This is a genomic window from Vibrio scophthalmi LMG 19158 (assembly GCF_000222585.1).
Classification (GTDB): Bacteria; Pseudomonadota; Gammaproteobacteria; order Enterobacterales; family Vibrionaceae; genus Vibrio; species Vibrio scophthalmi.
This window is the reverse complement of sequence record NZ_AFWE01000142.1, coordinates 1-49,688: the sequence shown is the minus strand read 5'-3', so window position 1 is coordinate 49,688 and position 49,688 is coordinate 1. Positions and strand designations below refer to the sequence as shown.

Below are 49,688 nucleotides of genomic sequence, written 5' to 3'. Positions count from 1 at the left end.
TTTTTTTGGGGGGGGGGCGCAGCTTCTTTGAGGCTTGATAAATTAGATATTTGAACACTACGAATTTAAGGACAAATAATGCCAAAAGCAGCACGTATCGGCGATATCGCCTCAGCACATGGATGTTTTCCACCCACACCGATTATCGCCGGTAGTGGCGATGTCTTTATTAACGGCACCCCTGCTGCGCGTCTGGGTGATGCCGCCGCTCCCCATGGTTGCCCATGTCCGAAAACACCACATGGATTTCATGGCCGCGCCATTTCAGCAGGCTCCGGCAGTGTTTTCATCAATGGCTTACCCGCAGCTCGAGCGGATGATATTGGAGGCCATTTCCATTGATAATCGTGAATTTTAGCGCCTCACAATTCAAGGTGCGCTCCATATTGGCAAGAAGAAAGACCTGACCCCATTGCTTTTCGTGACCCCATTGCTTTTCGTTAATATCATTGATGATATGGAAACGTTAGCCACCGACAAAGAGAATGGTCACTTTGTGGCAAATTTCCTAAACGACGAGGAATATTTAAAGCAAAACAGGCATTGGATTGAAAATATGCCCGCAGAGACGCTGGCTAAGTTGCTGGAAGTGCTGTGCCACTATAATTATCTGCCAAGCGAAAAGCTCGATTTCTTTAGTGATGTAGCGGATAAAAGAGATACAGCAGCAAAACGTAATCAAAATCAACGAAAGGCGGTCAATAAAATTCTTGGTTGGATATGCGGAAAAGTACCGTCTAAAGCGGGTCTCGCTCGCTTTGAAAATGCATTGCAACGTATGGGTTTAGACAAGCCAACGGAGTTGAATAAAACCGAACAATGGCAACGCTACGCCGAGAATATAATGAAATTAAGAGCGTTCTTTGAACAGGCATTTGACGATATTTATCAAGATCAAAACGACAAAAATGATTATATGGATAAATTAGACAAAGACTATAAAGAGTTCAAAGAACGGATTTTTCTGTTAACCGAGAATGCGAAGATAATGCAAAAGATTAGCTATTCTGGTCATACAGGTATTTTGGAAACTAAAGAGTATAGTGTTTATCAATCATCCGGGGATGAAGAGCGTTATCAAATGCTCAAAAAACAGGGCTTTAAATTGACAGATTGGATGAATCTCAAATGAAAAAAATACTAGCGCAAATTACCTTAATCAGTTGCACGTTACTCAATGGTGTCGTTTTCGCCGATACGTTAGAGCAAGCCAAGTTGCTGTTTAATCAAAAAGAGTACCAACAAGCGTATGACTTATTCTCAGAGTTGTCTGATCAAGGCGATGCGAATTCAACATTTTGGTTGGGTGTTACCCAATATAAAATGGGTCAGCGTTTTGAAGCCGGTGATACCATGTTACAAGCAGCGAACATGGGCGACCCATGGGCGATGGGAGTGCTTGGTGGTGGTGTTCTTTATCTGTCCCCACCTTGTGAATATATGGGGTGGGCTTGTGATGATGCTTGGCAAGATAAAGCGATTAAGATTTGGGAACTGCAATCCAAACAAGGTAATGGTAAAGCAACTTATGCGCGCGATTTAAGTAAACGAGATTGGTGGGAATATATACCATTTTACAGCCGCAAATTATATCAACAGCAAGCAGAGACGGGGGTAGCTCAAGGCGGCTATAGATATTTTAATTATAGTCTTTATTGGGAGTCGACAGAAAAAAAATTGAGGCATTAAATTCAGCGGCTAATAAAAGCTATGCTCCTGCGATGATAGATCTTTACTATATCTTAAACGAAGTTGATAGAGAAAAATCCGAACAGTGGGCAAACTCAGCAATTGAGTTAGGTTATGCGAAGGGGGCAAGAGCTCTTTATCTAGCGCATTATTTAGGTAATAGAGGTTACGAATTCGATGCAAAAAAAGCATATTACTATAATAGATTAACAGGTTTTCTTGGCGGCGAAGAAGATAAGGACTATGAAATTACTCATCAACTGATGGTTGATGAACGGGGACAAATCGTGAAAGACGCAGATGGTCAAATTATGTTTGATGTTCTCATTACCGAACAAGAGCAAGCTGAGTTAAATAGGCAAGTCGAAGAATTTGCCAAAGATATTAAGCCGAATATGTTTCTCGATGAAACCTCTAAGGAATTATTTTAAGTAAGGACAAATCATGCCAAAAGCAGCACGTATCGGCGATATCGCCTCAGCACATGGATGTTTTCCACCCACACCGATTATCGCCGGTAGTGGCGATGTCTTTATTAACGGCATCCCTGCCGCGCGTCTGGGTGATGCGGCAGCGCCGCATGGTTGCCCATGCCCGAAAACACCGCATGGATTTCATGGCCGCGCCATTTCAGCGGGCTCTGGCAGTGTTTTCATCAATGGTTTACCTGCCGCACGAATTGGTGATGCGATTGGTTGCGGCGGTACGGTCGCGACAGGATCACCGGATGTGACAATAGGCTAAGTGGTTAAACGTGGCGGACTTATCTTAGTAAGATGAATACCTGCCAGAGCAAATCGCTCGTAAGGATCTTTACGCTCCGATTGATACCACGATGCAGGCATTGCTTGGCTGAGGCCTAATTGCTTCAGTTGCTGCTTCTCTTGTTTGGTTATGACCGCATAATCAAGTAGGCAGGATAGAATACGTTTGGCAGATTGTGGTGTTAACTCACCATCGCGTTGGTAGCGTTTGAGCTCTCCTATGATGGTCTCAAGGGGGACTAAAGGCTCTAGTTCAGCGTGCTTTACGGTAAATACGTTATTTGAACGGCAGCTGCAATCTCTTGCTTGCTGCCAATCGGGTTTGCCAGTTTTAGTCACATAGCCACGGCTAAAACAAAAATAGCTCAGCAGGAAGCGCTCCACCATCGGCCAGCGCTCAAATTGGATTTCGAGCCATAGATGCTCAAATTCAATGTCGGTATCTTTCATAGGAGATATCATAACAGAGCGATTACGATTCCGTCATGGGGTCGACAGGGCATTTTTCGTGGTGTCGAATCGCCAATATCAACTGCACCAGCAGCAGCACTCCCGTTACCGCAAGGCCTACACCAATACCTGCCCAAATCCCGGTAAGTTGATAAGGTTTAAGCAACAACCATGCAGCTGGTAAGCCGAATAACCAATACCCAACCGCAGTAATAATCGTAGGCCCAAGTACGATTTTCATTCCTCGTAACAGGTTAATGGCGAGCAATTGCCACGCATCGACCATGAATGAAAGCGCGACGACCCACAGTACTGAAGAAAGTAGGACAGTTAAAGGTTCATCCAGATTGAATAGATGGGCGATAAATTCAGGCCAAAGTAAGAAACCGCCACACAATACGATGCTGATCAGCGTGGTTAAAGCAAAGCTGCGTAAAGCGATGTGTTTGATGGCTGAGTAGTTTTGTGCGCCATATTGTTGACCCACTAGAATCGCCGCTGCTTGAGCAAAACCAAAGTTGATGTTCCAAGTAAAACTCAAACATTGCAGCAAGATTTGATGTAGCGCGAGGGCAGCAACCCCAATAGTACCCGCCATCAGCGTCCCGCCATAAATGAGGCCGTGTTCTAACAGGGCCGCTAACGCAATGGGTAAACCCATCGCTAGCATTGGCTTTAATAGCGATAGGGAATATTCATTGAGATTCTGCCACGGTGCAAAGTGAGCAAACTCATCACGTTTAAATACCCAACTTGCATAACCAATCATTACGAGGCTTGCGCTTAATGCCGTGCCAGCCCCAAGTCCTGATAAGCCAAAATCGAAAGTGAAAGCCAGCACATAACTCAACGGTACATTGAGTAAGATCGTTAACGACGACATCACCATGATTGAGCGCACGCTGCCAAACGCACTCGTTAAGCCTCGTAACACTAAAAGCAGAAGCGAAGGCAGCATTGCCCATTTCAGAGCGTTAACGTATTGCATCGCCGGCTCAATCACCGCCTCAGGTTGTTGGGCAAAACGCAGCAACTCGGGTGCCCAAGTAAAGCTGGTAACAAGAATGACAGACAGGATGATCGCCAGCAAAACCGCGCCTTTGAGTGCTAAACGGATTTGCTGATTACCAAATTCAGGGCGAGCAACTCGTTGGCCGTAAGCGATGGCAACTAAGTTGGCGACACACCCAACAGTACTACTGGCGATAATGAATACAAATGAGTAGATAGAGGCCCCAAGCCCACCCGCGGCGAGTGCAGAAATGCTCATGCGTGACATCATCCAGACGTCAGTTAAAACCAAAGCCATAGAGATGAGCTGAGAGATGATTAGAGGGAATGCTAAAGCGAGAATTTTTCTCATCGTGTGCTCGTAGAATAAACGACAGGGTTGTCTGTTAATATTGATTATGTGACATATTTAACGTTTTATCTGCTTGGTCTTCAAATGAGATTTATGCCACTCTCATATGATCTGAAGTTATGTAAGTTGAGTGATGAAGTCTTATCCAAATTTGCCTTATAGCCATAACAGTCTGAAAGTGTTTGAATCTGTCGCCAGACGGCTGAGTTTTACACAAGCAGCGCAAGAGTTACACGTCACCCAAAGTGCCGTTAGTCGTCAAATAAAACAGCTAGAATTGGAACTCAATACTGCCTTAATTCGCCGTAAACATCGGTCTATTGAGTTAACCGAGCAGGGAAGAGAACTGTTTGAAGTATTGAGATCGAACTACCAAGAACTGCAAAGTTTACTTGAACAGTGGCAAACCCCGGTAAAGAAGCGCTTGGTGATCAAAAGTGCACTTAGTTTTGCTACCCGGGTATTAATCCCTAAAGTGGTCGAACTTAATGAGCGCTATCCAGAGCATGAAATAGTGATCATTCCTGCAATCGAAGAAGACCCCGATCTACGGCATGAGCAATGCGATATTTTGATTCTCAATACGCGTCAGCCTGAATTGTACCGAGGGAAACCTAGGGTGACATTTTTACGCGAAGAATTTATGGCACCGGTATATGCTGCGGGTGCCGAAACGACAAGGTTAGAGCTACCAGACGTGCTTGGTATGCCAAGGTTGCATGCTACGGAAGATCATTATGACTGGCAGGTATGGCTATCGAGTATCGAACAACGTGTTGCAACACCAGTCAGAAATACGTCATTTTTAAGTTTAGATTTGGCATTAAGTGCTTGCCTAGCAGGACAAGGCGCGACAGTGACGGATCTGATGTTGGTTTTGCCAGAACTTAAGCGCGGTTTTTTACATACACCGATTGATAGTCCTATCCGTCCAAGTGCTTGGCAGTATTTTGTCTATTGCCCGCACAATTCCGAGTTGGCCAGTGATTTGTGTCTATGGCTCCAGTCGCTTAATACACAGCAAGAACACAACCTACGTGAGTTGGCGAAACAATATCGATGGAACATTGACTAATCACTCACTTGCAATGCCATTCCATTGGAACAAACTCGGTGTTTCGTTGATTGATGAATAAAACAACTGACTAAGCGACAGGCTTCGTGCTATTTGTGTTCACGTCTGGTTTGGATTTGTTGAGCAGCAAAGCAAATAGGGGACATCGGGTGAAAGGGCAATTCATGACACAAGTGGTAAATGAACAGGATCGGCGCAAAACCATCGTCATTTATGGTGATGGTAATTACGCCTCGAGTGTATTCTCAAACAAACTGCAAACCTATTTCGATGATAATCAGCAACCATATCGAGTAATTTTCGCCTCTAAGCAAGCGGGCGAGCAACTTGATCTTTGTTTACAGCGTAATATCTCGCTGGTTTTCTTAGCGCCTGATGCTCACGATGTTTATCGTTCAATGCTCGATAGATTTTGTTTCGTTGCTGTGCCGGTAGCCAAAATATCGGCTCGTCACTATGGTTCAATGAACTATGAAATGGTGGCTGAGCAAGCGCTCGAATATTTGCGTTATACCACTATCTAATTAGGATTATATTGGTAGATATATCATTAAGGTGCATCGTGATTCCTTATTGATTTCTCATTATAAACAATAAGGGGTAGTTTCTTTTTTTGTAGACCTAAAGTTTAATTATCAGGTTGGGTGATTTTTTACAGCTACGATTAAAATTTATGTGCCTGGTGTCCATTTCTTTAATAAAAAGAATGAAATGGATAAATTATTAGCCACTATCCTGATATAGTTATATCAAAGCAGTTTCATTTGTGAAGCCGCTTGCGCTATAGAGAGAAAGTTGTCACAACGATAGGCCAATGATTGATGCTTGAGACTAGAAGATTAGTACTTCGCCAATGGGAAGATGAGGATTATCCACATTTTGCACGTTTGTGTGCTGACCCTGAGGTGATGGAATTTTTTCCGAAAACACTCAGCCAACAAGAGAGCGAGCAATTGGCTGGGGCCTTGCGCGCCAAGATCGACAAGAACGGCTGGGGTTTTTGGGCGGTAGAGCTAAAAACAACGGGTCAGTTTATCGGCTTTGTTGGTATTAACCTTCAAGAAGGTGACAGCGGTATTCCTAGAGCGCCACTATTAGAAATTGGCTGGCGGATCGCAAAGGCACATTGGCATAAAGGCTATGCTACAGAAGCCGCTGAGCAAGCATTGAGATACGCTTTTTGTGTTTTGGGTGTGGATGAGGTGTTTGCCTTTACTGCTAACCTCAATACCCCGTCGCAAATGGTGATGAAGCGTTTGGGAATGATCAATACGCGTTTGGATTTCAAGCATCCAAATATAGAAGAAGGCCATCCGTTGCAAATGCATTGTCTATATCGAATTGAACCTAAACAGTTAGGATCGATGCCGGTGAAATTCTAGGCCGGTCGGTCGTTCAGAGCTATCTATTCAATTAACCTATCGCATATCAGTTGTACTATTAATTCTTAATTATCTTAGCATCGACATCTAAGGTCTAAAGGTATCGCATGAACACTCGTTATAAGATGCACAATCAACAGGTCTATATTTGCGCAGATGAGTCTTTGGTTAATGAGCAACAGGCGTGTCTCGAAATACTGTACGATTTTAATGCAACACGTCCGCGCGAAACCCAGAGACGAGAAGAGTTGCTACACCGCTTGTTTGGTCAGGTCGGTAAAGATTGCTACATTGAACCACCGTGACGTGCTAATTGGGGTAAGCATACAAAGGTTGGCGATCGTTTTTATGCCAATTTTAACCTCACTCTTGTCGATGACACGACGATAACGATTGGTCATCATGTCATGATTGGCCCCAATGTTACGCTAACAACAGCGGGCCACCCGATTGATCCAGCAATACGTCAGCAAGTTGCTCAGTTTAATATTCCCATTACGGTCGGCGATAATGTTTGGATTGGAGCGAATGTCGTGGTGCTCCCAGGGGTGACAATTGGTGAGAATAGTGTCATCGGTGCGGGAAGTGTTGTCACGAAGGATGTTCCCGCCAATGCGGTTGCAGTTGGCAATCCTTGCCGCGTACTAAGGGAAATTAGTGAGCGAGATCGAGAGTTTTATTACAAGCAATTAAAATTTAGCGACTGTGATTTTGCAGTATAGTGGTCTCATTATCTATTTCTGAATATTGAAGAGCACAGCTTGAAGCTGTGCTCTTTTTGTTGTGATGCTCCGTGGCTAATTATCAAGCCAATTTGAACTGGTTGAGTTGATCTTGTAGCCCCTTAGCTTCGGTTTTATATCCAACGACGACCTCGTTAAGGGCATCCGCTTGATTGCTGGTTTGATGGGCAATCTCATTGAGAATATCGACATCTTTATCGATCGCTTCACATGCTTTTGATTGTTCAATGGTTGAATGGGCAATGGTACTGATGTGATCATTGACTTGTTCTATACCGGATTCAAGCGTTGCAATACTCTCGGTCACGTTTTTAACTGATTCAAAAGTATCGTCACTCGCTTGTTTACTCTTGGTCATATTTTCTACCGAGAATCGGGTTTTATCGGTAATTTTTGCTAATAGTTTACTGATATTCTCTGTCGCTTCTTGGCTGCGCTGAGCCAAATCTCTGACCTCGGAAGAAACAACCGCAAACCCTCTGCCATGATCACCTGCACGCGCCGCTTCAATGGCTGCATTCAGCGCTAATAAGTTGGTCTGCTCAGATACGCCGCTAATTGTCGCAACGATCTGGCTAATGCTTTGCGTATCGACTTCAAGTTCGGTTAGGCACTGCTCCGTGGCGTTGATTTGATCCATCAAACTTTGCACTGAGTTAAACGATAGACGACTTTGTTGCTGGCACAGTTGCACTTGTTTATTCATTGAGTTGGTGTCGTCCATCGCACGCTCTGCTGAGTGCGCAATCTCAACGCTTGATTGTGCCAATTGAGTCATTGCCGTCGCGATGTTGTCACATTTAGCAATGGTCGAACGGCTGCTGTTATCTAACTCTAGTGAAGATTGCACAATGCTATCTAAACGAGAGGCATTGTTGTCATTGGTTTTAGTCACTTCAAAGAGCAACTGTTTTAAGTTAGCAATCAGTTTATTGATGCTAGAAGCGATGGATGAGATTTCATCTTTGCCAGTATGGTTGAGAGTATAAGTGAGGTCGTGATTCTCAGACATTAGGTTGAGATGTGCTTTCATACTGCCTACGCGAGCACGAAGACCTTGAACCAAGGCGATGACTAAACTCGCAATGATAATACTGACCAATAGAGTCGCACCGATAAGCAGGTTACTATTAAAAATAGATTGGTTATAAACTACGGTGGCGTATTGCACCATATCGGTTTGAATCGCGTTACGTAATTGGTTAATAAGGCCAATGCGTTTGGTCGCCATAGGGAACCATTCGGTTGCACTTGGGCCTTGAATAGCATCTAACGAATTGGCTTGAGCAAGGAATTGATCTTGGATCTGCTCTACAGATTGCCATGCTTGTTGTTGCTCAAGCTGAGTGAGTTGAGTGAGATAGGCTTCAGGCATAATGATTTTCGCACTGCGCAGCGCATAATCGCTCGATTGAATATAGTCTTTTATGCTGGTGTAAGTGACAGCATTGGCGCCACCCTTAGCGTACACGCCATTGAGTGCACCTCGTGCTTGGCCTGCTCTTTCCTTAATAATGACTACGGAAATAAGCGATTTACCTAAAGCACTTAATTCGTGACTTTGTGTTTCACTGATTAACAAATCAATGTTGTCGATAATCAATTGGTTTAGATGAGAATAGAAGCCAAATGGGGCAATGTCTGGTGCTAAGCTATCAACACCTTGACGGACGGCTTTAATACGAGAGAGTTCCTCTTGTACATCCTTCTGTAAGGCTGAATTCAAATCAGAATGGAATAATGAGGCTTTGTTTTGTTGCAATTCGGCCATCGCGATATTGACGACTTTTCGCTGAGCTTTTAGGTTCTCAACGATCTTTGGATTGCCGTTACTACCCAATACCCCTGCGGTTAGTCCTCGCTCAAGTGCGAGATTATGGGCGAGATCGTCATACTTAACCACCAAATTGACCAATTGCTCATCTTTGAGTGCAGAGCTTGATTGTTTATTGAGTTCAAAAATATCTTGTGTGGCAAGTGCGATGGCAATGATTAATGGAACTCCGGCCACCAAACTGACGATAATATAAAGTGGAAACTGACGTAAAAAAGCAAACATTGCGATGATCCCCCGAGCAAGTTTATGCGTTCTTTTTATTATTAGTTTAGTTGTATATAAACCAATCAAATGGATTGAGTTGTTAATTAATCTCTTATTTGTGATAGCGAGCATGTGGCAATTTGTTAACACTCAGTGTAGCGTTCTGATGAATTGGTTTCGGTGATAGGGCTGACAAACCATACAAAATAATGGAATAGAAATGTTAAAAAATGTGTTGGATGAATATCAGTAAAGCGATGAAAATTGTTTCTTAGCGAACACACTCGCTAGTGTATCGAACCATCGATATACGGTAATATGCTTAGAGTGAATATCACCCCCAGTGAAGATATCAATGACAGCTTCGATATCGGAAATACTCTTTGGTGGGACAGACAGGAAAGGATACTTGGTGCAATACGTAAAAATTAAAGATTCAATTGTTGAGCAAATTGAATCCGGTATGCTTTCAGCACGACAAAAATTACCGTCAGAGCGTAAACTGGCTGAATCGTTTGACACCACGCGTGTTACGTTAAGAGAAGCGTTGTCTCTGCTTGAAGCAGAAGGGCGGATTTATCGCGAAGATCGTCGAGGCTGGTTTATTTCACCAGCACCGCTACGCTATAACCCGCAGCAATTAGTGAGTTTTTCTATGATGGCGGCGGCACAAAATCGAATGCCGAGTAGTTTATTACTCAACGCCAAAGCAATGCTTGCCAATAAAGAGTCCTCGCAACTATTGGGGCTTGCACCGTTTTCCGATGTGTTCTGTATTAATCGAGTACGTTGTTTGGAGTCCCGGCCTGTCGCCTATATCACTCACTATGTGCGCCCAGAGCGATTTCCTACTTTACTTGAGCACGATTTGAGTGATTCTTTAACGGATATCTATCATCATCATTACGCAACCCAATATGAACAAATTCGCTATCGAGTATCCGTTAGTATTTTAAGCGGTGAAGTCGCACAAGCTCTTCGTGCGACGGTAGGGACACCGGCAATGAAAATTGAGCGCACCCATTTCGATAAGCAAGGCCAAACCATTGATTGTCAAATTGAATATTGGCGTCATGACGTGATAAATATTGAATCGCACTTACGATTTTAGCGGTCGCTTTAAAGAGGATCTGAGAGACTACAATTCACATTGTTTGCAGCGTGTTTGACCGGTCAGTAAATACGATAGCTTGTAACGATAGCGGGCAAATAACCAATAGCCACCTCTAGCAATACTGCGCAAGATAGGCCATCGCAAGATACGCAGTATCGGTTTCTTACCAGTGAGCTCCCATAAGTAAATATTGGCGTCTACTCCGAGTCTAAGTTGACCGCTTTGGTCGATGACATGCAATACTCTTAAGCATTCAGACTGTTCCACAGTAGGGTAGTGCGCCATCATTATCTCATTCTGTACATTCACAAAGGTGACGCTGTCACTTAGGTGTATTTTCAAACTCGACATCTCTTTGACACACAGTGGGCATGAAGCATCATAGAAAATGGCGACTGCAGAGACTGGTTGCTTCAGATTGTGCATGTTAGTCCTCTTCCTAGTATGACGGTGAGCAGATCATCTAATTAGCGCTTCAACCGTTATTTAGCGGCTCGTATCTGTGCTTTACCCTATATCTATGTCCTACGGAGGATAAGTTGAACAGATCAAAAGAGGTGTGTTCATCACAAGCCGTCACTGAATTAACTCATCGCGCAAACAGAGGCATACAAAAAAGCCACAAAATGAGTATTTGTGGCTTTTGGAATAGGCAATGTCGTGTTACTTGAGTGTATTTACTCGTTCAATTTAACCCTAATTGGTTTAAATCGTGTCTACTGCTTTACGCATTTGTAAACCAAGGAATATGAAGCTCACGCCTTCAAAAATAAGCGAAATGCCGACAAAAATACCCAGTAGCGAGAGCGAGAATGCAGGATCGCTGAGCATAGAGAAGAAGTAACCGCCGATCAATAGTGAGATAAGGCCGCTTAAAATAATCCAGCTACTACCTGGTAATGAACGGTTTCGAAAACCGAAGATCATTCGAGTTGCCCCATTGAACATCATCACAACGACCATCAGCATGGTCATTGTTACTAGCCCAGCGAGGGGTTGGAATAGAATAAACAAACCGCCGATGATGTACAAAAGTGCACTGAGAACATACCAAGTTTTGTCTTTCCATCCTTGAATGCTAAAGGTGTGGTATGCCTGTACTAAACCGCTGAATAGGAAGATGCCACCGACAATAGTTGTGATGGTGATACCTGCGGCAACAGGTAGACTTATGGCAGCGATACCGGCCAGTGAGACTAGCACTCCGACAATCGCAAACCATTTCCAGCCTTTTGATAGTAATGTCTGAGCTGTCATTTGAGAGTTAGCTTGTTGTGTTTCGCTCATCGTGAATTCCTTTACGTTATTTAATTCATCTGATGAATCCAATTTACGCCTCTTTCATCGCTCTACAACTGATTAATACACAACTATAAATTCCATTTTTGTCGGTTGTAGTGCTTAAACTGAGGCGAAACGGGCCTTCCGCAGAGTAAACCTAAATCGAGGGTGACGATTTAGGGGAGCAATAGCGCAACCTATTGATTGCACGTGGCTCTTTATTTTGTTTTCAAGTTTAGTTGAGGTTTGTTTAGTGTGCTGAAGATTCAAGTTGAAATTATCCCGAAGACAAAAATCATTATTACAAATAGGTAATAGTCATTTGTAATTTGCTCGGATTATCAAAAAAACATCAGGCAATATAATGTGCGCCATCAGTTGATATGTGAGCTTTGCGTGCTACATGTCACAACAGAATTTTCACGGTATCTAGGGTGAACCTAGTGCTGTAAGCACAATTGGAGAGCACGATGTCTAGAATCGTAGTTGTTGGCGGCGGTGCCGCAGGTCTTGAACTCGTCACTCGCTTAGGCCGTAGTTTTGCGCGACGTCATAAGCATGAAGTCATTTTGGTCGAACCAGCAAGTCACCACTATTGGAAGCCTCGTCTACATGAAATCGCGGCGGGAACTTTTGACGATGAACTCGATGCTGTCAGCTATTTACAGCATGCATACTGCAATCAGTACCAATACCTTCAGGCGTCAATGAGTGATCTAAATCGTAACAAGAAGCAGCTTGAAATACGTAATGTAGACGGTGACATTTCAACGCTTGATTACGACTATCTTGTTATTGCCGTTGGTGCAGTAAGCAATGATTTTAAAACCGAAGGGGTGAGCGAACACTGCTTGTTTTTAGATTCAGCAGAGCAGGCTCAACAAGCATGGGATCAAATTAACCCATTGCTTCGCGCACAAGGTGAGCAACATATCTCAATCGTTGGTGCCGGTGCGACAGGTGTTGAACTGGCGGCAGAGCTTGCAAAAGTAAGCGAAAAGCTAGGTCGCTATCGTCACGATGCCAAACTTCGAATCACTCTAATCGAAGCGTCTCAACGTGTTCTGCCAGCGGGGCCTGAATGTATGTCTGAGAAAGTGCAGCAGGCGCTGCTCAAGCATGGTGTGGAAGTAAGAACTAACACCCGAGTGAAACGAGCAGAACAAGGCAAATTGATCACCGACAGCGGTGAAGTGATTTCTGCGGATTTGCAATTATGGGCTGCGGGTATTAAATGTGCTCCTTGGCTTGCAGAGCTTGATGGCTTGGAAGTTAACCGACTGAATCAGTTAAAGGTTTACTCCACGCTTCGTACTACCCGTGACAATGCTGTGTTCGTTATCGGGGATAGCGCGGAATGCCCACAACCGGATGGCAGCTTTGTCCCCCCTCGTGCACAAGCGGCGAATCAAGCGGCAATGCACTTAGCACGTCAATTTAAGCGTTTACTGAAAGGTAAATCGATTAAGCCATTTGCGTTCCATGATGGCGGAATGGTGATTGCGGTCGGGCATGACTATGCCGTAGGTAGCCTAATGAACAATAAATTGGTGCTGCGTGGTCGTTTGGTGCGCAACCTTTACGACACGATTTTCCGTCTACACCAACGGATTTTATTTGGTTGGGGACGCGTCACCGCGCTGGTGGTGCTCAAGCGTGTTAAAGGCTCATTGAACCCATTTTATAAAAACAACATTTCGTAAATTGACTCGATTGAACTGAGAAGTACTGCGGTGCTTCTCAGCTTTTCTTATGCTATTTGGCACGGTTTTACACTCAGCATTGCCGAGCTTAAACCGCAAAGCTTTACCTATTCGGAATAACAATAATGTGGAATAAATTACGTGATTCACTGCCTTTGCAGTTGATGATTGCTGCCATCGCTGCATGGGCCGTTGCTAGCCTATTTTCATTGAACCATTTAGCGAGCGACGTAACGCAACAGGGTTGGTATCAAGTTATCTTACTGGGCAAAACAACCTACCTTGGTTTATTGAAGATGGTGGTAGGCGTTGTCGTGATGTTGTCGCTATTGCAAGGTATCACCAGCATTGGTTCGATCATGCGCTTGAAGAAGATTGGTCGAACGACGTTACTGTTCTATAGCTTTACTACGTTTATCGCCATCAGTTTAGGTTTGGGCGTTTCGCTTATGTTACCTGCGTGGCAACCGTTGACGACTGCTGTACCCGTTGAGGAAGGCGTCAAATTGATCAGTGCCGAGGCGGCTAGTGGTGGTGCGATTGCCGCAAAACTGCTTAATATGGCATTAGTCAATCCCGTTGCGGCCTTGTCTCAAGGTAACTTATTAGCCATTGTATTATTCTCGTTTTTGTTAGGTATCGCCTTGCTGTCCGCGCTACCTGAGAAGCATCCTTTGTTTGAAGTTCTGGCAGGGCTGAACAAAGGGGTCAACACTTTAGTGTCAGCGATCGTGCGTTTAGCTCCACTTGCGGTTTTTTCAATTGTGTTTGAGTTTACGGTAACGGGCAGCAGTTCGCTGTTTAAACAGTTAGCACTATTTGCGCTATTGGTTTTTGCCTTAACGGTGGTACATGGTGCGATTGTGTTGCCAAGCATTGCCAAATTCGTCACTGGCATCAGCATTAGAAGACTTTTCAAGGCCATTTCGGCACCAATGGCGATGGCATTTGCGACCTCGTCAAGCTCCGCTACGTTACCACTTTCTATGCAAGTTGCAGAGCAAGAGCTTAATGTATCGCAAAGTACCAGCAGTATGGTGTTGCCTCTCGGGGCGGTGATGAATATGGACGGCACCGCGCTGTTTGAAGGTGTGGCAGCCATTTTTCTTGCTCAGCTATTTGGTGTTGATTTGACGACCTCTGGCTTAGTGATGATTTTTATTATGGCGATGGTGTCATCAGTCGGTGCACCAGGTATGCCTTCAGGCTCTATGTCAGGCATGCAAATGGTGCTACTTGCCGCGGGTATCCCTCTAGAGGCGATTGCGATATTACTGATCATTGAACGCCCGTTAGATACGTTTAGAACCGCGGTTAATGTGGAGGGAGACTTGATTGCGTCATTAGTGATTGATAAGTGGCAGCAAGATGAAGTGGACACTGAGCAGCCTGTCATAACTCGCCGACTTAGCACTCATTGTTAACGTGCCAAGACAGAATCAATTTGGCTGTCAAAGCAAGAAATACAAAGGGCGGTTTATCCGCCCTTTGTGCTATTTTGAGTTCTTTCAAAGGTTGTTTGTTTAATGCTCGCGGTTACGTTCCACCACACTGATGGCGATCGCCAAAAAGAGAATGTCTTTGACTAAGAAAAAGTTGCTAACGAGGATGCCGTCAGACACTTTCCAAGTATTAGGAGTGGTAATCAAAAAGCTCAGCGTAGCAAGGAAAATGATCGATGCCGCGATACCAGAATAGAAGGCGATTTTTGGTTTAGACAAACCAATTAACAAGCCCGCCGCGACAATGATTTCGGTTGCACCGATAAGGTTGGAGACCATTTGTACTGACAAAATGGAGTACAACCAGCCCATTAAAGGGTGGTTGTCCACTAACGGTTTGATCAGTGCCGCTTCTGTCGGTGTAAATTTATAAACGCCAATCCACACTAATACTAAAACAACACCAAGCACGCCGAGTGTATAACCGATATTTCCATTAATATTATTACGTTTAACTGAAATTGTTTGTTCTTGCATTACTTTACTCCAAATTCAATAGGCCAGAATATGACCCTTGAACTTGAAGATAAATTTCGACTTACATCGTTACTTTTTTAACGGCTTTGCTGCATCTCCTCAAATCCACCAGCATTGTGCACTTGAGTAAAGCCTTGAGAGATCAAGTAGTCATAAGCTCGGCCTGAACGCGCGCCGCTTCGGCAATAGACCACGATGGCTTGCTGTTTATCGATGTTGGCAAAGTGTTGTGCGAGATCGGAAAGGGGGTAGTTGATCGCGTCGTCTAGGTGGCCAGCTTGAAATTCTTGTAGTGTTCGTACATCAACCACTAGCGCTCCTTTCTCAATCCATTGCCAGCCCTGTTCTGCTCGGGGAGACGCAAGGGCGCTGGTACTTGCTACATTCAGTATCGCAATCAGTACAATGAGGGCTTTGTTCATGGTTGATCCTTGATAATTTAGATAAGAATTTGGTGATTATGAGATACGTCAGATCACAATGTTGATTTTAGAGGATTTCATCGTAACGATGCTGTGATTGATGAAGCTATACGTGAAAATATTCATGCTGATTTATTGTAAGCGTTAGGTCAGAGCCAGGTAATATTTCGCCTTTGCGTAAAAATACTATTAACACTTAATCTGATAAATCCATAGAATGCGCGCACTTTGTTCACTAACGTACAATTCATGAAAATTAAATCCATTCTAATTGGTTCGCTTATGGCGGCCGCGTTATTTACCACTCAAGCACAAGCGGACGATAAGTTTACGCTAGGGCGTACTATCTTATTAGAGCATGGCAAAAGTGCAGCTAAAATCCCAATGGTGATTTGTCGTCGTACTAATGCCATAAAAATTAAGGCTGAGCGTGATATCAACTTACGTAAAGCAGTGGTGAATTTTCAAAATGGTGAAAGCAAAACTATCAGCTTCTATCGTGATTTCAAAAAAGATGAAACGAGTGATTGGCGCCGTTTCGGTTACCGTCGTTGCGTGAAAAGCATCGATGTGTACGGTAATTCGGAACGCTCCACTGGTGGCGTGAGAGTTTACGGAAAAGAAAAAGATTAGATTTGAGATTAGCCACCAGAGAGGTGGCTTTTTTTTGTTCATTTTTTGCCATCGAATTGGTGATTGCCACAACGGAGTTTGATTGCGTTTATTCGAGGCTTATTAATGATGGTCATAAAATCTGCAATTGTGGATAACAATTGCAATTAATCGAAACGATAAAAAGTCAAAAAAGAACAACACTAGCCAGAGCGGTATGGTGATGGAGTATTTTGTATGAATCAGGAAAAGTTGGCACAGTCTCACGAATTTTAAAGGGTTTGTGGTGATTAACATGGCTAGTTTGTTGGTAATTTGTAGTAATGCGTGGCGATTATTATTGTGCGTTGCGCGTTATTCATTCTTGATTGGTAATGTTAGCTAGTTAAGGGTGCTAGGATTTTTCCTACAAAAGCCTTGCCGAGTGTCGATGTTGCTGCTTAAAAAAAATACAAAACGTTCGTTGATAGGAGCAACGAGTGAGAACAATGTTGTTCTATTTGCAGATGGAAGGATTGCCGTATTTGTATTGAGTATAACGATTAGGCTATATAAAAATGAACCTCAAATTCCTCTCTGTGTTAACTGTTTTAATCTCTATCATCACGCCATCAATGTATTCCATTGGTCTTGAGCTTGATCGTCACACCGCCAGCGTTCTTGTGGCAATATTCACCTCGATGACGGTGGTCAGCTCCGTATTATTCATTCGTGCTCGACTAAAATTAACAGAAGTGAATTCGGATCTAGGGAATTTTCTCAACGAACTGCACTCCTCGTATCAATCTTCTTATCAGAGTTTGAATAACAACGTAAAAGAGACGGAAGAGTGTTTTCTCGATCTTGAACAGATCTCTGCATCGACCGTTGAACTCTCCTCAACATCGCAAAGTGTGTGTCAAGAAGCGTCAGTCGCGAATGATGCCACTGAGCAAGTGCTGAAAGATCTACAAAATGGTCGTCGCTTAATGGAGTACGATGGTCAAATTGCTATGCAAGTCTTTAACTCGATTGAAGATTCTGCTCAGATATTTGCTAAATTGTTTGAGTGTTCAAGCAATATCAACTTGGTCGTCGACACGATTAACCAAGTCTCGAATCAAACATCATTGTTGGCACTCAATGCCTCGATCGAAGCAGCACGTGCCGGTGAGCATGGTAAAGGTTTCTCGGTGGTTGCTAGTGAAGTACGTAAGCTATCGATGCAGACTCAGCAGAGTACCTTGGTGATAAAGGATGCCGTTGAAAAACTCAATGCCTACAGCACCAAAGCACAAGATCACATTAATAAAAACCAAACAATTATTAAGAAGTCATTTGCGTTGTCGAAGCATTTAAATGAAGCCTTTGAAAGTATTAACTCAAGTACTCTAAAGCTTGCATCAATCAATGCCGTAGTGCATGAAACGTCAAGCAACCAAACGGTAGTGACCAGCGATTTATCATCTCGTATTGAAGATGTTTATAGTAAGTTAGATAACAGCTTGGCAAATGCAAAATCGATTCAAGAGAAAAATGCTTATATTAGCGCCATTATTAGCAAGATGAAGCAATTCAGCCACGACGACCACTCTAATGTGCTCTAGCAAAAGAAAGGTGCTAGGCACCATTTTATTGTTAGGCACCATGCTATTGCTCGGCCTAACATCGTCTCCTTCGATGGCGGCGATTACCTGCCAAGAATTTACTGAGCAATTTAAGCGGCAAGATTTTACTAAAATTGAAAGTATGTTTGAACGAGCCGTTCAAGAGATGGGCTACCCACACTCTTCGGTGTACCTCAATAAGTTTTATGCCAAATCACCCTCTGAGCAGGTCAAAGAGATCAGGCGAGTTTATCGCGGGTGCTATTCGCTAAAGAAGTCGAATGAGCACTTGGTGAATTTGATTCGCTAGATGACAAGTAAAGAGTTTGGTAAGTGTCTTGGTGAGTGAGTTAATCGCGTGGGAATAGCGATCTTCCCACGCTTAAGAGATCAATATGTCAGATTAAAAGTGGTAGCTTAAACCGGCATAAAAGCCATCAATCGTAAAATCGACAGAGTCAATTTCGGCTGCAGCCATTTTGTAACCCAAGTTTAAGCCAAGGCCATAGTTTGTTTCATACCCAGCTTCAAATCCAAGTTGGTAACCAATATCGGCTTCACTAGCTGAAATATCTTCGTGAGAAAGTTCTACGTTGACTGAACCAAGGCCAAACAAGCCCGCCAGAAAGAAATTTTCTCCGCCGACATACAGTTTAGGTTTAACGTTTACAAAGAAAGCTGAGCTCTCAAATTTAACGTCATTTGCGAACTCTGCATCACCTAAAATACGGTATTCAGCTTCTAAAGCAACGTCAAAAGAGTCGGAGATTGGGCTTTGGTAACCAATTATAAAGTTATAGCCAGAATCATTATCTTCAGTCGCTGATAAACCTAACACTTCCATTTCCGTTTGATTGCTAAAAGCAAAGTCAAAACCAACATAGACGCCATTTTTCGCGTAAGCTGTAGAACTTAGTGATAGAGCAATCACTGCTGCTAAGTATCCGATTTTTTTCATTTTAATCATCCGTAATTATATGGGCTTAAGTTAATAAACTAACGGATGATTCGTTTGTGTACAATTTTCTGGATGTGTCACTTGTCGCATAATTGTTAATAATGTTAGTGCTATTTATGTCTAGTTGGTAAGTAATTGTTTCTGCTTGTGATCACCTTAGTGTGGGCTTAGATAACACCCTAAATTCAGGATTACTCTCTCAACTAAAGTAGCGGTATAGCCTCTTAATGCATATCACACGTCAGAGCATGAGAGAGTGCTTATATCAACATAAAGATTAGAATGTTGATTCTAAATCCTGCTAGATATAGAGACAAGTTGCATATGATTAGGGCTTGCATCATCTTTAATTAGCGATAATTGGCTGCTTTGTTTAAAATAAGTCCCCAAGCTGTGGGTTCTAATCTATAATCTGCGACCGTGTTTTTGGTTATGCTTATGTTTGGTATTAGCCGTTAGTTTTAGGAACAAGATATGTCATTTGCATCACAAAATTTTTCTCCAGAAATCGTAAAAGCGCTCACTGAATGTGGTTACGAGAAGTTAACTCCTGTTCAGCAGCAAGCGATTCCTATGGCTCGTCGTGGCCACGACATTCTTGCTAATGCTCAAACGGGTACCGGTAAAACGGCTGCGTTTGCGTTACCAATCATTCAAAACATTTTAGATAAACCAAAATCACGCAACCGTCACCAAGCGCGTGCTGTTATTTTGGCACCTACTCGTGAATTGGTTGCTCAGATTGCCCAAAATGTTCGTGATTACACCAAATACACTGAGCTAAAAAGTGTCGCGATTTACGGTGGCGAAAAAATGGCCTCTCAACAAAAAGCACTTGAGCAGGGTGTGGATATTTTAGTTGCGACTCCTGGCCGTTTGATTGAGCACTTAGAGCTGAAAAACGTATCTCTAGTGAATTTAGAATTCCTCGTATTTGATGAAGCAGACCGTATGCTAGACATGGGATTCATCTCTGCGATTGAAAAAATCATGCAAGGTGTGAAGACTAAGCCACAAACCATGTTGTTCTCAGCGACATTCTCAGCGCAAATGAACAAACTGGCGGGCGAGATCCTACGTGCACCTAAGCGTATTGCGGTTGCGCGTGAAAACACCACGGCAGAAACCATTGCTCACGTGGTATACCCAGTTGAGCAAGAGCGTAAGCGTGAACTACTGTCTGAGCTAATTGGCCGCAAAAACTGGAAACAAGTATTGGTTTTTGTAAACTACAAAGAGACGGCGAACGAGCTAGTCAAAGAGCTAAAGTTAGACGGTATCAAAGCGGTTCTTTGCCATGGTGACAAAGCGCAAAGTGCACGTCGTCGCGCTCTGGACGAGTTCAAAGAAGGTAAAGCACGCGTGATGATCGCAACCGATGTTGCTGCTCGTGGTCTTGATATCCAAAACCTACCGCACGTAGTGAACTTTGATATGCCATTCCTAGCGGAAGACTACGTACACCGTATCGGTCGTACTGGCCGTGCAGGACAAAAAGGTAACGCAATTTCATTCGTTAACCGTGAAGAAGAGCTAACTTTACAACAAGTAGAAACCTTGATCGGTCAACGTATCTACCGTAAAGAGTTGGAAGGTTACGAGCCGAAAAACCGCGATGCGCTGATTGAAAAAATGCACTCTAAACCAGCATTTAAAAACCGTAAAACGCGTACCAACAACCCAAGCGATTCAAACCAAGGTGATGCAGAGCGTCGCAGCCGTTTGATGCGTATGATCCGCAATAAGAACAAGTAATTCTATAGTTGCAGCTGTCTGCACAAGAATAAATGACGAAAGGCGATACCATGGGTGTCGCCTTTTCTATATCCCTCCTTCCTTGTCGAATCTTTGAAAAATTGGCTTCTCTTTCACATTTGTCGAGCAAATAACAAAGCGATACGTTTGTGTTCACGCATAATGATGGGATAAATCCAACATTAATGATGTTAACCATTAGTGGTATCAAGCATGAGTAGCATCAAGCAAGGGACAAGGGAGTGACGATGTTTTCTTACGAGCATTTAAAATCGTTCTGTGCAACGTATGACGAGAATAGCTACAGTGGCGCAGCTCGCCTGTTAGGTAAAGATCGCACCACCATCCGAGAGCAGATAAAGGCGCTCGAAGATAGCTATCACGTAATGCTATTTTCGATAGAAGGAAAAAAAGCGGTACCGACTGAGTTCGCGCGCTCTATCTACAAGCAGGCCCAGTTGCTAGTGAGAAACAGTGAGCGGCTTGATGTTCGAATGCTACAAGCTTATCAACAGCCGTTAAGCTCAATTGATTTTTACCATGATACGCTGATGCCGAACGACTTAGTCATCCAGATTGAAGCGTTTGTCATTCAACATCATCCGCATGTGATTTTAAATTGGTTGCATCGCAATCGAGATGAAATTTTGCAGGAAGTGGCCAATGGTCACAACCAGATCGCCATTATGCAACATCGCATGGAAAGCTTCTCTGAATACCCTATAGCGGCAATCAAACTTGGTGATGGTGACTTTGCTGCGTATGCGCGAGTAGGGAGCCCATTGTTTGATTTGGATGTGGTGCAATTGGAGGATTTGCAGTTAGAAGCGCAATACATCAGCGAAAACCAAACTAAAACCATGCCGGAATGGTTGGGAATTTCACCTTACTATCGCACGGTCAGCAACAACGACATGCTACTCGACTTGGTTAAGCATCATGGTTGGGCGTTGTTACCTTGCAATCTCGCCGAGGAGGCGGTGGAATCCCAGCAGATCCGCCGCATTGAGTTAAAAGAACTGACTCGCACCGCTAAGTTTGGCTTATCATTTTTTTACCCACTGAGTTTTGAGGCAACTGATGTCTATAAAGGCTTAGTTGAGGTAATAAAGCGTTACTCTAAAAAGCATCTATGAGTGTGCGCCAAGAAGATAGGCATAAATCAAAAGAGTAGGGTTAAGCCGTGAGTCACTAGCCACTAATGAGCTCACCGCCTAACCCCAAATTGTATCGACTGATCTATAGACAGCAAGGCAAGTCGAATGTGTTTGTGCGAAATCTAACGACCAGATTCAATGATCTGCTGGGTTACTTCGCCAATCAAGCCCGGCTGAACCAGTTTGAACTCGATTTGTTTACCTGATGCTTGAATCTCTTTCATATTGTATTGCAACTGGGTGTAGTCATCGCCCCACTGGTAGCGCATCAAGGTTTCACCTGACTGCAGATGGTAGTTAACGGCATATTCAGTTGCGTAGCCAGCCATTACGCCATCAATTGGCACGTTGGGCGCGTCATGGGGAATTTTATAGGTGACCGAATCGAGCTTGAGCATGCCATTAATGATGCTACTTGGCTCGGTTAAGTGCCCCATATAGTAACTAGAGTGAATAAAGCGATCTTCTGGATTCGCATTACCCCCTGTGCCTAAGTTGGTTTGAGAATATTGGTTTTCCTGCTCGCCCCAACCGCGTTTTGAGCGTTCAACATTGGCTAAGTGTTGATCGTAGTCAGGTTGGTTCGTCATCACCGTGTATTGCTTACCATGCCAAATACGAGGGCCTTCTTCTCTAAACTCGATAATCGCAGAGTCGCCGCTGGTGTCTTGCAAGCTGATGTGCAGCGCAATACGAATTGGCACACCTTCGATAAAGTCAGTTTTGGCCGGATTCTCTTCGATAAAGGCGACTGCTTGATCCACCGTTGCAAACTGAGCCAGCAGATGGGTGAGGTAATTTAACGAACCAAAGTCATCACTTTGGGTGCTTTCTTCGGTTGCCATACCACGATCATACAATACGTTGCCACTTAAGCCTGCGCTATTGATCCCATCAGTAATCACGCCGTAAGTGGTCGTGCCGGTAACATCGAACTTGGCCGTTAACTGATTATTGTGAGCAAAATGGGTGAGATATGAGCTGCTCTTTGGCAGATTGACCAAGTGCGGGTCGGTTTGCTCAGACCAGTCAATGGTGCGTGACACAAAGGTGCCGTTGCTCTCGGTATCCCACAATAATCGAGTGCAAGCTTCCGCTGCTGTCACCATACCGATAGAAAAGGTCGCTATAATCGCGCTAGAAAGGACTTTTTTGTTCATAGATGTGGCCTCGTTTATTGGAGAACAAGGCCATCATAGTGGGAATTAAATTAACGATATACTGCATTGTGATGGGTTAAATCCATCATTTAAGCGGTGGATATCAATTTATGTTTGATGGCTAACAACGCAAATATTCAATACACAGCTCGTGAAACGCATGCGCTTGGGGGGAAATGGTGCGATCCATTAAACGAAAAATACCGATCTGGCGCTCCAAAGGCGGATCGATGAGAGGGATCCACACTAAGCGTGTTTCGTTGGTGGGAAAGGCCATTTTCGGCAGAGTGGTAACACCAATGCCCAACTCAAGCACTGAAAATAGCGAAGTGATGTTTTCGACCGAATAGAGCGCTTGCTCGCTTAGAACCCGCGCCGGTGTGGGATCGAGTAGGGTACAAGTACCATTACGAATAAAAGGCTGTTTGAGTAGGGTTTGCCACTCGATGCCTTCAGGATGCGCTGCAATCGGGTTATCGCGCAAGCAAACCACACCAATCGGATCGGAAAGCAGTGGTGTGAAATCAATCGCCCTATCATCCATATAGGTGAAGTTACCCACCGCAAGATCCACTTCGCCGGATAACAAACGGCTGGCGACCCCTGCGGCGTTGTCATCAATTAAGCTCACTTCTACCTCAGGGTATTGCTGACAAAACGTGGCGAGTACGCTAGGGATCAACTTAGCCGCTACCGATGGGACACTCGCAATACGAACTTTACCTTGTTGGCCGGCAGCAGCAGCGCGCAAATCGTTATCGAGTGCACTATACACATTCAGAAACTGCACAATTTTCGGCACGCAGATCTCACCAAAGGGGGTTAACTTAGCCTTATTTCCCGCCTCAAACAGTGGCTGACCGAGCAATTTTTCCAGCTCTTTTATCGAAGTCGAGAGCGCCGCTTGTGAACGATTGGCACGATTTGAGGCCGCGCGAAATCCTCCTTCTTCTACCACCATCACAAAATGCTTTAATTGTTGCAGCTTGATACTCATCAGTACGACTCCTGCCAGCCCTTTATTCACCACACTTTGTTTAAGGTGATAAATAAAACTAATCAAATGAAAAAAATTTACCGTTAGATTTATCGAATGTCAAAGTGCAATATTTAACTAACGAGAAACATATTTATTACATCTTTTATTGCAAGGGTGAAGATTGATGAATAAACACAATAAAAAGACGCCAATTAAAACAGCATTGTTTGCTTCGAAAGCCCCGTTAGAGTGGGCGATTGTTAATAATGGCACTCTCTATACTGCGCAGATCCCAATCGATGACACTGGTGTTGTCGTCGCTGGTGGTATTGAAGCACAAACGCGTCAAACCTTTAACAACCTTGTTCACACTTTGGAGTGTGCAGGGGAGTCGTTAGATTCTGTGCTGCAAGTACTGATTTATGTCACTGACCGTGAGTACCTAAAAACGGTCAATGAAGTTTATGCCGAGTATTTTTCAGCGCCGTACCCAAATCGCGCAGCGATGGTGGTGGCAGGGCTCGCTCGTGAGGAAATGCTGGTGGAATTTGTTGTCTATGCCAGTGCCACTAACGCGATGATTGACTCAGCGGCGCCATAGCGGCACTAGCACATCAAGCAGGTAATCACACCGCTATACTCAAACGAGTTAACTTAGATTATTAGATTGATATTAAACGCTGGCTGGGAAGATTAAGTCGCCGCCAAAGTGAACAAGGAAAGCATCATGACTCAACATCAATACGCACAAAAAACCTTTACTCAAATCACCAATGTGGCGGCAGAAAAGGCGCTTTACATCGGTGGTGAATGGCAATCAGGCGTGAGTACCGTCAGCAATATCAATCCATCAGACATTGCTGAAAATTTAGGCGAGTTTGCTCAAGCAAGTGAAGCTCAGGTTCAGCAAGCCATTGCTGCGGCAAAACAAGCACAACCCGAGTGGGAACACACGCCGATTGAGCGTAAGCAAGCAGTATTACAAGCAATTGGTGATGAACTGATTGGGCGTTGTGATGAGCTTGGTGCACTGCTGGCGCGTGAAGAGGGCAAGCCTTTTGCCGAAGGTCGTGGCGAAATTTATCGTGCCGGTCAGTTCTTCCAATACTTTGCGGCAGAAGTTCTACGCCAGATTGGTGATAACGCGGCGTCAGTTCGCCCGGGTGTTTCGGTGGAGGTCACTCGTGAAGCGGTGGGGGTGATTGGCATTATTTCTCCATGGAATTTCCCAACTGCGACGGCGGCTTGGAAAATTGCACCAGCGCTGGCTTTTGGTAACAGTGTGATTTGGAAGCCTGCCAATTTGACGCCAGCGAGTGCGGTTGCGTTGACTGAAATTATTCATCGCCAAGGTTTACCCGCAGGCACGTTTAACCTGGTATTAGGCGGCGGTTCAACCGTAGGCAATGCACTGATTCACTCAAAAGAGATCGATGGTGTCAGCTTTACTGGATCGGTCGATACGGGCCGTAAAGTGGCCGCTGCAACGGCGCCAAATTTCATTCGTTGCCAGCTTGAAATGGGCAGTAAGAATGCCTTGGTGATTGCTGATGATGCTGACATTCAAATTGCGGTTGAAGCAACGATTGCGGGTTCATTCTCTGGTGCAGGGCAAAAGTGTACTGCCTCCTCGCGCTTGGTGGTGATGGACAGTATTCACGATGCGTACGTCGAAGCGTTGATTAAACGTATGAGTGAGCTGAAAGTCGGTCATGCGCTTGACGAAGGGATCTTTATGGGGCCGGTCGTAGATGGTAAGCAGTTGGATGCCAACTTAACCTGGATTGAAAAAGCCAAGGGTAGTGGGGCGGAATTGGCGTTTGGCGGTGAGCGTCTAACCATGCCGCACGAAGGCTTTTATATGTCACCAACGCTGTTTGTGAATACGAAAAATAGCTGGGAAGTGAACCAAGAAGAAGTGTTTGCACCGATGGCAAGCGTGATTCGCGTATCGGATCTTGATGAAGCTATCGCGACTGTTAACGACACCCGCTTTGGCCTAACTGGCGGCATCATAACGCAAAGTTTGCGCAGCAGCGCCATCTTCAAACAACAAGCTCAAACGGGTTGTGTGATGGTTAACCTACCGACAGCAGGAACCGATTACCACGTGCCATTTGGTGGCCGTAAAGAGTCAAGCTTTGGCCCGCGTGAGCAAGGCCAATACGCCAAAGAGTTCTACACCGTGGTGAAAACCGCTTATCAACGTCCATATTAATCGCTCAAAACTTGAGGTTAAGGGAATAGCCACAAGCAATGGCGTAGAGATTGGGTGTGAAAAATGGGCGCGTTAGGAATGAATGCGCCAGAAATGAAGGCATCAGAAATGGATAGGGGAGTGGCTATGTACCAGCAACGGATCGTGATAGATGGATTGCAATACTGCAATTGGGATAGAGAGTATTTCCAAACGCTGAAGGCGAGTGGCATTACCGCCGTGCATGCCACGATTGTCTATCATGAAAATGCTCGTGAAACCTTAACGCGTTTTGCGGAATGGAATCTGCGTTTTGAGCAAAATGCGGATCTGATCATGCCGATCCACTCCATGGCTGATGTGGAAAGGGCCAAGCAACTAGGCAAAGTGGGTGTGCTATTTGGTGCGCAAAACTGCTCACCGATTGATGATGAGATTGGCTTGATAGAAGTGATGCGTCACCAAGGTTTGCTGATCATGCAATTAACCTATAACAACCAAAGCTTATTGGCGACGGGGTGTTATGAGCAGCACGACACGGGTATAACGCGCTTTGGTAAACAAGCCATTGCAGAGATGAACCGTGTTGGCATGATCATCGATATGTCACACAGCGCTGAGCGCTCAACGCTTGAAGCGATCGACCTTTCCTCTCGTCCAATCTGCATCAGCCATGCAAATCCTACCTTTGCCCATGACGCGCTACGCAATAAATCCAATACGGTGATCAAAGCGCTGACTGAACGTGGCGGCTTGATTGGCTTTAGTTTGTACCCATTCCATTTGCCAAATGGTAGCCAATGTAGCTTAGACGACTTCTGCCAAATGGTGGCGAAAACGGCCGACATGGTTGGGGTTGAGCATCTAGGTATTGGTAGTGATTTATGCCTCAACCAACCACAGCAAGTGCTGGAGTGGATGCGCAATGGTCGCTGGTCAAAAGCGATGGATTACGGTGAAGGTTCTGCGAGTAATTCGGGTTGGCCTGATGCCTTGCCATGGTTTAGTGGCAGTCAGGGGATGGAGAATATTTACCACGGCTTAATGCAACATGGATTCAGTGAATCCGAAGCAGGCCAAGTGATAGGAGATAACTGGTTCCGCTTTTTACAACAAGGGCTAGAACTGAGCTAACAGCCATTAATGCACGCTGCCACAATCATAATTATAGAGCAGGTGTGAAATACACTTTTTGTTGCCAGCCAATGCATCTTCACTGCCTTGGCGCGACATAAAACCTCTGGAGTCAGAGTATGTCTGATTTATCTGATAGCATGAAAACTGCTTCCGCGAAGTCATCTTCAAAGAAGCAAGCAACACTACCGCATAGCAATGAAAGCTCGGTAGAAAAATTGGGTTTAGATAATCCTGCCTTTTGGTACAGCGGTGGCTTTATCGCCTTGTTTGTTGGCCTCGCTTTATATGATGGCGAGTTACTCTCATCACTGGTTAATTCGGGGTTTGGCTGGGCAGTAAAAGTTTTCGGCCCCTACTGGCAATTACTACTTCTTCTCACTTTTCTTATTGGTCTTGGATTAGCGGCAGGGCGAACAGGCAAAGTGATCTTAGGTGGCATTGCCAAACCTGAAATGGATAGCTTTCGCTGGATGGCGATTATCTTTTGTACGCTGCTTGCTGGCGGCGGTGTGTTTTGGGCGGCGGCAGAGCCCATTGCACACTATGTGAGTCCGCCACCGTTATATGGCGTGCAAGACAACCCACAACAAGCCGCAGTCAATGCACTCTCACAATCATTTATGCACTGGGGTTTCTTAGCGTGGTCAATCGTTGGTAGCTTAACCTCGATTGTGGTGATGCACCTTCATTACGAGAAAGGGCTACCGCTTAAACCGCGTACGTTACTTTATCCATTGTTGGGTGAACGCGCACTAAAAGGCCATACCGGTGCATTGATTGATGCGTGTTGTATTGTCGCGGTGGCGGCAGGCACGATTGGGCCAATTGGCTTTCTAGGTTTGCAGGTTAGCTACGCGTTAAATGCTTTGTTTGATGTGCCAGATGGCTTTACTACACAGCTGATCATCATTCTTTTTGCTATCGCTCTTTATACTCTATCGGCCCTGAGCGGCTTGAATCGCGGCATGCAAATGCTTAGCCGTTACAATGTGATTCTCGCGGTCGCTTTAATGGCTTATATCCTTATTTTTGGTCCAACCAACTTTATTTTTAATGGCTACATTCAAGGTGTGGGCAGCATGTTGGATAACTTCATCCCAATGGCCACCTATCGTGGTGATGAAGGATGGCTAAGCTGGTGGACGGTCTTCTTCTGGGGTTGGTTCTTAGGGTATGGCCCGATGATGGCGATTTTCATCGCACGTATTTCTCGGGGGCGCACCATTCGCCAACTTATAGTGACTATTAGCATCATCGCGCCATTGGCCACCTGTTTTTGGTTCACCATTGTCGGCGGTTCAGGTCTTGCGTTTGAAATTGCTAATCCGGGCAGTGTCAGCGCCGCTTTTGAAGGCTTTAATTTACCGGGTGCACTATTGGCCGTGACGCAACAACTGCCAATGCCAATGGTGATTTCGATTCTGTTTTTAATTCTCACCACCATCTTCATCGTCACCACAGGGGACTCAATGACGTACACCATTAGCGTGGTGATCAGTGGTGAAACCGAACCAAATGCCATTATTCGTACCTTTTGGGGCGTCATGATGGGGGTAACGGCGTTGATTTTGATTTCGCTCGGATCCGGGGGGATCTCTGCCTTGCAATCATTCATCGTCATTACGGCTGTACCGGTATCGCTTATCTTGCTTCCTTCGCTGTGGAATGCGCCAAAAATCGCAGTCAAGATGGCAAAAGAACAAGGGTTATAACGAACAGAGTCAGCCAACAAGCAACAGCAATAACGTGAAACGTGGGGGCATTGACTCCCGCATAAAACCTAATACCGACTTGAGGAGTCACTATGCCTTTAGTCGGTACCACAATACTTATAATGAATTAGGTGGTGAGCAAAATGGATGCACATCGTTCAACAGATTCTAAGGCAGTTCTGCGTAAAGCAGAGATTGTTATGGCCCCTGAAAGGCTAGGAGCTATGCATCAAAGTCGAATCAGTTTTGTACGCAGTTTGATTCGAAAAATGGCGCAGCAACAATGGCGAGTGACCAAGCATGAATGGCAATTATGCCCACAAGGCTTCGGCCATGTAATTTATAAGCTGGTTACGCCCGAGCACGTCTACCATCTGGTGGTGTTTTGTGACCAAATTGCTGACAGTGAACGTAACGATCGCGTGATTGCCGAAAAGTGGGATGTGACGTTTGCGCTGGTCTATGGTGATGTTGATATTCCTTTGCTAGAACAACTACGAGCGAACGTGCCGCTACAAGAAGCAGGACGTAACCCCAATAAGGTACTAGTACTCGCGCGAGCCAACAAAAGTGTGCGAGTGTTTGAGCATATCGTTTCTCGCTTGGCGCAAGGTATCCAGCCAGATCCGCAAGAGTTAGCGGAAGTGGGTTACATACTGCGTACCACAGCGGTATATGGCAACGGCAAGTTCGGCATCGCCGATTTCAAATTGCTTGAGAACAACGCCGATTTCAGCCAATCCTTTAGCGCGCAAATGTGCGCCGTCTACTTGATTCGAGAGTTCAGTTTAGACTGGGTTCATTATTTGGCAGAGCAACAAGGTGGCGCTCAAGCGGCAACTCTGCATCGCGGTCTACAACGTTATTTAGGCGTGGGTAACGCGACAGGTCTTGGTATGGCGCCGTATTTAATCAATCACCCTTGTGTGGTCGATCAATGGATGACCACCCGTGAACGCGCAATCTCTCAAGTGCTATCGATGCCTTGTGAGATGGGGTATTACGCGCCGTTATATGATTTATTAGCCAAAGCACAATCTCATTTGCAACAAGTGATCACCATTAATCCTGCGCAAAATCAGCTTAACCTGCGAGCGATTGATGAACTTGCTCAGTTAAACCGACAGCTCGACGACTATCTCCAACAGTGTCCGACGTGGCGTGAGCTAGTGGAACAAACCGCAACATTGAGTTTAGAGACACAGGAGATGCTGCTGTCTAGCCTGATAGAGCTTTACCCTGAACTGGTCGATGATTTCGCTGAGCAAATGAATTGCGATGAAACACTATCATTAGCTAACGGCAAAAAGGCGGCTGACTTGTTAGCGTTACTTGATGAGAAATATCGCTGGGCGATAGACGCTGACTTTACTCAGGCTGAGAATAACTATTGGTTCTGGTATCGTTCGCAAGATAAAGAAGAGCCACGCATGGGGGTACGAGGTGAGGAAGCGGGAGAAGAGCGCGAGTTGCCACTTGATATCGGTCGCCAAGTGAATCGTTTATACCACGCACTAAGTACGCATTCAGCCGAGACGACATTGGCTGAGTTTCTGCTGCGGGAGCCCAAATACCGTGCCATTGCACGTCGTGTCTGGACGCTTGGCAATAAAGAGATGGGTGATATTCAGATGAACGTGTTACGCGAAGATGCGTTGCCGATGCATTTATTGCGTTGCAAATTGGCCATTTTTGGTGCTACCAAGTTTGATCCGCGTTCAGACAGATGGGTGCGAGTGACCTTTTTCCAAGGCTCACCGTTGCTCGACGAAATTCAAGACCCGAGTTACCAAGACAACTGGATATTCCCGTTGTTACCAAATGATGTCTATTTCAACGAAGCCTATTTTGATGACCAGAATGCGGCTAACTGTGATGTTACACAAGGTGAGGGGGGATCAGCACGATGATCGTTTCGCATAATGAATTGGTGGCGGCAGTCAACAAAGCGTTTATGGGTATGCGCCGTAGTTGTGGTGAAGGTGACGTGATCGCCAGCATGGTTGCAGACCTACAAATGGTAGGCCTGAATGGTGTCTATCATTTTAATAATGCCAGTAGCTATCTTGGCCTTGAAGATGATAGTCCGGTCGATATTGAGAGCCTCGCTGATGGCAAAATGAGTATTGATTTGCATGGTGGTAGCGTTGCCTGTCACTTACCCGTGGTGATTGACTATGTGTTGGAACAAATGGTCGGCGCTAAATCAGTTAATGTTACCTTAAGCCGTTGTCATAATCGTTGGTTAGCCTACAGTGAATTAGTTAAGTTGGCGGCTAAAGGGATTGCTTGTCGCGCAAGTTGGGACAATGGTTCATCGCCAAAACGTACCTTGTATATACTGAATCGCGGTTGTATCGCACCAGAGCTTTATTTCTCAGACAATGTAGCTGAGGATGAAGCAGACTTACATTCATTGACGCTTGAATTGTCGATCGAGGATTTTGCTTTACCTGTTAACAGTCATGAGTACACGACTCATATTGAAGCGCAAGAACTGCAACAATCACTGCAAAGTGCGTGGCAAGATGGCATCTTTGTTGATGACGGGGAATGGGCCACTTTGAAGCAGAATGCGACGGTGTTTTTAGTCGAAAATAGCCAGCGTTCAATGCAAGGTGCAGGGGAGTTGGTTTAACCTATCTTGATTAAACTAAGCGATTTATTCGGTTAAGGCCGGAAAATAAGACTTAACGGCACGCTAAGCAGTGCCGTTTTCGTTTCTACTGTTTAGCGAATTACCGTGAGATCTTGGCCTTTAAACTTGGCGACACTAAAATCAGTGTCGCTGCTGTAGACCTGACAGTTAAGCTTTTCTGAGCCTTTCTTTGAGCCGTAAGCCAACTCATAGCAGAACACGTTGCCGTGTTGGCTTAAATCAAGTGCTTTACCCTGTTCATCTTGCGCTTTAACGCCTTTTTTTACGCTTGCCCAAAACGGCGCGTAGTCAATCGCTTGCTGTGCAGGGCACTGCCAAATATTGACGGGAATGAAATTTTCAATCTCGATGCTGGCCGTTTTCACAATGCCGAATGAGTCGACCATCTCAAGGTCGAGAATGCCATAAAAGCGATCAAATGCGCCGCGCGAAAGGGATTGCCACTTCACATCCACTTCAGTACCTATGTTTAGGTATTTGTCTTTATGTCCCCAATAACCGTTTGGCAACTCTTCAGATTCAGGAACAATCTGTATATTTGCGCTTGGGTTAGCTTCGTAGTGTGCAGGGCGAAATTTAGGATCAACCGAAAGATAACCGATTGAGCCCATATAGACAGGGTCAGAGCCAAAGGTCGAAATGGTGAGTTCACAAGGGTCGACTTGGGCTGATGCGACAAAGGAAGCGGTGGCAGTCGGTATCAACGCGAGTAAAAAAAGTAGTGGTTTCATCGGCTTATCCTTAACAAATGAGGCGTTTTTATAGCAGATTGATCACCATTTCACTAGTTGAATAAAAAGCAGATGCCAAATTTTTGATCACACGATGGGGGTAAAATTGCGCGTATTGGTGGCATGTTATGCTCTCGCCGTATAAGATGGCATCTTATAAAATAAAGCTAGATAAACAATGAGTTATGATGATGTTTCATTCTTGATAGCTTAGCGGTTTTATCAATATGGATAATGAGTTCTTGTGGTTAATAAACTGAAAAGTGCCGGAATCACCATCATCGGTACTATTGTCGTGGCATTTGTCTTTTCGTTGTTCAAATTCGACGGTATCCAGCTCTCGGGCATTGAACGATATGCCGAAAAAGTCTCGGTAGAAGAAGCTCGTCAGATCGGCTTTACCTTAATGGGCGATAAGCAATATGCCCAAGCGCGTGCTTTTTTTGAGCCAGCCGCCATGCAAGGTGATGTGCCAAGCCAAATTACCTTAGCGACACTCTATTATTACGACACCACGGTGAACGATCACTTTAAGCTTTCTTATCAGTGGTTCAGTCAGAACTCTGATCACCCACTGGCGCAGTACTACCTCAGCCTTATGTATCATCTGGGGGATTACGTCACAAAAAATGCTCAGCTTGCCCAGTATTGGCAACAAAAAGCAGCACATCAATCTTTGCCTGTCGCCCAACACAATCAAGCAGTGATGTATCTCAATAATGGTCAATATGCGGAAGCTTATGTTTGGGCGAGCTACGCACGTAAAAACGGTTTCTCACGTGCATCTGCTGTGGTTAAACAAGCGGCTGAGAACATGACTCCACAGGAAAAAGCGCGGGCGCAGGTGCAATATGATGGCAATAAAGCCAAGCATATCTGGCAAGGTGAAAGCGACAATTCGTTCAGTGCATTATTAGAAGGGGCATTTTAGCCATGTATATTCAGTCGCTAACTTTGCATCTAGATGATGAGCAAGCTCGCCATTCACCCGTGATCACGAGCCGACGAGCCTTGTTACCTGCACTTAACGACCTCTTGCACGGCGTTGAGGTGGATTTATCGGCAGCGGATGAACAGGGTGTGGTGTTACCGCTACTCGTCGCAGAGGCGAAAGTCAGCAACAGTCGCATTTATCTAAGTTATCACCTGGTTGATCAAGAGAGTGGGTTACTGACCTTAAGTTATGAGAACGCGAGCGGTAAACTGCGTGATAAAGAACTCGGGCAAGTGGCGCGTTGTGAGCTTGAACATTATCTCGAACAGATGCTGACTTTGGGTAAAAATGCGTTTATCGAACAGTACTTTCCACCCGCCGTATTATTGGAAAAAGCAGCCAATATTATGGCGCTTAGTGTGGTGCTCTTTGCGGTATCGGGGCTTTTATCGCTGTTCTTTTTCTCCGACCTAGTTTGGCAAGATGAAGTGTTCGATCAAATATGGCCAATCGCTGGGGTGGTCTATTTTGTCAGTGGCGCCATGCTTTTACCCAAAATGCTGTCAAAACAAACCCGTGAACGTGCACAAATGATGGGGCAAAGTCTACCAAGACAAATGTTTGGCTTAGTCGTAGGGAACCTAGTGCTGACGTGTGGTTTGATGCTCGGTGGTGCGAGTATTTGGCACTATTTAGACGCCAAACCCGCCCAAGTGGATATTGTCTTCGCCGACAAGGCGCGTGATTACTACAGTAAAAATTGCAAAGGTTCGGTGCGCTTAGAGCAATTTTCAGGATCGATCTGTTTAGAAAATAAAGCCTATTGGCAAGTCATTGAAGCAGGCACTCAAGCGAAAGCAACCGGACAGCTATCCCCGATCGGCTTTGCTATTGAAGCCATAGAGTTGAAATAAGTAACGTTGCATCAAGTAAATTGATTGTCGAAAAACCAAAACAGAGTTTATTAAACCCGGCGACGTTTTATAAAGAAATTGCTAAGAATACCGAACTTGTGCGGGTGAAACGTATATTAGGTTTCGCTACCGATCTTGTTCGTTATAACGATAATAATTTTAAGTCGGACAGTTAATTCGACATAATTGAAAGGGAAAGAATCATGGATATAAGTGTGTTATTGGTCTTGATTGTGGTTTTAGTCGCAGGCTTTATTGCGATGCAATATAACGCCATTATTGCCAAGTTTAACGCAGTAGAGCGTGCGTGGGCATCAGTTCTGACCCAAGAGCGCCAAAAAAACAAAATTATCCCTCAGGTAGAAGCGTTGGTAGAACAGTACCGCCTACACGAATCAGATGTACTGACCAAGGTGACTGAATTGCGTTCGGCTTTGTCTGCGATGGATGCGAGTGCTGGTATTGATACCGCGCAACTGGCGGCAGCAGAGCAACAAATGCAGTCGCTAATGCAGGGTTTAAAGGTCGCCGTAGAGGCTTACCCAGAGCTCAAAGCATCGGATGTATATCTAAAGCTCATGGCTGAAGTAAGCGAGCAGCAAGAGCATATTGGTGCCGCGTTACGTATTTTTAACGCTAATGTGGAAGACTTTAATAATGTGATTGAGATGTTCCCGAGTTCAATCGTTAATAATATGCTGCTACGTAAAGAAAAAATACAAACGTTCACGGATAGCGAAGCGCAAGCAGGGTTTGAATATAAACCTAACTTTTAGTCTTTCATGTTGAGATAGGTTTAGGGTGTCATTGGTTCAGTTATATAGGCTTTAGTCATGCACAGTAACCGTATTGTTACCCGCAACATCGATAAAATTCGCGATGATGTGGAATCGGCAACCACTCAAGACGATTTGCTTACACTGATTAAGCATGTTGAAACCCATTCTGGGCCGTTGAATTATCGCGATCCTACTTTGCAGGCACTTAAGTGGTTGTTAACCGCGTTTTGTGCGCTGTTACTGTTCTTGATCTTTATTCATAATGACTTTGAGTGGGTAAGCTACATAACCCACTACCTGATTGATGATGCTGGCTTTTGGATGCCTGTGATATGGGCGGTGATAGCCATGAACTTCCTCTATGATAGAGGCATCTATCCGATCTCGGCAGGCTTAAACTTACTGTTGCTTAGCGCTGTGATGGCGGTGGTGGCGACGTACGTGCCACGTTGGCCTAAAACGTTTTGGAATGCAGTTGAAGAGTTGATTGCCCTTATCAGCTTTGGCTTTTCAGACTATCGGTTTGATAAAGAGTTGACGTTCGTGGTGCTGGTGTTTCTGCTGACCATTGGCTTATGGGGATGGCTCTATTTTCGAGCCAACTGGCGTAAGCCAATGTCAGATAGAATATTCTTGCGAGATGCGCTGATAAACAATGAGCTAACAGAAATTACTGGCCAAGATGCTGATAACGCAAAATCGCTCGCCAAGCAGTTTAATGAGTTTCGCTTAGGCGGGAACAGTGGAAAAATAGTCTTGCTATGCCAAGGTCGCTACCAAAAACCGGGCAGTAAATTCGTATTTCGTCTGTTTCATTTTCAATATACAGTGACTAAAAATAAGACAAAGTCGACCAGTAACGGTGGTTATCAGAGTACAACAACCGAAGAAGTGCACAATCGATACGGTATCTTACTCGATTTTCCGTATGCGAGTAGTTTGACGATTAACGGTTATAAGAAGGCAAGCTATAAGGGCGTTGACTACCATAGCGAATCAACAGCATTCAATCGCCTCTACACCGTGCGGTCAAAAGAGGCATTAACGGCGGCGCGAATTCTGAAACCAGGCGTGATTGACCGATTAATCGAACTTAGGCAGCAATTTGATTATCCAACACTTGATATCAATGACCAAGGGCGCATGTGTATCTCAACATCCACGCCACTGATTAGCGAAAAACGTCAACATAGTCTGTCTAATCCAGCGAAGTTTTATCAAGAGATTGCAGGCCATACTGAGCTGGTTGGTGTAAACAAAATGCTCGACTATGCTCACGATTTACTGCGACTCAGTGATAATAATTTTCAGCAAGATAGCTAAAATGTGAATCAACAAAAAACGGGCATCATGCCCGTTTTTTATTGGTTAGCCGTTTAATGATCTCTTTACTGCTCTGCGCGATAGACAAATAGTGCCATGTTCGTCACCGTCTCATCGATAGGTGTTTGGTTAAACTCGCCGGTTTTCTCATCGGTAATCGAGTATTTCATCTCACCCGCTTTCGCTAATCTTGTCGTTTTGCGGCAAGTTTGCATGTTTTTCACGTTGCAGTTTTCTAACCAAGCTTCGGTTGGAAAGTAGGTTGCATATAAGGCGATTTCGTTAGTCGTTGCGTCTTTGGTATGCAGCACTTTTATTTGAACAATGCCGTCAATCATCCCTTCTGAGAGCACGCTATTGATGACTTTTTGGTATTGATCTTTATAAGTATCCGCGTTATTGCTGACAAACAGGTACGATTCAAGGCCAAATTCCTCCAGCTTTGAGCCAAGCTTGGTTGCAAAGGTTTTGCTCACCTCATGAAAGAAGGCATTGGCATTAGGATTATCGTAGCTTGAGTTAAGGCCATCCCCAGCCACAACCAATACCCGTTTATTTTGTGCATTGTCTACTTGGGGATTGCTACAACCTGCGAGCAAAGCGACTAAGGCAACGAGCAGCAGTTTATGCGGCAGTTTGAACGGTAGTTTACGTAACAGAGTAAAACGTAACAGAGTAAAACGTGACATTGTGGAATTGTTCATGAATAAAGTTCTCGATAGATCAGAAAGCGTCGCACGCAGTAGTTGAATAGTTGAGTGTTTGCGCTGCGATAGTCGACATTGTAACCGAAGGCATTACGCCGCAGTCACCATTTAAGTCTTTATTAGTTAGTCGATAAATTGCCTATTGAACTTGGGACTACTGAGAAACAAGCGCTTGTGCTTCTTTAAGGGTTAACGCTTTATAGCCTTGCTGTTTTAAGCGCTCAGCGATTGTTTGCTGCAACAATGAACTTGTCAGTTTCTTATAGCCTTGATAGCTAAAACCGATTGCCGATTTAGAACCCTTCAGCACCAATACATCATCAGGCTTCACTTCATACCAGTCTTCTTCCGTTAGGCCGCAGATAAAATTGTTGTACCAGAAACGATAGCCGTTAATGTAAACACAACCGTCAGGGCCTTTGTTTTTATAGCCGTGGCGAGTCTCTTTGACGCTGTTCAAGATAATCGCCTTGTCAGAGATGGCATGGTGGATTATTACCGGTAATCCTTTTGCCAGCGATATTTGCAGAAAGACAGGGATAACGATGACGATGCAAAGAATAGCCTTCCATCGTTTATGGCGCATCTCTTTAATATGCAGGCTCAGTACTGACTGCTCATCTTTCATCGATAACACCATGAGTATGACGATAACAGCCGAAATTAGGCCAATAATGGCGGTTAATATCGCATAGAGTTGGTCATTGATCAGCGTGGAAGTCAAAACTCCCACAAGGAATAACACCATTTGCGCCATCACGATATACCCCAGTACTTTTTTGTAGGTTGGCGTTCCGGGGGCGTAGATGCTCATTGATTCTCTCGTGGTGTGATGTGCGATTAAAGGCTCTAAGTTTTTCGCGGTGATTATAATCATTCCTGATGATAGCGGGCTATTTTCCTATTAAAATACGCCCCATGTTGACCATCAACATAGAATCTTGCGAGCTATCCCTCTATAGCAATGCATTACATTAGGTATTGGTGATTGAAGAAGGAGGCTAGTATAGGAAATCTTGGCAGGCAAAAGGCAAGACCTGATTCCGATTATTTTCTCATTCCACGAAGAAATTAGAAATGCTGTGAATAATGGCTTTAATTTTAATGTCATTATCATACACCTCTGTATAAGCGATTTTACCATCTTTGTTATAACTGTTAAATGTTCCATGCCTAACCCCGTGTTTATATTGAGCAGTCTCTGAAATTTGATTGCTGTCTTTGAAGAAATAGTAATGAATGCCATCTTTCAAACCCTCTGCATCGTAGGTTTCCGCTGCAATTTTATGATCCGTTTTTAAATAACCATTCCATAAACCTATTTTTTTACCTTGCTTATAAGTACCTTTCCAGAGCGTTGAATTATCAAGAGAACTCTCTTGGTATTGCCATAGGCCATCTCTCTCTCCGTTAACGTATGAGCCTTTGCTTGATAGCTTGCCAGTTTGAGAGTATGATTCACTATGACCATGTAACCTTCCATTGTGATAGTGTTCTAAGACTAATAAGTTATTATTGTTACGTGTTGTAATTTTACCATGTTTCTTACCGTCAGCATTGTAGTTTTCGATACGATGTGTCTGATCGAAATAATATTCCCATGTGCCAGTTTTGTTGTTATTAAGATATAGTCCTTTTTCTCTTACAACCCCATTCCTATCAATTCTTGAATATTCTCCGTTCAGTTCGCCATGAATATAGTTTTCTATCGTAACCTCATGATGGAAAAAATTCACAAACACCTGTAGCTTATGTTTCTTTCCATTGAATTTTTCAGAACGGGAATGTAGTTGCCCTGACTCATCAAAACGTTCGATGATCTTTGAATTATTAATTTCGTTAATGTGTTTTTTAAAAATAACAATGGAGTTTTTGAACTTTTTTTCATCACTCACCACTTTTTGACCTGTGTAGGTGGCGAGGTAGTCATAGACAAGTTCGCCGTCAATCGTAAATTGCTGAGAAGAAATTTTTCTTCCTTCATCATCAAACTTGGTGTTAGTTTTTATCGCATCGACCTTGTCGTGATATTCAAGCTTACATCCTTGTGGCTTATCATCGGTATAATTGATGGTTGATTCCAAATAACCAGATTCGTAATATGTTTTCGACTCCCCAAATTTTAACCCATTTACAAAATTAGTCTGACTTTGTATTTGTCCATTTTCATGCCAAGCTTGTGCTATTCCATGAACTTTATTATCTATTATCGTGTAGCTCTCGCTTATTATTCCATGGGGTCCAAATTTAATTACCTGGCCGTTTGGCTTATTTGCAACGTAATTTACCTGCTTATTCAGACGCCCGCTTTCATCAAAATAACTGACTGTACCTTCAACATCTCCCTTTTCATTACGATGTAGCATCTGCGATAAATGGCCATTCTTGTGATAATACTTAAATATTCCAATGCCAGTTGAGTGAGCGATATCGCCTCCTGTCAGTGTCCCTTCAGAGGCAACAGTTGTTCCACCCACGTAGTAGAATTTGTATGGCCATAATCCGTCTTGCTGTTTTAGTTCTTCGGTCAGGTAGAAGGTTGCCTCTGATTTAGATGCGACAATTTCCCCGTCCATGTCTAGCCAGACGGGTGTCGTCTTAGCAAATGGGCTAATGACGCTAAAAGCTAAAGTGATCGTTATTATGGTTGCTGTACGCATCTTACCTTTCCTTGAATTCGCCTTTGTTGCGGTGCTTTGAGTCCTGCATCTTGAAGTAGCTTATTACCATGTAATTTAAAATTATTCATGACTCTAAGCGATGCAATATGCGTGAGTTGGCAAATATCATTTAAATAATAAAGTTATTAATTACAAATGACTCGCTGAAATCTACTTCATCCTGCTCTGGCGGATTCTCTCGTAATAATTCCCTAGTCCAGAGTTGTGCGTGAGTCGTTAATCAAAAGGGTCAGGTCTTGTGTTTTGCTACGCATTACTTTTTGTATATCAAAACTAGCTGACTATCTGTAACGTATTTCGCAGCGCAGTAAATTTTGGGGCATTTTCTTCTTAGTGAATTTAATTTAACTTAAATCGAAGAGATCGATAATCGGTTGTCGATGCGTAAGCGAGCTTCCGACTTGCTGAAGTGTCTGCGCATAAGGTCGTTCCTAGGCATCCTGCCTTCACGACATTTGTGCGTCCATGCACGAAACCTGTGGCAGAGAGTTGATAAAAATGCAGGCACTATTTCAATTGGATCTGCCAACACCAATTCAGCCTTTGAAGTGAGGCCTATTTTTAAAAAGCGTTATAGCGAGCGATACACGATCTGCTCAAAGCCTTGCGAAATAATCTCATCCCTTTGGATCACAATGCCAAAGCCATGCTCTTCATCCCACGCGCATTCAAAAACCATCCCTACAGCATTTTTGTCTGGGTGGTGCAAAACAAACGCAGAGAGTTGCATTAACTTAAATATATCCCCAGCCTGCATATCAGCTTCGCTTACCTCACCAACATTTGTCGGGTAAGTTTCTGAATCTTCATCAAATACATCGAGAAACTCTGACTCTTCAAGTAGCTCCTGATAGTTTTGCTTAACGTAATCGCAGACAAGCGCATAAATACGCTTTTCATTAGCAAAGAACCATTGCTGCATACTGTCCGCAATAGACAGGTCTTCTTTAGTGCGAAAGCTAACATTGCCGTAAGCCTTAAAATCATGCCAAGCACGCAGCTCAGTCGTACCTTCGTGAAGCTCTTCACCTGCTTGCCAAGTGATTTTTGTCGTTTGCATAATAAACTCGTAAAGTGATGATTATATTAAAAATAGTTTGTCACAAATGTGTAGTTTAAAGCAAAGAATAATATTCTTGGCTAAATAGATCGAATGAGAGAGTGAACGGGTGAGGCTTTTATTTCCAAACTACTATTGACCTGTCTACAACTTCACACTTTATAGTGGCTATATTGATTGAGAGGGGGCTTTTTCTGCACTCTCCAAATAAGCAGAGAGACATTATGAAACGTTTAATTTTACGCATCACACTCTTGGTATTCATGGCGCTTGGTAGCGTAAATGTCATCGCTGATGATTCAATGGTGAAGTACGGTATTGCGCTATCTAACGATGGTGAGCAAATTGCGTATGGCAAAAGTGGCAGCGGGGATATGGCGCTGATCTTCATTCATGGTTGGAGCTTAGACAGCAGGTTATGGCAAAACCAAGTGAGTGAGTTTTCCAAGCACTATCAAGTGATCACCATGGATTTAGCAGGCCACGGTAACTCGTCGTTCAACCGTGAAGTGTACACAATGGTTGCCTTCGCCCAAGACATTGAAGCGATCATCGATAAAGAACAACTTGATTCCGTCATCTTAGTCGGCCATTCCATGGCGGGTGGAGTGATAGCCGAAGCGGCGAAACTGATGCCGAAAAGAGTGAAGGGCATTATTGGTATCGATACATCGCAAAACGTGGCGTTACCGGTTTCACAAAGCGACTTAGATGCAATGACCAAACCGTTTGAAGACGATTTCCAAGCGGGTATGACGGTATTCGTGCAAGGCTCGGTACCCAAAGAGGTAGACTCAGAACTTCTTTATTGGGTAACGCAAGACATGGCCTCAGCGCCGCCAGTTGCTGCGATAAACCAGTTCCGCAATTATCTCGGCCAATATGTGACAGGCGAAGCACACCGCGTGTATGAAAGCGTGAACGTGCCGGTCATATTAGTCAATGCGCGCTTATGGCCAACCGACTCAGAAGCGAACAAGAAACACATTAAGGACTACAGCATCTACTACATTGAAGACTCAGGCCACTTCCCAATGCTAGAGCAACCAGAGCAGTTCAACAGCACACTGATGAAAGCGATTAAGTCCGTCAAGTAGGGCGGTGTATTTGTTACAGGATCGATGTAATCGTTCGATAGAAAAACGAAGGCCTCGCGTTTGCGAGGCTTTTTTTGTGTTGTACAGAGAGTAAATAACTTGGGCAGATATTCGTCTGGTTTAACTGACAATCCTTTCTTAACCTTCTCTTAGTTTACATTTACCATCCCTTACATCGACCATCCCTTGGCTTGTTATTCCTGAAAGAGACCATTTTGATTGACCAATCACCGAGTTAGTAGAAATGCTCTTTATATTGGCTTGGTTAGAAATCGAATAGCATGTCGGAAAAGAGTTGTCTTGATTCTGAACTATTGTCACGATGTGTCACGTATTCGACATGGACGTCCGTACTCGCTGATGGTGACAGCTTGACGCTCCAAAGCGCGTTGAATTGATTTGGGACCATTGAATATCGTACATCGATGATATGTAGCTCGTCGTCGGGGGATCTCGCTAGAAAGCCGTTTGAAAACTGACTGAAACGTTCAATGTCTTTGGCTTGTTGCGAATTAGGGTCTAGCCACGGAAAATCCCGGCTTAGATCGAGCTTTACGATGGACTCGCCGGGATATTTTTTTATTGAACGAGTAACTCGAATAGCGTCAACATGGTAGTTCTCCTCCGTTTCATAAATGACCTTCCAAAGCAAAATATTTGCAAAAGTCGGCTTGGCTTCTAATTGAATCGGTACGTGTTGCCGTTCTTTCGCCAGTTGCCAACCTACCGCCTCAGCCCTGTCTCTTTGAATCATGCCGAGCGTGGGGTAAGTTAAAGCCCAAATTACGGCGATACGTGCAAGCCACGCATTTCGTTTTAGTAGGGTAAATACGACTAATATCAATAAGGGAAGGGTGAACGCTGGATCAATCACGGACACAAGATTCCAAGCGTAACGTTCTTTGGTTAGAGGCCAAAACAGCTGAGTACCATAAGAGGTACAAGCATCCAACAACGCGTGAGTGCTATAACCTAGTGCGCAATGAAGCCAGCTTTGCTGAAATGATAGTTGGTGCTTTTTGCCTAATAGTCGGTGTAAAACCAGAGCACATAGGAAACTGCCAAGAGGAATAAAAAAGAGTGAATGAGTAAACTGACGATGGAACTCTAAAAAGAGTAAAGGATCGCTTTCAGACCGGATCAAGACATCCAGATCCGGTGCCATTCCAGCGACTAGCCCGAAGAACCCAGCGATAAGTACGTGTTGTTTTTTGCTCGCCGATAGAGAGAGGGACGCGCCCAGTACACCTTGCGTTAGTGGGTCCATCATTAACTCATTGATTATGTATTAATTAATAGTAGATGATTGGCTGAACTTCACCACTAAAATGCCAGTAATACGAATGAATACCCGCACATTGCCATCGACACAGAAGCGAATGAGAAACCTATTAAGACCTCGCGTGCACGAGGCTTTATTGTGTTCTGAATAATACACAATATTAACCGTACCCGTGTTTCAAGCTGGCGCAGGATTTCTGAAAATGGCCGTGAATTACCGTCCTTAGACGCTCAATTTCTACCACGTTTTTCCTCTGATAGTGATAGAATCTCTGCATCAAAACTATCGAGAATCTCTATGTTTATTCATCATGTTAACGACATCGACTGGCTGGTGATTACAGCGTTTGAAGAACTGAAATCGATGTTTATCGAAGATGCCGGTCCAATCCCGTCTTACTTCTCTACCAGCAGTGAATTGAGCCTGATTGATCAAGCCAAACGCAGCTATGGATTTTTGCCTACACTCCGCGGTGTGATCACCGATACCGGCACGTATCAAAGTCAAGAGCTCGAAGAAGATTTGATCCCACAGCTTGCATGCTTAGTTGAAGGGCGTGGTCGAGTGTTCATCTATCACGGCAGCTACGTCGCTTTTGTCGATGATGAGCAAACCTTTATCACCCGTATGGACTGAAACTTACCCAAAAACTCATGACTTAAAGGATTCATACGATGGCAAAAACGATCTCTCTTGTACTTGGCAGTGGTGGAGCAAGAGGCTTAGTTCACGTTGGAATCATCCGCTGGTTAATTGATCATGGCTATCAGATACAATCTATCTCTGGCTGTTCAATTGGTGCACTTATCGGTGGTGTCTACGCTGCGGGTAAGTTGGATCAATTTGAAGAATGGGTCACCAGTATCGACCAAAAGGATATGGCGATGATGCTGGATTTTTCATGGCAGTCGAGTGGTATGTTTAAAGGGGACAAGATCATCGACACACTGCGTGAACTGATCGGCGAGATTTCTATTGAAGAGCTGCCTATCCCTTATACCGCAGTAGCCGCCAACGTCGCCGAAGAAAAAGAGGTTTGGCTGCAATCCGGCTCTCTGTTTGATGCCATTCGCGCCTCGATATCTTTACCATTGTTCTTCACGCCTCATGTCATCGGTGGTGAAGAGCTCATTGATGGCGGAGTGCTCAATCCCGTACCGATTGCGCCTACCTTCGGAGACAAGACAGACTGTACATTGGCTGTAAATTTAGGTGGTGAACCTGAAACGGTTAAACCGGAAGCGACACCTGTTTCCCGACCAATAAAAGAGAGTAATCTGCATGAGAAGGTTGTTCATTTTATCGATAATTTAGGTAGTAGTGTAAAAAGTAAAATGACCCTTAATTTTGCTGCCTACGACATTGCCAACCAAGCATTTGATGCGATGCAATCGACCATTGCTCGCCAAAAATTGGCCGCTTACCCCGCGGATATTACGCTGGAGATCCCACGTAATGCCTGTGGCACCTTAGAGTTTGATCGCTCAAAAGAGATGATAGACAGAGGCTACCATTTGGCGCAGGCTAAACTGGGCAACCGGCTTTAATGGTTAGCTCGTTGACGTGACGGAGAGAGTATTTATGCAAACTGAACTCAAACAACTTGAACTCCACGAGCTTGTGGCAACAAGAGATGTCATCGTACTGACCAGCTTAGAAATGCCTGCGGTCTCTTGGCTGATTGATTGCTATCAAGAGAGTGCGGATATCCAGATTATCGAGAATGCACATCAATTAGATACTGAAGCGATTTTAGCGCAATGTCGAAGCAGCCTTAGTGACAGCAAAAAGGTCATACTTACCGCGCAGTTTCGGAGCCAACTGCCTATCATCAAGATCGCTTCACTGTGCAATGAGAAGCGTAAATCATTGATCAATATTGAGCTATCAGGCTGGGATGAAGAAAAAATCCGTCCCCACTCTTACAGCAGTTTCTAGGTAACGCTGTGAAAGCGATTAAGTCCGTCAAGTAGGGCGGTGTATTGGTGAAAGGATAGCTGTAATCGTTCATATAAAAACGAAGGCCTCGCGTTTGCGAGGCCTTTTTGTGTTGCGAGCAAAGCTTAATCTAAAAAAGGATCAAACATTCAATCACCCTTATTCAAAGGTTAGCGAAAACTGGGCATGATTGCTGGAAGCCCAGGTAGCAGGCCAACCAATGCCATCACGCCACTTAGCACAATAAACATAATGCCAGGCAACACCCAACGGCTCATTTTACTCAGTTCACTGCTACGTTCTTTACAACCGACTAAGCCTAAGTTGTCCAACAGCATGGTAAGAGCCCAGCCAAATGCAGGGTTAACGAGCGCTGAAGAAAAGACAACAATCGCTGCCGACTGGGTGGTTTTTCCTTCACGCGTCATTTCCATTCCTGCTTCTAGTAATGGCACAAACACCCCAACAATGAGCGCAACACACAGTACAGGCTGCCATATCGCCAAATCCATTGGGTAGCCCCAAACCGCAGCGATGATACAGAACAGAGCCGTCAGCAAAGCGCCGGCAGGAATAGGGCGTTTGGCAATCGCCGCCGGTATGATGTAAGTGCCCCATGAAGAGGTGAAATTCGTGCCACCAAGCAGAGAGCCGAACATTTGACGAATAGAAGCCGTGGTCATGGTATCGTCAATGTTCATATGGACTTTTTCGGTACGTTTTGGATAGCTAATTTTTTGAAATACTTGATGGCCTAGAAAATCGGGTGACCACATCGCAACCGCTAAAATCGCAAACGGTAATACCACCATGAAATGTTCAATCGTCGGTAAGCCTAGCATCCAGCCGGTATCTTCCCCCCACCAATACATCGGGTTCATATTGGGCAAACCCGGTTCGGTTTGAAAAGAAAACGGCGCACCCATGGCAAAAGCTAACGTACCACCTAGCAAGCAACTAAGAGGGACTGCTAGCCAACGTTTGCGAAAATGTTCCAATAAAGCATAGAGAATAATGGTGCAAAAGATCACGACAAAAGCAATATGGCTCATGTCGATTCCTTCAGCCCAAGCGAACAGCTTTTTCACTTGAGAAACGGTTCCCACAAAGCCAAGGTAGAGTAACAAGCCACCACACACGCCTTTACTGGTGAGGTTTGCCAACATGCTGCCGCCTTTACTGATGGCTAAGAGTAAGCCAAATGTGCCAATCAACACACCAAATGCCATAGGGTGCCCGCCTGCGGCAACCACAATTGGAATTAAAGGGATGAGCGGGCCGTGTGTTCCTGCTAGGTTTGCGGTTGGCAATAAAAAACCGGAGAAAAGAATGATGAAAATAGAGGCGATGAGTAACTCATAACGAACATTTTCTAAAATAAAGTCTTCGTTTAGGCCTAGCGCCCCGGCAAAAGTTGCAGCAATGGCACCCACCATAACCACTTTACCAATGGTTCCCGCCATTGCAGGAATCGTATCTTCTATCTCAAATCGATAATCTTTAAACGGTAGATTGGGACGCCAACGTTTAGGCGCCATGATTTGTAATTCATGCTCTAAATATTGTTCTCGGGAAGCAAATTCTGAGCTTGGTTTATGTTGTTGTTCATAAGTGAGTTCGCCCTCATTGGCTTGAGGCTGATCAGGTCGTATATGTTGGGATTCTAAAGTGCTGCTCATGTTGATTCCTTTCGTTCACACTCTAAGGTGTGTTATTTCAACAAACGTTATTGAATCACGGCGCGAAGATTTAGCGGAGTCGCTATATCTTTTCTGCCACAAAGAACTCGGTGGTTCTATTTTATTTATCAGTAAATGTATTAATTAATAAGTTAACTCACTATTAAATAGGAATATTAAATTAACTTTTTACTAAAACTCATCATTGAAATTAAGTTGTTGTTACTCTATACCAAACCTAAAAAAACAAACAGTCTCAGTCAGTTAGACATTAGTCGTAGAGCGCGCTGGAGAGTATGAGAAGCTTTGGCGAGTAAGAGGGATTGAATTTATAGGCTACTCATTTTATTAGTAATTAAGTAAGTAAGGCGATAAGCTGGAGGATGGTCTTATCTTTTGTCGTTATTATTTTTGTAATACGAACACTAGATGCCTATTTGAATTAAGACGTTGGGGCGTAAGACAATTGTTATGTTAACAAGTTTGCCGATAAATGACTGAGAATTGAGGTGTTAAATCGTGGTTGGAAACCATTCTGTATGGGATGGTTTGGCGAATATCGATTAACGAATTTTTCAACCGGCGAAAAGCCATTTCACTCGGCAGCCACCAAAGCCTGTTAGCCGCTTTCATCGCACTGTCATTGCGCTGAAACTGCGCGTGAAGTGCGCCGCATTTTGTGTGCAAATAACATGTCATTTATTCTGCTACGACGTCCTCAGGATTACATTGAGTCAACCTGTTCTAATAATAAAATAAAGGTGTACCCAATGGTTCATTTGGAACTCAATGGAACGTGGCGTTTGACGTCGCCACAGCGTCCAGATATCGATATCGCAATGACGTTACCGGGCGACAACGTAACGGCGTTACTGCAAGCAGAGCTCATTCCCAATCCTTACCTTGCCGACAACGAAGCCAAAGTTCGGTGGATTGAAGAGTGTGAATGGCACCTCTCACGTCAGTTTGAGGTAGGTTCAGCTATATACTCAGCAAAGCACGTTTGGTTGACGCTAACCCGCGTTGATACCTTGGCGACCTTCTACATCAATGGTGAACAAGCATTCCAGTGCAGTAATATGTTTGCGCAGCAACGTGTTGATATAAAGCCGTTTTTAAAACAAGGCAGCAATACGATTCGAGTGGAGTTTGCTCGCGTGGATTTGGAAGGATTAGAGCGCGCAAAAACATTGCCGTTTCCGATCCCTTCCGCCATGGGGAATAATCAAATACCACACATGAATTTGATCCGTAAAACGCAATGTCATTCCGGTTGGGATTGGGGGATCTGTTTGATGGTCTCTGGCATTTATGACCCGTTCCAAATTGATGTGATCAGCGATGTGTGGTTAAAAGGTTTTTCGACCGATCAGCAATGGCAAGCGGATGGCAGTGTGATCGTAACAGCATTGGTCGAAGTAGAAAGTGACCATCATCCGCACGAAGTGAGCGTGGATTTGAATGGGGAGCGCCAAACCATTCAAACCCAAGGCAGCGGTCACTATCCATGTCAGTTCCATATTCGTCAGCCTCAGCGCTGGTGGCCTGCTGGCTATGGTGAATCTTACCTTTACTCGATTAGCGTTTGCTGCGCCGAGCAGACGTTGTCACGCAAGATCGGTTTACGTCAGCTTCATTTAAATAATCAAACCGATCAACATGGCTCTGCGATGGAATTTGTCGTTAATGGTATTGCGATTAATGCCAAAGGTGCTAACTGGATCCCAGTGGATGCCATGCCCGGGAGAGAGTGTGAAAAGCGCTATCGTGATCTGTTACAAAGTGCTGTCGATGCCAATATGAACATGATTCGCGTTTGGGGTGGCGGCCAGTATGAAAGTGATACCTTCTACAACCTGTGTGATGAGCTAGGGTTGTTAGTTTGGCAAGATATGATGTTCGCCTGCTCGTTGTATCCTTCTGATGATGGCTTCTTGAAAGAAGTGGAGCAAGAACTTCGCTTCCAAATTCCGCGCTTAAAAGAGCACCCATCGATTGCGTTGTGGTGCGGCGATAACGAAGTGATTGGTGCGATTGGTTGGTATGACGAATCCAAGCACAACAAAGTGAAGTACACCGTTAATTACGATCGCCTTAATCGAATGATAGAGCAAGTTATCGGCCAGCAAGATGATTCACGTCGCTTCTGGCCTAGCTCTCCATGTAATGGCGAGTTGGATTTTGGCGATGCGTGGCATGACGACAGCAAAGGCGATATGCACTTTTGGGATGTTTGGCACTCAGGTAAATCATTTGCGGCTTATCTTGACGTTAACCCACGTTTTTGCTCGGAATTTGGTTTTCAATCATGGCCGTCTTTTGCTGAAGTGAAGCAGTTTGTGCCCGAGCAAGATTGGAACGTGACATCGGCGACTTTTGAGCAACATCAAAAGAACCCGCGCGGTAACAGCATCATCACTGAGATGTTCACGCGTTATTACCGTTTCCCGACAGGTTTTGAACAAATGCTGTATCTAAGCCAAGTGCAGCAGGCTATGGCCATCAAAACCGCTTGCGATCATTGGCGCGCTATCTCGCCAGTGTGTCGCGGTATGCTTTACTGGCAATTGAATGACAACTGGCCGGTAAGCTCTTGGTCTAGCTTGGAGTACAGTGGCCGCTGGAAGCAATTGCATTATCACACT

General features: G+C 44.5%; 48 protein-coding genes and 1 pseudogene. 32 read left to right on the top strand and 17 right to left on the bottom strand.

Features of this window, described 5'->3' with window-relative positions; genetic code table 11:
- Positions 1–78: 78 nt before the first annotated feature.
- From RH88_RS10845 to RH88_RS10830, 5 genes are all read left to right on the top strand, one after another.
- Positions 79–342 carry a PAAR domain-containing protein gene (locus RH88_RS10845; RefSeq protein WP_005595829.1) on the top strand — a complete coding sequence of 88 codons (264 nt, stop codon included), beginning with the start codon at positions 79–81 and terminating at the stop codon, positions 340–342.
- A gap of 115 nt (positions 343–457) precedes the next feature.
- Entirely contained in the window at positions 458–1,132 is a 675-nt protein-coding gene (locus RH88_RS10840; protein ID WP_040757933.1) for a hypothetical protein, read from the top strand.
- The gene (locus tag RH88_RS24055) at positions 1,129–1,689 is read left to right on the top strand and encodes a tetratricopeptide repeat protein (protein WP_005595825.1); all 561 of its coding nucleotides are present in this window, start codon (positions 1,129–1,131) and stop codon (positions 1,687–1,689) included. The genes RH88_RS10840 and RH88_RS24055 overlap by 4 nt, the downstream gene beginning before the upstream one ends.
- Positions 1,656–2,120 carry a hypothetical protein gene (locus tag RH88_RS24050; RefSeq protein ID WP_338131494.1) on the top strand — a complete coding sequence of 155 codons (465 nt, stop codon included), beginning with the start codon at positions 1,656–1,658 and terminating at the stop codon, positions 2,118–2,120. The genes RH88_RS24055 and RH88_RS24050 overlap by 34 nt, the downstream gene beginning before the upstream one ends.
- Positions 2,121–2,133: 13 nt before the next feature.
- Positions 2,134–2,433 carry a type VI secretion system PAAR protein gene (locus tag RH88_RS10830; RefSeq protein WP_005595820.1) on the top strand — a complete coding sequence of 100 codons (300 nt, stop codon included), beginning with the start codon at positions 2,134–2,136 and terminating at the stop codon, positions 2,431–2,433.
- On the opposite strand, the gene RH88_RS10825 is transcribed toward RH88_RS10830, so the two are convergent.
- Both RH88_RS10825 and RH88_RS10820 read right to left on the bottom strand, forming a co-directional pair.
- The gene (locus tag RH88_RS10825) at positions 2,430–2,903 is read right to left on the bottom strand and encodes a hypothetical protein (protein WP_005595818.1); all 474 of its coding nucleotides are present in this window, start codon (positions 2,901–2,903) and stop codon (positions 2,430–2,432) included. The genes RH88_RS10830 and RH88_RS10825 overlap by 4 nt on opposite strands.
- A 22-nt stretch (positions 2,904–2,925) precedes the next feature.
- Positions 2,926–4,266, bottom strand: coding sequence for an MATE family efflux transporter (locus tag RH88_RS10820; RefSeq protein WP_005595817.1), 1,341 nt, complete (start codon positions 4,264–4,266; stop codon positions 2,926–2,928).
- Between the two features lie 133 nt (positions 4,267–4,399).
- On the opposite strand from RH88_RS10820, the gene RH88_RS10815 reads away from it, so the two are divergent.
- The 4 genes and pseudogenes from RH88_RS10815 (at position 4,400) to RH88_RS24015 (ending at position 7,445) form a co-directional block, all read left to right on the top strand.
- Positions 4,400–5,341, top strand: coding sequence for a LysR family transcriptional regulator (locus RH88_RS10815; RefSeq protein ID WP_005595815.1), 942 nt, complete (start codon positions 4,400–4,402; stop codon positions 5,339–5,341).
- A 164-nt stretch (positions 5,342–5,505) separates the two neighbouring features.
- Complete coding sequence (locus tag RH88_RS10810; protein ID WP_040757932.1) at positions 5,506–5,865, top strand: PTS sugar transporter subunit IIB; 360 nt, start codon at positions 5,506–5,508, stop codon at positions 5,863–5,865.
- A 297-nt stretch (positions 5,866–6,162) separates the two neighbouring features.
- On the top strand, positions 6,163–6,723 hold the full coding sequence (locus RH88_RS10805) for a GNAT family N-acetyltransferase (protein WP_005595811.1): 561 nt from the start codon (positions 6,163–6,165) through the stop codon (positions 6,721–6,723).
- Positions 6,724–6,830: 107 nt separating this feature from the next.
- Positions 6,831–7,445 (top strand): annotated as a pseudogene (locus RH88_RS24015) (sugar O-acetyltransferase).
- 82 nt (positions 7,446–7,527) lie between these two features.
- Here the strand turns inward: RH88_RS24015 and RH88_RS10795 are convergent.
- Positions 7,528–9,525: a methyl-accepting chemotaxis protein gene (locus RH88_RS10795; protein WP_005595809.1), complete on the bottom strand. Its 1,998-nt coding sequence runs from the start codon at positions 9,523–9,525 to the stop codon at positions 7,528–7,530.
- 394 nt (positions 9,526–9,919) lie between these two features.
- On the opposite strand from RH88_RS10795, the gene phnR reads away from it, so the two are divergent.
- Entirely contained in the window at positions 9,920–10,618 is a 699-nt protein-coding gene (gene phnR, locus RH88_RS10790) for a phosphonate utilization transcriptional regulator PhnR (protein WP_005595807.1), read from the top strand.
- Between the two features lie 27 nt (positions 10,619–10,645).
- Here phnR and RH88_RS10785 read toward each other — a convergent pair whose 3' ends face one another.
- Positions 10,646–11,047, bottom strand: a complete 402-nt coding sequence (locus RH88_RS10785; protein WP_005595805.1) for a thiol-disulfide oxidoreductase DCC family protein — start codon at positions 11,045–11,047, stop codon at positions 10,646–10,648.
- Positions 11,048–11,326: 279 nt separating this feature from the next.
- A complete protein-coding gene (locus RH88_RS10780) occupies positions 11,327–11,908 on the bottom strand; it encodes an HdeD family acid-resistance protein (protein ID WP_005595804.1) in 582 nt (193 codons plus the stop codon).
- Between the two features lie 464 nt (positions 11,909–12,372).
- Here RH88_RS10780 and RH88_RS10775 point away from each other — a divergent pair, with 464 nt between their 5' ends.
- Both RH88_RS10775 and RH88_RS10770 read left to right on the top strand, forming a co-directional pair.
- A complete protein-coding gene (locus RH88_RS10775) occupies positions 12,373–13,605 on the top strand; it encodes an NAD(P)/FAD-dependent oxidoreductase (protein ID WP_005595802.1) in 1,233 nt (410 codons plus the stop codon).
- Between the two features lie 125 nt (positions 13,606–13,730).
- On the top strand, positions 13,731–15,029 hold the full coding sequence (locus tag RH88_RS10770) for a dicarboxylate/amino acid:cation symporter (RefSeq protein ID WP_005595800.1): 1,299 nt from the start codon (positions 13,731–13,733) through the stop codon (positions 15,027–15,029).
- Between the two features lie 99 nt (positions 15,030–15,128).
- Here the strand turns inward: RH88_RS10770 and RH88_RS10765 are convergent, their stop codons facing one another.
- Together RH88_RS10765 and RH88_RS10760 are read right to left on the bottom strand one after the other, a co-directional pair.
- Positions 15,129–15,584, bottom strand: a complete 456-nt coding sequence (locus RH88_RS10765; RefSeq protein ID WP_005595798.1) for a DUF417 family protein — start codon at positions 15,582–15,584, stop codon at positions 15,129–15,131.
- A 77-nt stretch (positions 15,585–15,661) separates the two neighbouring features.
- Entirely contained in the window at positions 15,662–16,006 is a 345-nt protein-coding gene (locus RH88_RS10760) for a rhodanese-like domain-containing protein (RefSeq protein WP_005595796.1), read from the bottom strand.
- 249 nt (positions 16,007–16,255) lie between these two features.
- Between RH88_RS10760 and RH88_RS10755 the strand changes: the two genes are divergently transcribed.
- From RH88_RS10755 to RH88_RS10745, 3 genes are all read left to right on the top strand, one after another.
- The gene (locus RH88_RS10755) at positions 16,256–16,639 is read left to right on the top strand and encodes a DUF2541 family protein (protein ID WP_005595794.1); all 384 of its coding nucleotides are present in this window, start codon (positions 16,256–16,258) and stop codon (positions 16,637–16,639) included.
- 536 nt (positions 16,640–17,175) lie between these two features.
- The gene (locus RH88_RS10750) at positions 17,176–18,204 is read left to right on the top strand and encodes a methyl-accepting chemotaxis protein (RefSeq protein WP_005595793.1); all 1,029 of its coding nucleotides are present in this window, start codon (positions 17,176–17,178) and stop codon (positions 18,202–18,204) included.
- Positions 18,205–18,214: 10 nt separating this feature from the next.
- Positions 18,215–18,514, top strand: a complete 300-nt coding sequence (locus RH88_RS10745) for a hypothetical protein (protein WP_005595791.1) — start codon at positions 18,215–18,217, stop codon at positions 18,512–18,514.
- A gap of 93 nt (positions 18,515–18,607) precedes the next feature.
- Here the strand turns inward: RH88_RS10745 and RH88_RS10740 are convergent, their stop codons facing one another.
- Positions 18,608–19,162: an outer membrane beta-barrel protein gene (locus RH88_RS10740; RefSeq protein ID WP_005595790.1), complete on the bottom strand. Its 555-nt coding sequence runs from the start codon at positions 19,160–19,162 to the stop codon at positions 18,608–18,610.
- Between the two features lie 474 nt (positions 19,163–19,636).
- Here RH88_RS10740 and RH88_RS10735 point away from each other — a divergent pair, with 474 nt between their 5' ends.
- Positions 19,637–20,917, top strand: coding sequence for a DEAD/DEAH box helicase (locus RH88_RS10735; RefSeq protein WP_005595788.1), 1,281 nt, complete (start codon positions 19,637–19,639; stop codon positions 20,915–20,917).
- Between the two features lie 248 nt (positions 20,918–21,165).
- Positions 21,166–22,053 carry a LysR family transcriptional regulator gene (locus tag RH88_RS10730; RefSeq protein ID WP_005595786.1) on the top strand — a complete coding sequence of 296 codons (888 nt, stop codon included), beginning with the start codon at positions 21,166–21,168 and terminating at the stop codon, positions 22,051–22,053.
- A gap of 143 nt (positions 22,054–22,196) precedes the next feature.
- Here RH88_RS10730 and RH88_RS10725 read toward each other — a convergent pair whose 3' ends face one another.
- Positions 22,197–23,234, bottom strand: a complete 1,038-nt coding sequence (locus RH88_RS10725) for a linear amide C-N hydrolase (protein WP_005595784.1) — start codon at positions 23,232–23,234, stop codon at positions 22,197–22,199.
- Between the two features lie 121 nt (positions 23,235–23,355).
- Positions 23,356–24,231: a LysR family transcriptional regulator gene (locus RH88_RS10720; protein WP_005595782.1), complete on the bottom strand. Its 876-nt coding sequence runs from the start codon at positions 24,229–24,231 to the stop codon at positions 23,356–23,358.
- 166 nt (positions 24,232–24,397) lie between these two features.
- Between RH88_RS10720 and RH88_RS10715 the strand changes: the two genes are divergently transcribed.
- From RH88_RS10715 to RH88_RS10690, 6 genes are all read left to right on the top strand, one after another.
- Entirely contained in the window at positions 24,398–24,814 is a 417-nt protein-coding gene (locus tag RH88_RS10715) for a RidA family protein (RefSeq protein WP_005595780.1), read from the top strand.
- A 126-nt stretch (positions 24,815–24,940) separates the two neighbouring features.
- Positions 24,941–26,431: an aldehyde dehydrogenase family protein gene (locus tag RH88_RS10710; protein WP_005595778.1), complete on the top strand. Its 1,491-nt coding sequence runs from the start codon at positions 24,941–24,943 to the stop codon at positions 26,429–26,431.
- 126 nt (positions 26,432–26,557) lie between these two features.
- Positions 26,558–27,544 (top strand): membrane dipeptidase, encoded by a 987-nt coding sequence (locus tag RH88_RS10705; protein WP_005595776.1) that lies wholly within the window; start codon positions 26,558–26,560, stop codon positions 27,542–27,544.
- Between the two features lie 140 nt (positions 27,545–27,684).
- The gene (locus tag RH88_RS10700) at positions 27,685–29,259 is read left to right on the top strand and encodes a BCCT family transporter (protein WP_406853102.1); all 1,575 of its coding nucleotides are present in this window, start codon (positions 27,685–27,687) and stop codon (positions 29,257–29,259) included.
- Between the two features lie 143 nt (positions 29,260–29,402).
- A complete protein-coding gene (locus tag RH88_RS10695) occupies positions 29,403–31,169 on the top strand; it encodes a hypothetical protein (protein WP_005595772.1) in 1,767 nt (588 codons plus the stop codon).
- Entirely contained in the window at positions 31,166–31,897 is a 732-nt protein-coding gene (locus tag RH88_RS10690) for a DUF3726 domain-containing protein (protein WP_005595770.1), read from the top strand. The genes RH88_RS10695 and RH88_RS10690 overlap by 4 nt, the downstream gene beginning before the upstream one ends.
- Before the next feature lie 92 nt (positions 31,898–31,989).
- Here RH88_RS10690 and RH88_RS10685 read toward each other — a convergent pair whose 3' ends face one another.
- The gene (locus RH88_RS10685) at positions 31,990–32,649 is read right to left on the bottom strand and encodes a hypothetical protein (protein ID WP_005595768.1); all 660 of its coding nucleotides are present in this window, start codon (positions 32,647–32,649) and stop codon (positions 31,990–31,992) included.
- 244 nt (positions 32,650–32,893) lie between these two features.
- On the opposite strand from RH88_RS10685, the gene RH88_RS10680 reads away from it, so the two are divergent.
- The 4 genes from RH88_RS10680 (at position 32,894) to RH88_RS10665 (ending at position 36,599) form a co-directional block, all read left to right on the top strand.
- On the top strand, positions 32,894–33,580 hold the full coding sequence (locus RH88_RS10680) for a tetratricopeptide repeat protein (protein ID WP_005595767.1): 687 nt from the start codon (positions 32,894–32,896) through the stop codon (positions 33,578–33,580).
- 2 nt (positions 33,581–33,582) lie between these two features.
- Positions 33,583–34,497, top strand: a complete 915-nt coding sequence (locus RH88_RS10675) for a hypothetical protein (protein ID WP_005595766.1) — start codon at positions 33,583–33,585, stop codon at positions 34,495–34,497.
- Between the two features lie 203 nt (positions 34,498–34,700).
- Positions 34,701–35,273, top strand: coding sequence for a LemA family protein (locus RH88_RS10670; protein ID WP_005595765.1), 573 nt, complete (start codon positions 34,701–34,703; stop codon positions 35,271–35,273).
- A 57-nt stretch (positions 35,274–35,330) separates the two neighbouring features.
- Complete coding sequence (locus tag RH88_RS10665) at positions 35,331–36,599, top strand: DUF3137 domain-containing protein (protein ID WP_005595764.1); 1,269 nt, start codon at positions 35,331–35,333, stop codon at positions 36,597–36,599.
- A gap of 65 nt (positions 36,600–36,664) precedes the next feature.
- Here the strand turns inward: RH88_RS10665 and RH88_RS10660 are convergent, their stop codons facing one another.
- From RH88_RS10660 to RH88_RS10645, 4 genes are all read right to left on the bottom strand, one after another.
- Positions 36,665–37,303: a hypothetical protein gene (locus RH88_RS10660; RefSeq protein ID WP_241212181.1), complete on the bottom strand. Its 639-nt coding sequence runs from the start codon at positions 37,301–37,303 to the stop codon at positions 36,665–36,667.
- Positions 37,304–37,460: 157 nt separating this feature from the next.
- Positions 37,461–38,120, bottom strand: a complete 660-nt coding sequence (locus RH88_RS10655) for a hypothetical protein (RefSeq protein WP_241212180.1) — start codon at positions 38,118–38,120, stop codon at positions 37,461–37,463.
- A gap of 241 nt (positions 38,121–38,361) precedes the next feature.
- Complete coding sequence (locus RH88_RS10650; protein ID WP_005595761.1) at positions 38,362–39,966, bottom strand: toxin-antitoxin system YwqK family antitoxin; 1,605 nt, start codon at positions 39,964–39,966, stop codon at positions 38,362–38,364.
- Positions 39,967–40,558: 592 nt separating this feature from the next.
- Positions 40,559–41,047: a DUF6985 domain-containing protein gene (locus RH88_RS10645; protein ID WP_005595760.1), complete on the bottom strand. Its 489-nt coding sequence runs from the start codon at positions 41,045–41,047 to the stop codon at positions 40,559–40,561.
- A gap of 224 nt (positions 41,048–41,271) precedes the next feature.
- Between RH88_RS10645 and RH88_RS10640 the strand changes: the two genes are divergently transcribed.
- Positions 41,272–42,144, top strand: coding sequence for an alpha/beta fold hydrolase (locus RH88_RS10640; protein WP_005595759.1), 873 nt, complete (start codon positions 41,272–41,274; stop codon positions 42,142–42,144).
- A 265-nt stretch (positions 42,145–42,409) separates the two neighbouring features.
- Here the strand turns inward: RH88_RS10640 and RH88_RS10635 are convergent, their stop codons facing one another.
- On the bottom strand, positions 42,410–43,411 hold the full coding sequence (locus tag RH88_RS10635) for a metal-dependent hydrolase (protein WP_005595756.1): 1,002 nt from the start codon (positions 43,409–43,411) through the stop codon (positions 42,410–42,412).
- Positions 43,412–43,723: 312 nt separating this feature from the next.
- Between RH88_RS10635 and RH88_RS10630 the strand changes: the two genes are divergently transcribed.
- From RH88_RS10630 to RH88_RS10620, 3 genes are read left to right on the top strand one after another with little or no spacing between them, the layout of a single operon-like run.
- On the top strand, positions 43,724–44,062 hold the full coding sequence (locus tag RH88_RS10630; protein WP_005595754.1) for a hypothetical protein: 339 nt from the start codon (positions 43,724–43,726) through the stop codon (positions 44,060–44,062).
- Between the two features lie 38 nt (positions 44,063–44,100).
- Complete coding sequence (locus tag RH88_RS10625) at positions 44,101–44,973, top strand: patatin-like phospholipase family protein (RefSeq protein ID WP_005595753.1); 873 nt, start codon at positions 44,101–44,103, stop codon at positions 44,971–44,973.
- Between the two features lie 34 nt (positions 44,974–45,007).
- On the top strand, positions 45,008–45,364 hold the full coding sequence (locus tag RH88_RS10620; protein ID WP_005595751.1) for a hypothetical protein: 357 nt from the start codon (positions 45,008–45,010) through the stop codon (positions 45,362–45,364).
- 170 nt (positions 45,365–45,534) lie between these two features.
- Here the strand turns inward: RH88_RS10620 and RH88_RS10615 are convergent, their stop codons facing one another.
- Positions 45,535–47,043 (bottom strand): DUF3360 domain-containing protein, encoded by a 1,509-nt coding sequence (locus RH88_RS10615; protein ID WP_005595750.1) that lies wholly within the window; start codon positions 47,041–47,043, stop codon positions 45,535–45,537.
- A gap of 770 nt (positions 47,044–47,813) precedes the next feature.
- Here RH88_RS10615 and RH88_RS10610 point away from each other — a divergent pair.
- Positions 47,814–49,688 (top strand): glycoside hydrolase family 2 protein (locus tag RH88_RS10610; protein WP_005595748.1); only part of this gene is annotated, 1,875 nt, incomplete at its 3' end.

What these genes read in the sequence shown, in the direction of transcription:
- RH88_RS10845 (WP_005595829.1), top strand. Translation starts at nt 79, where the DNA reads ATGCCAAAAGCAGCACGTATCGGCGATATCGCCTCAGCACATGGATGT.
- RH88_RS10840 (WP_040757933.1), top strand. Translation starts at nt 458, where the DNA reads ATGGAAACGTTAGCCACCGACAAAGAGAATGGTCACTTTGTGGCAAAT.
- RH88_RS24055 (WP_005595825.1), top strand. Translation starts at nt 1,129, where the DNA reads ATGAAAAAAATACTAGCGCAAATTACCTTAATCAGTTGCACGTTACTC.
- RH88_RS10830 (WP_005595820.1), top strand. Translation starts at nt 2,134, where the DNA reads ATGCCAAAAGCAGCACGTATCGGCGATATCGCCTCAGCACATGGATGT.
- RH88_RS10825 (WP_005595818.1), bottom strand. Translation starts at nt 2,903, where the DNA reads ATGAAAGATACCGACATTGAATTTGAGCATCTATGGCTCGAAATCCAA.
- RH88_RS10820 (WP_005595817.1), bottom strand. Translation starts at nt 4,266, where the DNA reads ATGAGAAAAATTCTCGCTTTAGCATTCCCTCTAATCATCTCTCAGCTC.
- RH88_RS10815 (WP_005595815.1), top strand. Translation starts at nt 4,400, where the DNA reads ATGAAGTCTTATCCAAATTTGCCTTATAGCCATAACAGTCTGAAAGTG.
- RH88_RS10810 (WP_040757932.1), top strand. Translation starts at nt 5,506, where the DNA reads ATGACACAAGTGGTAAATGAACAGGATCGGCGCAAAACCATCGTCATT.
- RH88_RS10805 (WP_005595811.1), top strand. Translation starts at nt 6,163, where the DNA reads ATGCTTGAGACTAGAAGATTAGTACTTCGCCAATGGGAAGATGAGGAT.
- RH88_RS10795 (WP_005595809.1), bottom strand. Translation starts at nt 9,525, where the DNA reads ATGTTTGCTTTTTTACGTCAGTTTCCACTTTATATTATCGTCAGTTTG.
- RH88_RS10785 (WP_005595805.1), bottom strand. Translation starts at nt 11,047, where the DNA reads ATGCACAATCTGAAGCAACCAGTCTCTGCAGTCGCCATTTTCTATGAT.
- RH88_RS10780 (WP_005595804.1), bottom strand. Translation starts at nt 11,908, where the DNA reads ATGAGCGAAACACAACAAGCTAACTCTCAAATGACAGCTCAGACATTA.
- RH88_RS10775 (WP_005595802.1), top strand. Translation starts at nt 12,373, where the DNA reads ATGTCTAGAATCGTAGTTGTTGGCGGCGGTGCCGCAGGTCTTGAACTC.
- RH88_RS10770 (WP_005595800.1), top strand. Translation starts at nt 13,731, where the DNA reads ATGTGGAATAAATTACGTGATTCACTGCCTTTGCAGTTGATGATTGCT.
- RH88_RS10765 (WP_005595798.1), bottom strand. Translation starts at nt 15,584, where the DNA reads ATGCAAGAACAAACAATTTCAGTTAAACGTAATAATATTAATGGAAAT.
- RH88_RS10760 (WP_005595796.1), bottom strand. Translation starts at nt 16,006, where the DNA reads ATGAACAAAGCCCTCATTGTACTGATTGCGATACTGAATGTAGCAAGT.
- RH88_RS10755 (WP_005595794.1), top strand. Translation starts at nt 16,256, where the DNA reads ATGAAAATTAAATCCATTCTAATTGGTTCGCTTATGGCGGCCGCGTTA.
- RH88_RS10750 (WP_005595793.1), top strand. Translation starts at nt 17,176, where the DNA reads ATGAACCTCAAATTCCTCTCTGTGTTAACTGTTTTAATCTCTATCATC.
- RH88_RS10740 (WP_005595790.1), bottom strand. Translation starts at nt 19,162, where the DNA reads ATGAAAAAAATCGGATACTTAGCAGCAGTGATTGCTCTATCACTAAGT.
- RH88_RS10735 (WP_005595788.1), top strand. Translation starts at nt 19,637, where the DNA reads ATGTCATTTGCATCACAAAATTTTTCTCCAGAAATCGTAAAAGCGCTC.
- RH88_RS10730 (WP_005595786.1), top strand. Translation starts at nt 21,166, where the DNA reads ATGTTTTCTTACGAGCATTTAAAATCGTTCTGTGCAACGTATGACGAG.
- RH88_RS10725 (WP_005595784.1), bottom strand. Translation starts at nt 23,234, where the DNA reads ATGAACAAAAAAGTCCTTTCTAGCGCGATTATAGCGACCTTTTCTATC.
- RH88_RS10720 (WP_005595782.1), bottom strand. Translation starts at nt 24,231, where the DNA reads ATGAGTATCAAGCTGCAACAATTAAAGCATTTTGTGATGGTGGTAGAA.
- RH88_RS10715 (WP_005595780.1), top strand. Translation starts at nt 24,398, where the DNA reads ATGAATAAACACAATAAAAAGACGCCAATTAAAACAGCATTGTTTGCT.
- RH88_RS10710 (WP_005595778.1), top strand. Translation starts at nt 24,941, where the DNA reads ATGACTCAACATCAATACGCACAAAAAACCTTTACTCAAATCACCAAT.
- RH88_RS10705 (WP_005595776.1), top strand. Translation starts at nt 26,558, where the DNA reads ATGTACCAGCAACGGATCGTGATAGATGGATTGCAATACTGCAATTGG.
- RH88_RS10700 (WP_406853102.1), top strand. Translation starts at nt 27,685, where the DNA reads ATGAAAACTGCTTCCGCGAAGTCATCTTCAAAGAAGCAAGCAACACTA.
- RH88_RS10695 (WP_005595772.1), top strand. Translation starts at nt 29,403, where the DNA reads ATGGATGCACATCGTTCAACAGATTCTAAGGCAGTTCTGCGTAAAGCA.
- RH88_RS10690 (WP_005595770.1), top strand. Translation starts at nt 31,166, where the DNA reads ATGATCGTTTCGCATAATGAATTGGTGGCGGCAGTCAACAAAGCGTTT.
- RH88_RS10685 (WP_005595768.1), bottom strand. Translation starts at nt 32,649, where the DNA reads ATGAAACCACTACTTTTTTTACTCGCGTTGATACCGACTGCCACCGCT.
- RH88_RS10675 (WP_005595766.1), top strand. Translation starts at nt 33,583, where the DNA reads ATGTATATTCAGTCGCTAACTTTGCATCTAGATGATGAGCAAGCTCGC.
- RH88_RS10670 (WP_005595765.1), top strand. Translation starts at nt 34,701, where the DNA reads ATGGATATAAGTGTGTTATTGGTCTTGATTGTGGTTTTAGTCGCAGGC.
- RH88_RS10665 (WP_005595764.1), top strand. Translation starts at nt 35,331, where the DNA reads ATGCACAGTAACCGTATTGTTACCCGCAACATCGATAAAATTCGCGAT.
- RH88_RS10660 (WP_241212181.1), bottom strand. Translation starts at nt 37,303, where the DNA reads ATGAACAATTCCACAATGTCACGTTTTACTCTGTTACGTTTTACTCTG.
- RH88_RS10655 (WP_241212180.1), bottom strand. Translation starts at nt 38,120, where the DNA reads ATGAGCATCTACGCCCCCGGAACGCCAACCTACAAAAAAGTACTGGGG.
- RH88_RS10650 (WP_005595761.1), bottom strand. Translation starts at nt 39,966, where the DNA reads ATGCGTACAGCAACCATAATAACGATCACTTTAGCTTTTAGCGTCATT.
- RH88_RS10645 (WP_005595760.1), bottom strand. Translation starts at nt 41,047, where the DNA reads ATGCAAACGACAAAAATCACTTGGCAAGCAGGTGAAGAGCTTCACGAA.
- RH88_RS10640 (WP_005595759.1), top strand. Translation starts at nt 41,272, where the DNA reads ATGAAACGTTTAATTTTACGCATCACACTCTTGGTATTCATGGCGCTT.
- RH88_RS10635 (WP_005595756.1), bottom strand. Translation starts at nt 43,411, where the DNA reads ATGGACCCACTAACGCAAGGTGTACTGGGCGCGTCCCTCTCTCTATCG.
- RH88_RS10630 (WP_005595754.1), top strand. Translation starts at nt 43,724, where the DNA reads ATGTTTATTCATCATGTTAACGACATCGACTGGCTGGTGATTACAGCG.
- RH88_RS10625 (WP_005595753.1), top strand. Translation starts at nt 44,101, where the DNA reads ATGGCAAAAACGATCTCTCTTGTACTTGGCAGTGGTGGAGCAAGAGGC.
- RH88_RS10620 (WP_005595751.1), top strand. Translation starts at nt 45,008, where the DNA reads ATGCAAACTGAACTCAAACAACTTGAACTCCACGAGCTTGTGGCAACA.
- RH88_RS10615 (WP_005595750.1), bottom strand. Translation starts at nt 47,043, where the DNA reads ATGAGCAGCACTTTAGAATCCCAACATATACGACCTGATCAGCCTCAA.